This window comes from Streptomyces sp. NPDC110618 (genome assembly GCF_055657065.1).
In genome coordinates, this window is the sequence record NZ_JBVKBN010000001.1 from 520,827 (window position 1) to 576,973 (window position 56,147).

The 56,147-nt window shown below is 71.3% G+C and carries 56 protein-coding genes, 1 tRNA gene and 1 riboswitch (1 of these 58 only partly in view); of the genes, 41 read left to right on the forward strand and 16 right to left on the reverse strand.

Features of this window, described 5'->3' with window-relative positions; genetic code table 11:
- The first annotated feature begins 256 nt into the window (after positions 1-256).
- Positions 257-733: an ATP-binding protein gene (locus ACZ7L7_RS02245; protein ID WP_093718110.1), complete on the forward strand. Its 477-nt coding sequence runs from the start codon at positions 257-259 to the stop codon at positions 731-733.
- Positions 734-777: 44 nt separating this feature from the next.
- Here ACZ7L7_RS02245 and idi read toward each other — a convergent pair whose 3' ends face one another.
- From idi to galE, 3 genes are all read right to left on the reverse strand, one after another.
- The gene (gene idi / locus ACZ7L7_RS02250; RefSeq protein WP_285513913.1) at positions 778-1,371 is read right to left on the reverse strand and encodes an isopentenyl-diphosphate Delta-isomerase; all 594 of its coding nucleotides are present in this window, start codon (positions 1,369-1,371) and stop codon (positions 778-780) included.
- A gap of 165 nt (positions 1,372-1,536) precedes the next feature.
- Entirely contained in the window at positions 1,537-2,475 is a 939-nt protein-coding gene (locus ACZ7L7_RS02255; RefSeq protein WP_285513914.1) for a cation diffusion facilitator family transporter, read from the reverse strand.
- A gap of 136 nt (positions 2,476-2,611) precedes the next feature.
- The gene (gene galE / locus ACZ7L7_RS02260; protein WP_472074437.1) at positions 2,612-3,580 is read right to left on the reverse strand and encodes a UDP-glucose 4-epimerase GalE; all 969 of its coding nucleotides are present in this window, start codon (positions 3,578-3,580) and stop codon (positions 2,612-2,614) included.
- Between the two features lie 277 nt (positions 3,581-3,857).
- Here galE and ACZ7L7_RS02265 point away from each other — a divergent pair, with 277 nt between their 5' ends.
- From ACZ7L7_RS02265 to ACZ7L7_RS02360, 20 genes are all read left to right on the forward strand, one after another.
- Entirely contained in the window at positions 3,858-5,651 is a 1,794-nt protein-coding gene (locus ACZ7L7_RS02265) for a DUF5941 domain-containing protein (protein WP_285513916.1), read from the forward strand.
- A complete protein-coding gene (locus ACZ7L7_RS02270; RefSeq protein ID WP_453604808.1) occupies positions 5,648-6,400 on the forward strand; it encodes a phosphocholine cytidylyltransferase family protein in 753 nt (250 codons plus the stop codon). The genes ACZ7L7_RS02265 and ACZ7L7_RS02270 overlap by 4 nt, the downstream gene beginning before the upstream one ends.
- The gene (locus ACZ7L7_RS02275) at positions 6,388-7,449 is read left to right on the forward strand and encodes an iron-containing alcohol dehydrogenase family protein (RefSeq protein ID WP_285513918.1); all 1,062 of its coding nucleotides are present in this window, start codon (positions 6,388-6,390) and stop codon (positions 7,447-7,449) included. The genes ACZ7L7_RS02270 and ACZ7L7_RS02275 overlap by 13 nt, the downstream gene beginning before the upstream one ends.
- A complete protein-coding gene (locus tag ACZ7L7_RS02280) occupies positions 7,427-8,206 on the forward strand; it encodes a CDP-alcohol phosphatidyltransferase family protein (RefSeq protein WP_285513919.1) in 780 nt (259 codons plus the stop codon). The genes ACZ7L7_RS02275 and ACZ7L7_RS02280 overlap by 23 nt, the downstream gene beginning before the upstream one ends.
- Positions 8,207-8,214: 8 nt before the next feature.
- The gene (locus ACZ7L7_RS02285; RefSeq protein ID WP_285513920.1) at positions 8,215-9,099 is read left to right on the forward strand and encodes a glycosyltransferase family 2 protein; all 885 of its coding nucleotides are present in this window, start codon (positions 8,215-8,217) and stop codon (positions 9,097-9,099) included.
- Between the two features lie 96 nt (positions 9,100-9,195).
- On the forward strand, positions 9,196-10,131 hold the full coding sequence (locus ACZ7L7_RS02290; RefSeq protein WP_285513921.1) for an ABC transporter permease: 936 nt from the start codon (positions 9,196-9,198) through the stop codon (positions 10,129-10,131).
- Positions 10,124-10,900, forward strand: a complete 777-nt coding sequence (locus ACZ7L7_RS02295; protein WP_285513922.1) for an ABC transporter ATP-binding protein — start codon at positions 10,124-10,126, stop codon at positions 10,898-10,900. Before ACZ7L7_RS02290 ends, ACZ7L7_RS02295 begins: the two co-directional genes overlap by 8 nt.
- Before the next feature lie 387 nt (positions 10,901-11,287).
- Positions 11,288-12,184: a squalene synthase HpnC gene (gene hpnC / locus ACZ7L7_RS02300; protein WP_285513923.1), complete on the forward strand. Its 897-nt coding sequence runs from the start codon at positions 11,288-11,290 to the stop codon at positions 12,182-12,184.
- Positions 12,181-13,131: a presqualene diphosphate synthase HpnD gene (gene hpnD, locus ACZ7L7_RS02305; RefSeq protein WP_471427955.1), complete on the forward strand. Its 951-nt coding sequence runs from the start codon at positions 12,181-12,183 to the stop codon at positions 13,129-13,131. Before hpnC ends, hpnD begins: the two co-directional genes overlap by 4 nt.
- The gene (locus ACZ7L7_RS02310; RefSeq protein WP_285513925.1) at positions 13,131-13,271 is read left to right on the forward strand and encodes a DUF6380 family protein; all 141 of its coding nucleotides are present in this window, start codon (positions 13,131-13,133) and stop codon (positions 13,269-13,271) included. Before hpnD ends, ACZ7L7_RS02310 begins: the two co-directional genes overlap by 1 nt.
- Positions 13,268-14,662 carry a hydroxysqualene dehydroxylase HpnE gene (hpnE, locus tag ACZ7L7_RS02315; protein ID WP_472074441.1) on the forward strand — a complete coding sequence of 465 codons (1,395 nt, stop codon included), beginning with the start codon at positions 13,268-13,270 and terminating at the stop codon, positions 14,660-14,662. Before ACZ7L7_RS02310 ends, hpnE begins: the two co-directional genes overlap by 4 nt.
- Positions 14,662-15,795 (forward strand): polyprenyl synthetase family protein, encoded by a 1,134-nt coding sequence (locus ACZ7L7_RS02320; protein ID WP_472074443.1) that lies wholly within the window; start codon positions 14,662-14,664, stop codon positions 15,793-15,795. Before hpnE ends, ACZ7L7_RS02320 begins: the two co-directional genes overlap by 1 nt.
- Positions 15,796-15,913: 118 nt before the next feature.
- Positions 15,914-17,902, forward strand: a complete 1,989-nt coding sequence (shc, locus tag ACZ7L7_RS02325) for a squalene--hopene cyclase (RefSeq protein WP_285513928.1) — start codon at positions 15,914-15,916, stop codon at positions 17,900-17,902.
- Positions 17,902-18,543, forward strand: coding sequence for a phosphorylase family protein (locus tag ACZ7L7_RS02330; RefSeq protein WP_285513929.1), 642 nt, complete (start codon positions 17,902-17,904; stop codon positions 18,541-18,543). Before shc ends, ACZ7L7_RS02330 begins: the two co-directional genes overlap by 1 nt.
- Before the next feature lie 5 nt (positions 18,544-18,548).
- Entirely contained in the window at positions 18,549-19,571 is a 1,023-nt protein-coding gene (hpnH, locus tag ACZ7L7_RS02335; RefSeq protein ID WP_285513930.1) for an adenosyl-hopene transferase HpnH, read from the forward strand.
- Positions 19,572-19,575: 4 nt separating this feature from the next.
- A complete protein-coding gene (ispG, locus tag ACZ7L7_RS02340) occupies positions 19,576-20,733 on the forward strand; it encodes a flavodoxin-dependent (E)-4-hydroxy-3-methylbut-2-enyl-diphosphate synthase (protein ID WP_285513931.1) in 1,158 nt (385 codons plus the stop codon).
- A 26-nt stretch (positions 20,734-20,759) separates the two neighbouring features.
- The gene (gene dxs / locus ACZ7L7_RS02345) at positions 20,760-22,652 is read left to right on the forward strand and encodes a 1-deoxy-D-xylulose-5-phosphate synthase (RefSeq protein WP_285513932.1); all 1,893 of its coding nucleotides are present in this window, start codon (positions 20,760-20,762) and stop codon (positions 22,650-22,652) included.
- Positions 22,649-24,034, forward strand: a complete 1,386-nt coding sequence (locus ACZ7L7_RS02350; RefSeq protein ID WP_472074446.1) for an aspartate aminotransferase family protein — start codon at positions 22,649-22,651, stop codon at positions 24,032-24,034. Before dxs ends, ACZ7L7_RS02350 begins: the two co-directional genes overlap by 4 nt.
- A 75-nt stretch (positions 24,035-24,109) precedes the next feature.
- Positions 24,110-24,733, forward strand: a complete 624-nt coding sequence (locus tag ACZ7L7_RS02355; protein WP_285513934.1) for a helix-turn-helix domain-containing protein — start codon at positions 24,110-24,112, stop codon at positions 24,731-24,733.
- On the forward strand, positions 24,730-24,852 hold the full coding sequence (locus ACZ7L7_RS02360; protein ID WP_093717978.1) for a DUF6126 family protein: 123 nt from the start codon (positions 24,730-24,732) through the stop codon (positions 24,850-24,852). The genes ACZ7L7_RS02355 and ACZ7L7_RS02360 overlap by 4 nt, the downstream gene beginning before the upstream one ends.
- Before the next feature lie 21 nt (positions 24,853-24,873).
- Here the strand turns inward: ACZ7L7_RS02360 and ACZ7L7_RS02365 are convergent, their stop codons facing one another.
- Positions 24,874-25,659 (reverse strand): tyrosine-protein phosphatase, encoded by a 786-nt coding sequence (locus ACZ7L7_RS02365; RefSeq protein ID WP_285513935.1) that lies wholly within the window; start codon positions 25,657-25,659, stop codon positions 24,874-24,876.
- 454 nt (positions 25,660-26,113) lie between these two features.
- A riboswitch (cyclic di-AMP (ydaO/yuaA leader) is annotated at positions 26,114-26,281 on the forward strand.
- Between the two features lie 4 nt (positions 26,282-26,285).
- On the opposite strand from ACZ7L7_RS02365, the gene ACZ7L7_RS02370 reads away from it, so the two are divergent.
- Both ACZ7L7_RS02370 and ACZ7L7_RS02375 read left to right on the forward strand, forming a co-directional pair.
- Entirely contained in the window at positions 26,286-27,233 is a 948-nt protein-coding gene (locus ACZ7L7_RS02370; RefSeq protein ID WP_285513936.1) for a LysM peptidoglycan-binding domain-containing M23 family metallopeptidase, read from the forward strand.
- Between the two features lie 229 nt (positions 27,234-27,462).
- The gene (locus ACZ7L7_RS02375) at positions 27,463-28,248 is read left to right on the forward strand and encodes an SGNH/GDSL hydrolase family protein (RefSeq protein ID WP_285513961.1); all 786 of its coding nucleotides are present in this window, start codon (positions 27,463-27,465) and stop codon (positions 28,246-28,248) included.
- 123 nt (positions 28,249-28,371) lie between these two features.
- On the opposite strand, the gene ACZ7L7_RS02380 is transcribed toward ACZ7L7_RS02375, so the two are convergent.
- Complete coding sequence (locus ACZ7L7_RS02380; RefSeq protein WP_285513937.1) at positions 28,372-28,992, reverse strand: TetR/AcrR family transcriptional regulator; 621 nt, start codon at positions 28,990-28,992, stop codon at positions 28,372-28,374.
- A gap of 53 nt (positions 28,993-29,045) precedes the next feature.
- Positions 29,046-30,224, reverse strand: a complete 1,179-nt coding sequence (locus ACZ7L7_RS02385; protein WP_285513938.1) for a Glu/Leu/Phe/Val dehydrogenase dimerization domain-containing protein — start codon at positions 30,222-30,224, stop codon at positions 29,046-29,048.
- Between the two features lie 165 nt (positions 30,225-30,389).
- Between ACZ7L7_RS02385 and ACZ7L7_RS02390 the strand changes: the two genes are divergently transcribed.
- Positions 30,390-31,583 carry an MBL fold metallo-hydrolase gene (locus tag ACZ7L7_RS02390; RefSeq protein ID WP_285513939.1) on the forward strand — a complete coding sequence of 398 codons (1,194 nt, stop codon included), beginning with the start codon at positions 30,390-30,392 and terminating at the stop codon, positions 31,581-31,583.
- Positions 31,584-31,590: 7 nt separating this feature from the next.
- On the opposite strand, the gene ACZ7L7_RS02395 is transcribed toward ACZ7L7_RS02390, so the two are convergent.
- Positions 31,591-32,460, reverse strand: coding sequence for an alpha/beta fold hydrolase (locus tag ACZ7L7_RS02395; protein WP_472074450.1), 870 nt, complete (start codon positions 32,458-32,460; stop codon positions 31,591-31,593).
- Between the two features lie 125 nt (positions 32,461-32,585).
- Here ACZ7L7_RS02395 and ACZ7L7_RS02400 point away from each other — a divergent pair, with 125 nt between their 5' ends.
- Positions 32,586-33,005: a MarR family transcriptional regulator gene (locus tag ACZ7L7_RS02400; protein WP_471591679.1), complete on the forward strand. Its 420-nt coding sequence runs from the start codon at positions 32,586-32,588 to the stop codon at positions 33,003-33,005.
- Between the two features lie 148 nt (positions 33,006-33,153).
- Here the strand turns inward: ACZ7L7_RS02400 and ACZ7L7_RS02405 are convergent, their stop codons facing one another.
- Together ACZ7L7_RS02405 and ACZ7L7_RS02410 are read right to left on the reverse strand one after the other, a co-directional pair.
- Positions 33,154-34,719, reverse strand: coding sequence for an MFS transporter (locus ACZ7L7_RS02405; protein ID WP_471591671.1), 1,566 nt, complete (start codon positions 34,717-34,719; stop codon positions 33,154-33,156).
- Positions 34,720-34,731: 12 nt separating this feature from the next.
- On the reverse strand, positions 34,732-35,430 hold the full coding sequence (locus ACZ7L7_RS02410) for an SDR family oxidoreductase (RefSeq protein WP_471591672.1): 699 nt from the start codon (positions 35,428-35,430) through the stop codon (positions 34,732-34,734).
- A 118-nt stretch (positions 35,431-35,548) separates the two neighbouring features.
- On the opposite strand from ACZ7L7_RS02410, the gene ACZ7L7_RS02415 reads away from it, so the two are divergent.
- The 16 genes from ACZ7L7_RS02415 to ACZ7L7_RS02490 all read left to right on the forward strand — a co-directional run bounded on the left by ACZ7L7_RS02415 (position 35,549) and on the right by ACZ7L7_RS02490 (position 49,559).
- Positions 35,549-36,040, forward strand: coding sequence for a winged helix-turn-helix transcriptional regulator (locus tag ACZ7L7_RS02415; protein ID WP_471591673.1), 492 nt, complete (start codon positions 35,549-35,551; stop codon positions 36,038-36,040).
- A 487-nt stretch (positions 36,041-36,527) separates the two neighbouring features.
- The gene (locus ACZ7L7_RS02420) at positions 36,528-38,312 is read left to right on the forward strand and encodes an ATP-binding protein (protein ID WP_285513941.1); all 1,785 of its coding nucleotides are present in this window, start codon (positions 36,528-36,530) and stop codon (positions 38,310-38,312) included.
- 68 nt (positions 38,313-38,380) lie between these two features.
- A complete protein-coding gene (locus tag ACZ7L7_RS02425; protein ID WP_093717968.1) occupies positions 38,381-38,815 on the forward strand; it encodes a roadblock/LC7 domain-containing protein in 435 nt (144 codons plus the stop codon).
- A gap of 2 nt (positions 38,816-38,817) precedes the next feature.
- Entirely contained in the window at positions 38,818-39,189 is a 372-nt protein-coding gene (locus tag ACZ7L7_RS02430; RefSeq protein WP_285513942.1) for a DUF742 domain-containing protein, read from the forward strand.
- On the forward strand, positions 39,167-39,790 hold the full coding sequence (locus ACZ7L7_RS02435; RefSeq protein ID WP_285513943.1) for a GTP-binding protein: 624 nt from the start codon (positions 39,167-39,169) through the stop codon (positions 39,788-39,790). The genes ACZ7L7_RS02430 and ACZ7L7_RS02435 overlap by 23 nt, the downstream gene beginning before the upstream one ends.
- 61 nt (positions 39,791-39,851) lie before the next feature.
- Positions 39,852-40,424 (forward strand): GAF domain-containing protein, encoded by a 573-nt coding sequence (locus ACZ7L7_RS02440; RefSeq protein WP_285513944.1) that lies wholly within the window; start codon positions 39,852-39,854, stop codon positions 40,422-40,424.
- Between the two features lie 202 nt (positions 40,425-40,626).
- On the forward strand, positions 40,627-41,655 hold the full coding sequence (tdh, locus tag ACZ7L7_RS02445) for an L-threonine 3-dehydrogenase (RefSeq protein ID WP_471591675.1): 1,029 nt from the start codon (positions 40,627-40,629) through the stop codon (positions 41,653-41,655).
- Positions 41,656-41,674: 19 nt separating this feature from the next.
- Positions 41,675-42,868: a glycine C-acetyltransferase gene (locus ACZ7L7_RS02450; protein WP_285513946.1), complete on the forward strand. Its 1,194-nt coding sequence runs from the start codon at positions 41,675-41,677 to the stop codon at positions 42,866-42,868.
- A 17-nt stretch (positions 42,869-42,885) separates the two neighbouring features.
- Entirely contained in the window at positions 42,886-43,788 is a 903-nt protein-coding gene (locus tag ACZ7L7_RS02455; protein WP_453599115.1) for a LysR family transcriptional regulator, read from the forward strand.
- A gap of 53 nt (positions 43,789-43,841) precedes the next feature.
- On the forward strand, positions 43,842-45,203 hold the full coding sequence (locus ACZ7L7_RS02460) for a B12-binding domain-containing radical SAM protein (RefSeq protein WP_472074562.1): 1,362 nt from the start codon (positions 43,842-43,844) through the stop codon (positions 45,201-45,203).
- Between the two features lie 33 nt (positions 45,204-45,236).
- On the forward strand, positions 45,237-45,815 hold the full coding sequence (locus tag ACZ7L7_RS02465) for a helix-turn-helix domain-containing protein (protein WP_285513949.1): 579 nt from the start codon (positions 45,237-45,239) through the stop codon (positions 45,813-45,815).
- Positions 45,812-46,318 carry a GNAT family N-acetyltransferase gene (locus ACZ7L7_RS02470; protein ID WP_285513950.1) on the forward strand — a complete coding sequence of 169 codons (507 nt, stop codon included), beginning with the start codon at positions 45,812-45,814 and terminating at the stop codon, positions 46,316-46,318. Before ACZ7L7_RS02465 ends, ACZ7L7_RS02470 begins: the two co-directional genes overlap by 4 nt.
- Before the next feature lie 38 nt (positions 46,319-46,356).
- Complete coding sequence (locus ACZ7L7_RS02475; RefSeq protein ID WP_261720023.1) at positions 46,357-46,716, forward strand: MmcQ/YjbR family DNA-binding protein; 360 nt, start codon at positions 46,357-46,359, stop codon at positions 46,714-46,716.
- Positions 46,717-46,832: 116 nt separating this feature from the next.
- Positions 46,833-48,116 (forward strand): MFS transporter, encoded by a 1,284-nt coding sequence (locus ACZ7L7_RS02480; RefSeq protein ID WP_472074455.1) that lies wholly within the window; start codon positions 46,833-46,835, stop codon positions 48,114-48,116.
- An 80-nt stretch (positions 48,117-48,196) separates the two neighbouring features.
- Positions 48,197-48,270 (forward strand) — tRNA-Pro (locus ACZ7L7_RS02485).
- A 641-nt stretch (positions 48,271-48,911) separates the two neighbouring features.
- On the forward strand, positions 48,912-49,559 hold the full coding sequence (locus ACZ7L7_RS02490) for a 2OG-Fe(II) oxygenase (RefSeq protein WP_285513952.1): 648 nt from the start codon (positions 48,912-48,914) through the stop codon (positions 49,557-49,559).
- A gap of 76 nt (positions 49,560-49,635) precedes the next feature.
- Here the strand turns inward: ACZ7L7_RS02490 and ACZ7L7_RS02495 are convergent, their stop codons facing one another.
- The 7 genes from ACZ7L7_RS02495 to ACZ7L7_RS02525 form a co-directional block, all read right to left on the reverse strand.
- Positions 49,636-49,923, reverse strand: coding sequence for a DUF1905 domain-containing protein (locus ACZ7L7_RS02495; RefSeq protein WP_285515093.1), 288 nt, complete (start codon positions 49,921-49,923; stop codon positions 49,636-49,638).
- 81 nt (positions 49,924-50,004) lie between these two features.
- On the reverse strand, positions 50,005-52,227 hold the full coding sequence (katG, locus tag ACZ7L7_RS02500; protein WP_472074457.1) for a catalase/peroxidase HPI: 2,223 nt from the start codon (positions 52,225-52,227) through the stop codon (positions 50,005-50,007).
- Positions 52,228-52,260: 33 nt separating this feature from the next.
- Positions 52,261-52,698, reverse strand: coding sequence for a Fur family transcriptional regulator (locus ACZ7L7_RS02505; RefSeq protein ID WP_285515095.1), 438 nt, complete (start codon positions 52,696-52,698; stop codon positions 52,261-52,263).
- 210 nt (positions 52,699-52,908) lie between these two features.
- Positions 52,909-53,436 carry an NUDIX hydrolase family protein gene (locus tag ACZ7L7_RS02510; protein WP_285515096.1) on the reverse strand — a complete coding sequence of 176 codons (528 nt, stop codon included), beginning with the start codon at positions 53,434-53,436 and terminating at the stop codon, positions 52,909-52,911.
- 42 nt (positions 53,437-53,478) lie between these two features.
- Positions 53,479-54,624 carry an amidohydrolase family protein gene (locus ACZ7L7_RS02515; RefSeq protein ID WP_453605912.1) on the reverse strand — a complete coding sequence of 382 codons (1,146 nt, stop codon included), beginning with the start codon at positions 54,622-54,624 and terminating at the stop codon, positions 53,479-53,481.
- Position 54,625: 1 nt separating this feature from the next.
- Positions 54,626-56,026 (reverse strand): type I glutamate--ammonia ligase, encoded by a 1,401-nt coding sequence (locus ACZ7L7_RS02520; RefSeq protein ID WP_472074460.1) that lies wholly within the window; start codon positions 56,024-56,026, stop codon positions 54,626-54,628.
- A 43-nt stretch (positions 56,027-56,069) separates the two neighbouring features.
- A protein-coding gene (locus ACZ7L7_RS02525) for an SAM-dependent methyltransferase (protein ID WP_453605908.1) crosses the window boundary here: on the reverse strand, positions 56,070-56,147 show its end. The gene runs 735 nt beyond the window's last position; only the last 78 of its 813 coding nucleotides appear in the window; its start codon lies off the right edge, out of view; it ends in the stop codon at positions 56,070-56,072.

The following is a 56,147-nucleotide window of genomic DNA, read 5'->3' on the forward strand; positions in this document are numbered from 1 at the left end:
CGCGGGATGTTATCCGCCCCCGTGCGGGGTCCAGGCCTGGGTGCGGCCTTCGTCACGCGCAAACCCGTACAACCCGAATAGTTCGTAAAGGTGGCACGGGTCGGACAGGATCGGTCCCAGTCCCGACCAGGTCATACGGCATCGATCGTGAAACGCTCGAAAATAGCTGACTTGTGTTCAGTTCCCTGGAGCGGAGCGGCTCAGTACCAACACTCGACCCGTGGTGACAATCGAGCGCAAGGGTGGCGACCGGACGATGGAGAACCACGGGCGCGGGCCCGCCCCACGCCCAGCGGATGGCCCACTTCCCTACGAGGGGGTGTGGCGGTTCACCGCCTCGGCCGTCGACGCGTCCGTCCCGCAGGCGCGGCACGCCGTACGGGACCTGCTGTACCGCCAGGGGGTGCCGCTGACGGACGACCAGGTGCACGGTCTGCTGCTGATCGTCTCGGAGCTGGTCACGAACGCCGTCCGGCACGCGGCCCTGCTCTCCCCGATGCTCGCCGTGGAGGTCGCCGTCGGCGCCGAATGGGTGCGGGTGTCCGTGGAGGACAACCACCCCTACCGCCCCACCGCCCTGGAGGCCGACCACGGCCAGACCGGCGGGCGCGGGCTGCTGCTGGTGCGCGAAGTGGCCCGGGAGTGGGGCGGCGTCTGCGACGTCGAGCACACCGCGAGCGGCGGCAAGGTGATCTGGGCCGCCCTGCCGCTCAGACCCGCGCACGTGCCGTAGGACGCCTCGGCTTCAGGTCCGCGGCGCACGTGCCGCGCGACCGCTCACCAGCCGGCCGACGGGCCCGTCAGTTCGCGCACCGCGGGACGGGCCGCGTCCAGCACCGTCATGAACCAGGACGAGAAGGTGTCCTTCGCGTGCCGCTCCGCCAGCTCCCCGGGCGTGACGAACGCGGTGGCCCCGACCTCCTCCGGGTCCGGCCGGGGCGGCGCCTGCACCAGGCCCACGAAGAGGTGGTTGAACTCCTGCTCCACCAGGCCCGAGTCCGGGTCCGGGTGGTTGTAGCGGACCGTGCCCGCCTCGGCCATCAGCGACGGTGAGACCCCCAGCTCCTCGAAGGTCCGCCGGGCCGCCGCCGCGAACGGCGCCTCACCCGGGTAGGGGTGCCCGCAGCAGGTGTTGGACCACACGCCGGGGGAGTGGTACTTGCCCAGCGCCCGCTGCTGGAGCAGCAGCCGGCCCCGCTCGTCGAAGAGGAAGACGGAGAAGGCGCGGTGCAGCTGCCCCGGCGGCTGGTGGGCGGCGAGCTTCTCCGCGGTGCCGATCGTCACACCGTTCTCGTCGACCAGTTCGAGCAAAATCTCGTCCGCGGTGCCGTTCGACGGTGTGTGCGTCGCTGCGGCAGGTGTGATCGGCATACCCATCCTTCGCATCGGTTGTGCGCCCCAAGTGTGCCGCACGAATCCGGCACTCCCGGCATGTGATCGTGCCCGGCGCGGCGACGGTGGAACCCTGGCGCCGCCCGCCTGTGGGGGTGAAGACGCCACCGCGCGCCGGACCGCTGCACTCCGGTCCGGACGGGTTCAGTGGCAGAGCCGCGCCTCGTGCTCGGCGTGCCCGCCGGGCTCCAGTTGGAAGGTGCAGTGCTCGACGTCGAAGTGGTCGCCGAGGCAGCCCTGGAGCTCGTGCAGCATCTTCTCGTGCCCGATCGCGCTGAGCACCTCGGAGCTGACGACCACGTGCGCGGAGAGCACCGGCATCCCCGAGGTGATGGTCCAGGCGTGCAGGTCGTGCACGTCCTCGACACCGTCGAGGGCCAGTATGTGGGCCCGTACGTCGGCCATGTCGACGCCCTTGGGCGCCGCCTCCAACAGGACGTCCAGGGTCTCGCGGAGCAGCTTGAGGGTGCGCGGCACGATCATCAGACCGATCAGCAGCGAGGCGACGGGGTCGGCCGCCTGCCAGCCCGTCGTCAGGATCACCACCGCGGAGAGCAGCACCGCCACCGAGCCCAGCGCGTCCGCGGCCACCTCCAGAAAGGCGCCGCGCACGTTCAGGCTCTCCTTCTGGCCGCGCATCAGCAGCGTGAGGGAGATCATGTTCGCGACCAGACCGATCGCGCCGAACACGATCATCAGCCCGCCCTCGGTCTCCGCCGGGGTGATGAACCGCTGGATCGCCTCGTACAACACGTACCCGCCGACGCCGAGCAGCAGCAGACAGTTGGCGAGCGCCGCGAGGATCTCGGCGCGGGCGTAGCCGAAGGTGCGGTTGCCGGTCGCCGGTCGGTTGGCGAAGTGGATCGCGAGCAGCGCCATGGCGAGCCCCACCGCGTCGGTCGCCATGTGCGCGGCGTCCGCGACCAGGGCCAGGGAGTCGGCGACCACACCGCCGACGATCTCCACGACCATGACGGTGAGCGTGATCGCCAGCGCGACGCGCAGCCGTCCGCGGTACGCCGTGGTCGCCGTACCGCCGCCGTGCCCGCCGTGGGCGTGCGAGTGATCGTGCCCAGCCCCCATGGAAAGCCGCCTCCTGTCGTCGCTGCCGGGATCACAGTGAACTACGGGTGGGGGGTATCCGGCAACGCGGCACTGAACACCGTTGTCATATGCTCTGACCTGCGCAAACGATCCGCAGGTCAGAGCGCTGGGGCGATCATTCGCCGTGGTGCAGCAGCCATCCCCGCCAGGCGGACTCGACCATCTCCACAACCGTGCGGCGGGCGGTCCAGCCCAGCACCTCGGCGGCCCGCGCGGCGGAGGCGACGGCGCGCGGCGCGTCCCCGGGACGGCGGCCCTCCACCACCGGCGGCCGCCGGTCCCCGGTGACCTCGCCGATGACGTCGATCAGCTCGCGCACCGAGACGCCCTCGCCGCGGCCGATGTTGACCGTCAGGTCACCGCTCGCGCCGGACGCCAGGTGCCGGGCGGCCGCCAGATGGGCCTCGGCGAGATCGGCGACATGGATGTAGTCCCGTACACAGGTGCCGTCCGGGGTCGGATAGTCGGCGCCGAAGATCCGCGGCGCCTCGTCACGGGTCAGCCGGTCGAAGACCATCGGCACGATGTTGAACACCCCGGTGTCGGCCAGCTCGGGCGCCGCGGCCCCGGCCACGTTGAAGTAGCGCAGGCACACCGTCGCCATGCCGTGGGCGCGGCCCGCGGCCCGTACCAGCCACTCGCCGGTGAGCTTGGTCTCGCCGTAGGGGTTCACCGGGGCGCACGGGGTGTCCTCGGTGATGAGGTCCACCTCGGGGTTGCCGTAGACCGCGGCCGAGGAGGAGAAGACGAACCGCTCGACGCCGGCCCCGGCCGCCGCGTCGAGGAGGGTGGCCAGGCCCCCCACGTTCTCCCGGTAGTACCGCGTCGGCTGGGCCACCGACTCGGCGACCTGCTTGCGCGCCGCGAGATGCACCACACCCGTCACCGCGTGCTCGGCGAGGACCCGCTTGAGCAGCTCGGCGTCGAGGGACGAACCCCGCACCAGCGGCACCTCGGCGGGCAGCCGTGCGGGAATTCCGGTGGACAGGTCGTCCAGCGCCACCACGCGCTCCCCGGCCCCGCTCATGGCCCGCGCCACATGTGCCCCGATGTACCCGGCCCCGCCGGTGATCAGCCACGTCATGGTCGCCCACCCTATGCTCCGGCCCCGCGGCCGTAAGAAATGCGTCGAATGTCCTTTCTGGTAGCGCGGTTTGTGGGCCGGGCCCCGTTTCCCCGATGATGATCGCGGCAAAGGCGCGTGCGAACCGCGTTGTTCGGACCGGGAAACGGGCGGTGAACGCCGCGTTCCCGTTATCCGATAGCCTCTGCCGACATGTCGCCCGGGTGCCACGGACCGGGGCGCCCCCATCCTGTCAATGACCGGCGCCGGCGCGTCGGCACCCAGGGAGTGAGTTCGGTTGTCGACCGCCATCCTCACCGGTCAGCCGGTCCCCGGATCGTCGATCGAGAGCGAGCTGCGCTCCCTCGGCTTCGACGTCCGCACCGCCGCCGACGCCGCTGAGGCGGAGTCGCTGCTGGCGCGGGTGCCGAGCGGGGAGCGGGTCGCCGTGGTCGACGCCCGCTTCGTCGGCCATGTGCACGCGCTGCGCCTCGGGCTGACCGACCCCCGCTTCCCGCTCGCCGCGATCCCCGGCGCCGTCACCGCCCAGCCCGCCGCACGGCAGGCCCTGACCCGGGCGCTGGCCCGCGAGAACTCCGCCGCCGGCACCACCCTCGTGGACAGCCTCGCCGACCGGATCGTGGAGGCCCTCGACACCGAGGTGCACCGCCCCGAGCTCGGCAGCCTGGTGGCCACCGTCCCGGCCGACCCGCAGACCCGCAACGAGGCCCGGCAGGCCGTCGCCGCCGTCGACGACGAGGCCATACGTCTGAAGTCGGCGGTCAAGGCCCGCGACGGCTTCTTCACCACCTTCTTCATCAGCCCCTACTCCCGCTACATCGCGCGCTGGTGCGCCCGCCGCGGCCTGACCCCGAACCAGGTCACCACCGCCTCCCTGCTCACCGCGCTGATCGCGGCGGGCTGCGCGGCCACCGGCACCCGCGTCGGCTTCGTCGCCGCCGGTGTGCTGCTGCTCTTCTCCTTCGTGCTGGACTGCACCGACGGCCAGCTCGCCCGCTATTCGCTGCAGTACTCCACCCTCGGCGCCTGGCTCGACGCCACCTTCGACCGGGCCAAGGAGTACGCCTACTACGCGGGCCTCGCCCTCGGCGCGGCCCGCGGCGGCGACGACGTGTGGGCACTCGCCCTCGGCGCGATGGTCCTGCAGACCTGCCGGCACGTCGTGGACTTCTCCTTCAACGAGGCCAACCACGACGCCACCGCCAACACCAGCCCCACCGCCGCCCTCTCCGACAAGCTCGACAGCGTCGGCTGGACGGTCTGGGTGCGCCGCATGATCGTCCTGCCGATCGGCGAACGCTGGGCGATGATCGCCGTGCTCACCGCCTTCACCACCCCGCGGATCACCTTCTACGCCCTGCTGATCGGCTGCGCCTTCGCGGCCACGTACACCACGGCGGGCCGCGTCCTGCGCTCGGTGACCCGCAGGGCCCGCCGCACCGACCGCGCGGCGCGGGCGCTGGCCGACCTCGCCGACTCCGGCCCCCTCGCCGAGGGTCTCGCGCGGGCGATGAAGAACGTCGCGAGCAGGCTCCCCGGCTTCGCCGCCCCCGCCGTCGCCCTGCTCGGCGGCCTCGCAGTGGTCGCCACCGCCGCGTTCACCGACTTCGGCGGCCCCCTGCCCGTCGCCGGCGCCCTCGTCTACGCCGTGACGTCCGGCCTCGCCGTCGCCCGGCCCCTCAAGGGCCCCCTCGACTGGCTGGTGCCCCCGGTGTTCCGCGCCGCCGAATACGGCACGGTCCTGGTGCTCGCGGCCCGCGCGGAGGTGAACGGGGCCCTTCCTGCGGCTTTCGGACTGGTGGCCGCCGTCGCCTACCATCACTACGACACGGTGTACCGCATCCGCGGCAACGCCGGAGCGCCCCCGGCCTGGCTGGTGCGCGCCGTCGGGGGGCACGAAGGACGGACTCTGCTCGTCACCGTCCTGGCCGCGGTCCTCACCGCCTCGCAATTCCAGGCAGCGCTCACGGTTCTGGCCGTGGCCGTCGCCCTCGTGGTGCTCGTCGAGAGCATCCGCTTCTGGGTGTCCGCAGGGGCACCCGCCGTTCACGATGAAGGAGAACCCGCATGATCGGCCTCGTGCTCGCGGCCGGCGCCGGACGGCGTCTGCGCCCCTACACCGACAGCCTTCCCAAGGCTCTGGTGCCGGTGGGCCCCGCGGGCATAGAGGGCGAACCGACGGTCCTGGACCTCACCCTCGGCAATTTCGCCGAGATCGGCCTGACCGAGGTCGCGATCATCGTCGGCTACCGCAAGGAGGCCGTGTACGCGCGCAAGGCGGCGCTGGAGGCCAAGTACGGCCTCAAGCTCACCCTCATCGACAACGACAAGGCCGAGGAGTGGAACAACGCCTACTCCCTGTGGTGCGGCCGTGACGCCCTCAAGGACGGCGTGATCCTCGCCAACGGCGACACCGTCCACCCGGTCTCCGTCGAGAAGACGCTGCTCGCCGCCCGCGGCGACGGGAAGAAGATCATCCTCGCCCTGGACAGCGTGAAGTCCCTCGCCGACGAGGAGATGAAGGTCGTCGTGGACCCCGCCAAGGGCGTCACGAAGATCACCAAGCTGATGGACCCGGCCGAGGCCACCGGCGAGTACATCGGCGTCACCCTTATCGAGGGCGACGCCGCCCCCGAACTGGTCGACGCGCTGAAGACGGTCTGGGAGACCGACCCGCAGCAGTTCTACGAGCACGGCTACCAGGAGCTCGTCAACCGCGGCTTCCGGATCGACACGGCGCCGATCGGTGACGTTCAGTGGGTCGAGATCGACAATCACGACGATCTCGCCCGCGGACGGGAGATCGCGTGCCAGTACTGACCCGGCTGATTCCCTCGCCGGTCGTCGTGGACATCCGCCCGGGTGCCCTCGACGACCTTGGCTGCGTCCTCGCCGACGAGCGCGTCTCGCACTCCGGCAAGCTGGCCGTCGCCGTCAGCGGCGGCTCCGGCGCCCGGCTGCGCGAGCGGCTCGCCCCCTCGCTGCCCGGCGCCAGCTGGTACGAGGTCGGTGGCGGCACCCTCGACGACGCGGTCCGGCTGGCCGGCGCCATAAAGGCCGGCCACTACGACGCGGTCGTCGGACTCGGCGGCGGCAAGATCATCGACTGCGCCAAGTTCGCCGCGGCACGGGTCGGCCTCCCCCTGGTCGCCGTACCGACCAACCTCGCGCACGACGGCCTGTGCTCGCCGGTCGCCACCCTCGACAACGACGCGGGCCGCGGCTCCTACGGCGTGCCCAACCCGATCGCGGTCGTCATCGACCTCGACGTCATCCGGGAGGCCCCGGTCCGCTTCGTGCGCGCCGGGATCGGGGACGCCGTCTCCAACATCTCCGCCATCGCGGACTGGGAACTGGCCCACCGCGTCAAGGGGGAGAAGATCGACGGCCTGGCCGCCGCCATCGCCCGGCAGGCCGGGGAGGCGGTGCTCAGGCACCCGGGCGGGGTCGGGGACACCGACTTCCTCCAGGTGCTCGCCGAGGCGCTGGTGCTCAGCGGTATCGCCATGTCGGTGTCGGGCGACTCCCGCCCGTCCTCCGGCGCCTGCCACGAGATCAACCACGCGTTCGACCTGCTCTACCCCAGGCGCGCCGCCGCCCACGGCGAACAGTGCGGGCTGGGCGCGGCCTTCGCGATGTACCTGCGCGGTGCCCACGAGGAGTCGGCCTACATGGCCGGGGTGCTGCGTCGCCACGGGCTTCCGGTGCTGCCGGAGGAGATCGGCTTCAGCACGGAGGAGTTCGTCCGTGCCGTGGAGTTCGCTCCGCAGACCCGGCCCGGCCGCTACACCATCCTCGAACACCTCGACCTGACAACCGACCAGATCAAGGACATCTACGCCGACTATGTCAAGGCCATCGGTAGCTGAACTCCGTCCGGTCGTTCACCCCGCGGGGGTGAAGGACCGGCGCAGCGGTGAGCACTGGATGGGACGCCTCTACATGCGTGAGGTGTCCCTGCGGGTCGACCGCTACCTGGTCAACACCAGGGTCACGCCCAACCAGCTCACGTACCTGATGACCGTCTTCGGTGTGCTCGCGGCCCCGGCACTGCTCGTGCCGGGGATCCCGGGCGCCGTGCTCGGTGTGGTCTGCGTGCAGATGTATCTGCTGCTGGACTGCGTCGACGGCGAGATCGCCCGCTGGAAGAAGCAGTACTCGCTCAACGGTGTCTACCTGGACCGGGTGGGCGCCTACCTCACCGACGCCGCCGTCCTCGTCGGCTTCGGACTGCGCGCCGCCGACCTGTGGGGCAGTGGCCGTATCGACTGGCTGTGGGCCTTCCTGGGCACCCTGGCCGCGCTCGGCGCCATCCTGATCAAGGCCGAGACCGACCTGGTCGGGGTCGCCCGGCACCAGGCCGGCAAGCCGCCGGTCAAGGAGGCCGCCTCCGAGATGCGCTCCTCCGGCATGGCGCTCGCCCGCCGGGCCGCCGCCATGCTCAAGTTCCACCGGCTGATCCTCGGCATCGAGGCCTCGCTGCTGATCCTGGTCCTCGCCGTCGCCGACCAGATCCGCGGCGACCTGTTCTTCTCCCGGCTCGGCGTCGCCGTACTCGCCGGGATCGCGATGCTCCAGACCCTGCTGCACCTGGTCTCCATCCTCGCGTCGAGCAGGCTGAGGTGAGCGCCCCCATGGAGACCTCCCTGAAGGTCGGCGCGGTGATCATCACCATGGGCAACCGGCCCGAGGAACTGCGCGCGCTCCTCGACTCCGTCGCCAAGCAGGACGGCGACCGGGTCGAGGTGGTCGTCGTCGGCAACGGCGCGCCCGTCCCGGACGTCCCGGAGGGCGTGCGCACCATCGAGCTGCCCGAGAACCTCGGCATCCCCGGCGGCCGCAACGTCGGCATCGAGGCGTTCGGCCCCAGCGGCCGTGATGTCGACATATTGCTCTTCCTCGACGACGACGGCCTGCTCGCGAACCACGACACCGCTGAGCTGTGCCGCAAGGCCTTCGCCGAGGACCCCGAGCTCGGCATCATCAGCTTCCGTATCGCCGACCCCGAGACCGGGCAGACGCAGCGCCGCCACGTCCCCCGGCTGCGCGCCAGCGACCCGATGCGCTCCTCCCGGGTCACGACCTTCCTGGGCGGCGCCAACGCCGTCCGCACCCAGGTCTTCGCCGAGGTCGGCGGACTCCCGGACGCATTCTTCTACGCCCACGAGGAAACCGACCTGGCATGGCGGGCCCTCGACGCGGGCTGGATGATCGACTACCGGTCCGACATGGTGCTGTACCACCCCACGACCGCCCCCTCGCGGCACGCGGTCTACCACCGCATGGTCGCCCGCAACCGCGTCTGGCTGGCCCGCCGCAATCTGCCCGCCCCGCTGGTCCCGGTCTACCTGGGCGTCTGGCTGCTGCTCACCCTGGTGCGCCGCCCCTCGGTCCCCGCGCTGCGGGCATGGTTCGGCGGATTCCGGGAAGGCTGGACGAGCCCCTGCGGGCCACGCCGTCCCATGAAGTGGCGTACGGTGTGGCGGCTGACCAGGCTGGGCCGTCCTCCCGTCATCTGACAAGCTTCCAAGCAGGCACAGGAGGTCCACACCCAGACCTCAGGCACCCGGCATGCCCGCACAGGCTGCGCATCCCGAAGACGAAAGTTTCCACCAGTGAGTGAGACAACGCACGACGGCCAGGTCGCGGTGACCGCGCCCCCGTCGCCCGACGAGGGACTCACGGCGGCCGAACTGGCCGCCAAGTACGGGCTGACCGTGAGCGGCGCCCGCCCCACGCTCGTCGAGTACGTCCGCCAGCTCTGGGACCGGCGGCACTTCATCCTCGCCTTCTCACGGGCGAAGCTGACCGCCCAGTACAGCCAGGCGAAGCTCGGCCAGCTGTGGCAGGTGGCCACACCGCTGCTGAACGCGCTCGTGTACTTCTTCATTTTCGGTCTGCTCCTGGGCGCCCGTAAGGGCATCCCGCACGACATCTACGTGCCGTTCCTGGTCACGGGTGTGTTCGTGTTCACCTTCACCCAGAGCTCGGTCCTCGCGGGCGTGCGCGCCATCTCCGGCAACCTGGGCCTGGTGCGCGCGCTGCACTTCCCGCGCGCCTCCCTGCCGGTCTCCTTCGCGCTCCAGCAGCTCCAGCAGCTGCTCTACTCCATGATCGTGCTGGTGCTGATCATGGTCGCGTTCGGCAGCTACCCGAGCCTGGCCTGGCTGCTGGTGGTCCCCGCGCTCACCCTGCAGTTCGTGTTCAACACCGGCCTGGCGCTGATCTTCGCCCGGATGGGCAGCAAGACCCCCGACCTCGCCCAGCTGATGCCGTTCGTGCTGCGGACCTGGCTGTACGCCTCGGGCGTCATGTTCAGCATCCCGGCGATGCTGGCCGACAAGGACGTACCGGGCTGGGTCACCGAGGTCCTCCAGTGGAACCCCGCTGCCGTCTACATGGACCTGATCCGCTTCGCGCTGATCGACGGCTACGGCTCGTCGTACCTGCCCCCGCACGTGTGGCTGTTCGCCGTGGGCTGGGCCGTGGTGATCGGGGCCGTCGGCTTCGTGTACTTCTGGAAGGCGGAAGAGAGGTACGGCCGTGGCTGAGCAGCAGGCGGACCGCCGCCCCACCGTGATCGCCGACGATCTGCACATCGTCTACCGCGTCAACGGCGCCAAGTCCGGCAAGGGCAGCGCCACCGCCGCCCTCAGCCGCATCCTCAGGCGCGGCGAGGAGCGGGGCGTGCGCAAGGTGCACGCCGTGCGCGGGGTCTCCTTCGTCGCCTACCGCGGCGAGGCCATCGGCCTGATCGGCTCCAACGGCTCCGGCAAGTCGACCCTGCTGCGCGCCATCGCCGGGCTGCTGCCCGCCGAGAGCGGCAGGGTCTACACCGACGGCCAGCCCTCGCTGCTCGGTGTGAACGCGGCCCTGATGAACGACCTGACCGGTGAGCGCAACGTCATCCTCGGCGGGCTCGCCATGGGTATGACCCGCGAGCAGATCAAGGCGCGCTACCAGGAGATCGTGGACTTCTCCGGCATCAACGAGAAGGGCGACTTCATCACCCTGCCGATGCGCACCTACTCCTCCGGCATGGCGGCCCGGCTGCGGTTCTCCATCGCCGCCGCCAAGGACCACGACGTACTGATGATCGACGAGGCCCTGGCCACCGGCGACCGCAAGTTCCAGAAGCGCTCCGAGGCCCGCATCCGCGAGCTGCGCAAGGAGGCCGGCACGGTCTTCCTGGTCAGCCACAACAACAAGTCGATCCGTGACACCTGCAACCGTGTGCTGTGGCTGGAACGGGGCGAGCTGCGCATGGACGGCCCGACGGACGAGGTCCTCAAGGAGTACGAGAAGTTCACGGGCAAGTAGTCCACCCGGGACCGACGCACCCGGCCCACGCCGCTTCCTCCAGCCCCGCCGGAACCCTTCCGGCGGGGCTCCGCGTCTGCAAAGGAAACGCCAACTTCGGCTTCCCTTAGGAATCTTGGGACCAATCGGTGTGTTCTTGTGATGCGCAGGACACCCCGGTAAACCACTGTGCGTTGTACAACGTAAGCTGGACCGGTCCCGAATCGCGGCAAGTGGGGCCATAATGCCCCACACCCTCTGCCGGGGAGCCCGCGCGGACGGCCGGGCGGCGTGTCCGAAATAGTGTGTATTGGGTCGGCGGTGTAGAACGGGAGATGTGACGGCAATGGCTACGGAAACTCCCCAGCTCAACGCAGCATGTGCCGTCCCGTTTCCGGGCAGTCCGCGATGACGGGCGCCGACACGCCGCACGCCGTGGACACCGAACGCGGCACGCTCGACAAGGCCGCGCACGAGAACTTTCCCGTGGCCCCCTTCTTCCTGCCCCGCGCCTGGCGCGCCGATCTGATGGCCGTCTACGGCTTCGCACGTCTGGTCGACGACATCGGTGACGGCGATCTCGCTCCCGGCGGCGCCGACGCGCGTTTCCTCGGTGTGTCGGACAGCGCGGACCGGCTGCTGATGCTGGACGCCCTCGAAGCCGATCTGCGCCGCGTCTTCGACTCCACCCCGCGCCACCCGCTGCTGCGCCGTCTGCAGCCCACGGTCCGCCGCCGCGCCCTGACCCCCGGGCCCTTCCTGGGGCTCATTCAGGCCAACCGCCAGGACCAACTCGTCACCCGCTACGAGACCTACGACGACCTGCTCGCCTACTGCGAACTGTCCGCCAACCCCGTCGGACACCTCGTCCTCGCCGTCACCGGTACCGCCACCCCCGAGCGGATCCGCCGCTCCGACGCCGTGTGCACCGCCCTCCAGATCGTCGAGCACCTCCAGGACGTCACCGAGGACCTGGGGCGTGACCGGATCTACCTCCCCGCCGAGGACATGAAGCGCTTTCACGTCCAGGAGGTGGACCTCGCCACGAAAACCGCGGGCGCATCGGTGCGCGCACTGGTTGCATACGAAGCACAACGCGCCCACGATCTCCTGAATGAAGGCGCCCCCCTGGTGGGTAGCGTCCACGGCAGGCTGAGACTGCTGCTCGCAGGGTTCGTGGCGGGGGGAAGGGCGGCGATCCGAGCGATCGCCGCCGCCGAATACGACGTACTTCCCGGCCCGCCCAAGCCCGGCAGGATTCAGCTGCTGCGCGAGGTGGGCCTGACTCTGCGAGGAGAGGGGTGATCCGGACCGTGGAGTTGGCACCACACGCGTCCGCACCGGTACTCGCCGCCTACAGCTACTGCGAGGCCGTCACCGGACAGCAGGCCCGTAACTTCGCCTACGGGATCAGGCTGCTGCCCACACCGAAGCGCCGCGCGATGTCGGCGCTGTACGCGTTCTCGCGCCGCGTCGACGACATCGGCGACGGGGCCCTGGCCCCCGACGTCAAGATCGCCCGGCTGGAGGAGACCCGGGCCCTGCTGACCCGGGTCCGCGAGGGCGCGGTCGACGAGGACGACACCGACCCGGTCGCGGTCGCGCTCAGCCACGCCGCCGAGGTCTTTCCGATCCCGCTGGAGGGCCTGGACGAGCTGATCGACGGCGTGCTGATGGACGTACGCGGCGAGACCTACGAGACCTGGGACGACCTGAAGGTGTACTGCCGCTGTGTGGCGGGCGCCATCGGACGGCTCTCGCTCGGCGTCTTCGGCACCGAGCCCGGGGCGCGCGGCGCCGAGCGGGCCCCGGAGTACGCCGACACACTCGGGCTGGCACTGCAGCTCACCAACATCCTGCGCGACGTGCGCGAGGACGCCGAGGGCGGCCGTACCTATCTGCCCGCCGACGACCTCGCCAAGTTCGGCTGCTCGGCCGGATTCGCCTCACCGACCGTGCCCGAGGGTGCCGACTTCGCGGGCCTGGTGCACTTCGAGGTACGGCGGGCCCGCGCCCTGTTCGCCGAGGGCTACCGGCTGCTGCCGATGCTCGACCGGCGCAGCGGAGCCTGCGTCGCGGCCATGGCCGGTATCTACCGCCGGCTGCTGGACCGTATCGAGCGTGAACCGGAGGCCGTGCTGCGCGGCCGGGTCTCGCTGCCCGGACGCGAGAAGGCGTACGTCGCCGTGCGCGGTCTGTCCGGTCTGGACACCCGCCATGTCAGTCGGCGCGCGGTCAGGAGGCGGGCCTGATGGACAGTCCGGTCCAGGGTGACGCCACCGGGGAGAAACGGTACGCAACCCTCCGAGCCCTGTCGGCGTCCCTGACTGAGACGGCCGACCGTGCACCGTTCAAGCATCGCGACGGCCGTTCGGGGGAGGACGCACGATGACCGACGGAAGGGCAACCGGCGGCGACGCCGTCGTGGTCGGCGGCGGACTGGCCGGAATCACCGCGGCCCTGGCACTCGCCGACGCCGGGGTGCGGGTCACGCTGCTGGAGGGCAGGCCACGCCTGGGCGGGCTGGCCTTCTCCTTCCAGCGCGGCGACCTCACCGTCGACAACGGCCAGCACGTCTACCTGCGCTGCTGCACCGCGTACCGCTGGTTCCTCGACCGGATCGAGGCGAGCGCGCTCGCGCCTCTGCAGGATCGTCTCGACGTGCCCGTTCTCGATCTCGCCAAGCCCGAGGGGCGACGGCTGGGCAGGATCCGGCGCGACCCGCTGCCCGTACCACTGCATCTGGGGCGCAGCCTCGCCGCCTATCCGCACCTCTCCCTCACCGAGCGCGCCGCCGTCGGACGTGCCGCGCTCGCGCTGAAGGGGCTCGACCTCGACGACCCGGCCCTGGACGAACAGGACTTCGGCAGCTGGCTGGCCGCGCACGGCCAGTCCCCGCGCGCCGTGAAGGCCCTGTGGAACCTGGTCGGGGTCGCCACCCTCAACGCGGTCGCGGACGACGCCTCCCTGGGGCTCGCCGCGATGGTGTTCAAGACCGGTCTGCTGTCCGACCCGGGCGCGGCCGACATCGGATGGGCGCATGTCCCGCTGGGCGAACTGCACGACCGGCTGGCCCGCAAGGCGCTCGACTCCGCGGGCGTGCGTACCGAGGTCCGTACACGCGTCACCTCCATCTCCCCTGACGAGAACGGACGTTGGGCCGTCCAGGTTCCCGGCGAGACCTTGAGGGCCGATGCGGTCGTCCTCGCGGTCGCCCAGAGCGAGGCCCACGACCTGCTGCCCACGGGCGCCCTCGACGACCCCGACCGGCTGCTGGAGATCGGCACCGCGCCGATCCTGAACGTCCACGTCGTCTACGACCGTCCGGTGCTCAGTGCCCCGTTCTTCGCCGCCCTCGGCACCCCCGTGCAGTGGGTGTTCGACCGGACGGAGTCCTCCGGGCTGCGCGAGGGCCAGTACCTGGCCGTCTCCCAGTCCGCCGCGCACGACGACATCGACGCGCCCGTGGCCCAGCTGCGCGAGCGCTACCTGCCGGAACTGGCCCGGCTGCTGCCCCTGGCCCGCGAGGCCGGGGTGAAGGACTTCTTCGTGACCCGGGAGCGGACAGCGACGTTCGCCCCCACCCCCGGTGTCGGGCGGCTGCGGCCCGGCACCCGTACCAAGGCCCCCGGCCTGTACCTGGCCGGAGCGTGGACCGCCACCGGGTGGCCCGCGACCATGGAGAGTGCGGTCCGCAGCGGTGTGAGCGCGGCCGACGCCGCCCTCGGCGCCCTCGGCCGGCCCCGCCCCCGTCACCTCTTCGACGTCGAGGAGGCGGCCTGATGCTCCATCAGCGCGCGGCAGGCACCCGCACCCCCGGTACCGCTACAAGAGGAGAGACTGTGCCCACTGTGCCCCCGGCCTCGAAGGCCGCTGCAGAGACCGCGGTGGACGTGACCGCGCTCCTGGAGCGCGGCCGGACCCTGGCCACCCCGGTGCTGCGGGCGGCGATCGACCGCCTGGCACCGCCCATGGACACCGTTTCCGCCTACCACTTCGGCTGGATCGACGCCGAGGGCAGGCCCTCGGCGGGCGACGGCGGCAAGGCCGTGCGCCCCGCGCTGGCGGTGCTCTCCGCCGAGGTCACCGGCGCGGCCCCCGAGGTCGGCATCCCCGGCGCGGTCGCCGTGGAGCTGGTGCACAACTTCTCCCTGCTGCACGACGACCTGATGGACGGCGACGAGCAGCGCCGGCACCGCGACACGGTGTGGAAGGTGCACGGCCCCGCCCAGGCCATCCTGGTCGGCGACGCCCTGTTCGCCCTCGCCAACGAACTGCTGCTGGAGCTCGGCACCGTCGAGGCCGGCCGCGCCACCCGCCGGCTGACCACCGCTACCCGGGCCCTGATCGACGGACAGGCCCAGGACATCTCCTACGAGCACCGCGACCGCGTCAGCGTCGAGGAGTGCCTGGAGATGGAGGGCAACAAGACCGGCGCCCTGCTGGCCTGCGCCAGCTCCATCGGCGCCGTGCTCGGCGGCGCGGACGACCGCACCGCGGACACCCTGGAGAGGTACGGCTACCACCTCGGCCTCGCCTTCCAGGCCGTGGACGACCTCCTCGGCATCTGGGGCGACCCGGAGTCCACCGGCAAGCAGACCTGGAGCGATCTGCGCCAGCGCAAGAAGTCACTGCCCGTGGTGGCCGCGCTCGCGGCGGGCGGAGCGGCCTCCGAGCAGCTCGGTGAGCTGCTCGCCGCCGACGCCAAGGCCAGCGACTTCGAGAACTTCTCCGAGGAGGAGTTCGCCGCCCGCGCCGCCCTCATCGAGGAGGCCGGGGGACGCGAGTGGACCGCCGACGAGGCGCGCCGCCAGCACACCATCGCCATCGAAGCCCTCGACGCCGTGGACATGCCCGACCGGGTGCGGGCGCAGTTCACCGCGCTCGCCGACTTCGTCGTCGTACGAAAGAGATGATCACTATCGGTCGAATAGCCCTCGCGTAGTCGCCGGCCGGTGTCGCGGGAAGACCAGCACCGGCCGACGGCGGACCCACAGCAGACGCACCACTTGCACACTGCACGAAGGGGAAGCCATGACAGCGACGACCGACGGAAGCACCGGGGCCCTGCCGCCCCGCGCTGCCGCGGCCAGCGAAACCACCCTCACCCCCGCCGAGGCGGGGGTCCAGGACGCCGCCGTGCGCGCCGTGCGGCGGGCCACCGACTTCCTGCTGGCCCGGCAGGACGCCCAGGGCTGGTGGAAGGGCGACCTGGAGACCAACGTCACCATGGACGCCGAGGACCTGCTGCTGCGTCAGTTCCTCGGCATCCTCGACGAGTCGACCACGCGTGCCGCCGCCCTGTTCATCCGCGGCGAGCAGCGCGAGGACGGCACCTGGGCCACCTTCTACGGCGGACCGGGCGAACTCTCCACCACCATCGAGGCCTACGTCGCGCTGCGGCTCGCCGGGGACGCGCCCGACGAACCCCACATGGCGCGCGCGGCCCAGTGGATCCGGAGCCAGGGCGGTATCGCCTCCGCCCGGGTCTTCACCCGGATCTGGCTGGCCCTGTTCGGCTGGTGGAAGTGGGAGGACCTGCCCGAACTCCCGCCCGAGCTGATCTGGTTCCCCAGCTGGGTACCACTGAACATCTACGACTTCGGCTGCTGGGCCCGGCAGACCATCGTCCCGCTGACGATCGTCTCCGCCAAGCGGCCGGTACGCCCCGCGCCCTTCCCACTGGACGAGCTGCACACCGACCCGGCCGACCCGAACCCGGCCAGGCCTCTTGCTCCGGCCGCGAGTTGGGACGGCGCCTTCCAGCGCCTGGACAAGGCACTGCACCAGGTGCGCAAGGTCGTCCCCCGCAGGCTGCGCCGGGCCGCGATGCACACCGCCGCCCGCTGGATCATCGAGCGGCAGGAGAACGACGGCTGCTGGGGCGGCATCCAGCCCCCGGCGGTGTACTCGATCATCGCCCTGCACCTGATGGGCTACGACCTCCAGCACCCGGTGATCCGCGAGGGGCTGGCCTCGCTGGACCGTTTCGCCGTGTGGCGCGAGGACGGCGCCCGGATGATCGAGGCCTGCCAGTCCCCGGTCTGGGACACCTGCCTGGCCACCATCGCGCTCGCCGACGCCGGGCTGCCGTCCGACCATCCGCAACTGGTCAGGGCCGCCGACTGGATGCTCGGCGAGCAGATCGTCCGGCCCGGCGACTGGGCCGTCAAGCGGCCCGGACTGCCGCCCGGGGGCTGGGCGTTCGAGTTCCACAACGACAACTACCCCGACATCGACGACACCGCCGAGGTGGTCCTCGCGCTGCGCCGGGTCCGGCACCACGACCCGGAGCGGGTGGAGAAGGCCATCGGGCGCGGGGTGCGCTGGAACCTCGGCATGCAGTCCAGGAACGGCGCCTGGGGCGCCTTCGACGTGGACAACACCAGCCCCTTCCCCAACCGGCTGCCGTTCTGCGACTTCGGTGAGGTCATCGACCCGCCGTCGGCCGATGTCACCGCCCACGTGGTGGAGATGCTCGCCGTCGAGGGCCTCGCCCACGACCCGCGCACCAGGCGCGGCATCCAGTGGCTGCTGGCCGAACAGGAGCCGGACGGCTCGTGGTTCGGGCGCTGGGGCGTCAACTACATCTACGGCACCGGGTCCGTGGTCCCCGCTCTCGCGGCCGCCGGCATCCCCGGCTCGCACCCGGCGATGCGGCGGGCCGTGACCTGGCTGGAGTCGGTCCAGAACGACGACGGCGGCTGGGGCGAGGACCTGCGCTCCTACCGGGACGCCAAGGGCTGGAGCGGCCGGGGCGCCTCCACCGCGTCCCAGACCGCCTGGGCGCTGATGGCGCTGCTCGCGGCCGGGGAGCGGGACTCCAAGGCCGTCGAGCGCGGCGTGGAGTGGCTGGCCGCCACCCAGCGCGAGGACGGGTCCTGGGACGAGCCGTACTTCACCGGCACCGGCTTCCCCTGGGACTTCTCCATCAACTACCACCTCTACCGGCAGGTCTTCCCGCTCACCGCGCTCGGCCGGTACGTGCACGGGGAGCCCTTCGCCGGCGCCGAGGGGGGCTGATGAGCACACCGCCCGCTCCGGCTCCGCTGCTGATCGCCTGCGCGCTCGGCATCGAGCGCCTCGCGCTGCGCACCGGCGGTCACGGCGAGCCCGGCGGGCCGGTCACCGTGGTCCGTACCGGCATGGGCCCCAAGGCGGCCGAACGGGCCGTCGGCCGGGCCCTGGCCGACCCGGCGCTCGCCGGGGCCGCGGTGATCGCCACCGGTTTCTGCGCGGGACTGGCTCCCGGGATGCACCCCGGAGACCTGGTGGTCGCGGCGGAGACCCGGGACCCGCGCGGCACCACCGAGTGTGTGGGCACCGAACTGCTGGTGAAGGAACTCGGCCGGGCCGTCCCGGGACGCACCGTGCACACCGGGCCGGTCACCGGCTCCGATCACGTGGTCCGTGGTAAGGAACGGTCGGATCTGCTCTCGACCGGCGCAGTCGCGGTCGACATGGAGTCGGCGGCGACGCTCCTGAGCGCCGCGCGCGCGGGCGAGCGCCCCGTTGCGGCCGTACGGGTGGTCGTGGACGCTCCAGAACATGAACTCGTCCGGATCGGCACCTTGCGCGGGGGAATATCAGCGTTCCGTGTGCTCAGGTCGGTCCTTCCCGCTTTCTACGAATGGCACCGTTCTTTGCTGCTCCCCAGGAGGTGAGCCAGATGGCCATGCCGCTGCGTCAGTCCATCAAGGTCGCTACTTATTTGGCTGAACAAAAGCTCCGCAAGCGTGACAAGTTCCCGCTGATCGTGGAGCTGGAACCGCTGTTCGCGTGCAATCTCAAGTGCGAGGGCTGCGGCAAGATCCAGCACCCGGCCGGGGTGCTGAAGCAGCGCATGCCGGTCGCCCAGGCCGTGGGCGCGGTGCTCGAATCCGGTGCGCCGATGGTGTCCATCGCCGGCGGTGAACCCCTGATGCACCCTCAGATCGACGAGATCGTGCGCCAGTTGGTGGCCAAGCGGAAGTACGTCTTCCTGTGCACCAACGCCATGCTGCTGCGCAAGAAGATGGACAAGTTCACGCCCTCGCCCTACTTCGCCTTCGCCGTGCACATCGACGGACTGCGCGAGCGGCACGACGAGTCCGTGGCGAAGGAGGGCGTCTTCGACGAGGCGGTGGAGGCCATCAAGGAGGCCAAGCGGCGCGGCTTCCGGGTCACCACCAACTCCACCTTCTTCAACACCGACACCCCGCAGACCGTCATCGAGGTGCTGAACTTCCTCAACGACGACCTCAAGGTCGACGAGATGATGATCTCGCCCGCCTACGCCTACGAGAAGGCACCCGACCAGGAGCACTTCCTGGGCGTGGAGCAGACCCGCGAGCTGTTCAAGAAGGCCTTCGCGGGCGGCAACCGGCGCCGCTGGCGGCTCAACCACTCCCCGCTCTTCCTGGACTTCCTGGAGGGCAAGGTCGACTTCCCGTGCACGGCGTGGGCGATCCCCAACTACTCCCTGTTCGGCTGGCAGCGCCCCTGCTACCTGATGAGCGACGGCTACGTCCCGACGTACCGCGAGCTCATCGAGGACACCGACTGGGACAAGTACGGCCGCGGCAAGGACCCGCGCTGCGCCAACTGCATGGCGCACTGCGGCTACGAGCCCACCGCCGTCCTCGCCACCATGGGCTCCCTGAAGGAGTCGCTGCGGGCCATGCGCGAGACCGTCAACGGAAACCGGGAGTGACCCCATGACCGCCATCCCCTTGGGCGTACCCGAGGTACCGGTCCGGCCGATCGCCGAGCGGCGCGTGTCGCGGCGGATCGACGTCGGCCCGGTGGCGGTCGGGGGCGGCGCCCCGGTGTCGGTGCAGTCGATGACGACGACCCGTACGTCGGACATCGGCGCCACCCTGCAGCAGATCGCCGAACTCACCGCGTCCGGCTGCCAGATCGTCCGCGTCGCCTGCCCCACCCAGGACGACGCGGAGGCGCTGGCCACCATCGCCCGCAAGTCGCAGATCCCGGTGATCGCCGACATCCACTTCCAGCCCAAGTACGTGTTCGCGGCGATCGAGGCTGGCTGCGCCGCCGTACGCGTCAACCCCGGCAACATCAAGCAGTTCGACGACAAGGTCAAGGAGATCGCGCGGGCCGCGGCCGACCACGGCACGCCGATCCGCATCGGCGTCAACGCCGGTTCGCTGGACCGGCGGCTGCTGAAGAAGTACGGCAGGGCCACGCCCGAGGCCCTGGTGGAGAGCGCGCTGTGGGAGGCCTCCCTTTTCGAGGAGCACGGCTTCCGGGACATCAAGATCTCCGTCAAGCACAACGACCCCGTGGTGATGGTCGCCGCCTATCAGCAGCTCGCCGAGCAGTGCGACTACCCGCTGCACCTCGGTGTCACCGAGGCGGGCCCGGCGTTCCAGGGGACGATCAAGTCGGCCGTGGCCTTCGGGGCGCTGCTCAGCCGCGGCATCGGCGACACCATCCGGGTGTCGCTGTCCGCGCCGCCCGCCGAGGAGGTCAAGGTCGGCTGCCAGATCCTGGAGTCGCTCGGGCTGCGGCAGCGGCGTCTGGAGATCGTCTCCTGCCCGTCCTGCGGGCGTGCCCAGGTCGACGTCTACAAGCTGGCGGACGAGGTCACGGCGGGCCTGGAGGGCATGGAAGTGCCGCTGCGGGTGGCCGTCATGGGGTGTGTGGTCAACGGTCCCGGCGAGGCACGGGAGGCGGATCTGGGGGTCGCCTCGGGCAACGGCAAGGGGCAGATCTTCGTGAAGGGCGAGGTCATCAAGACCGTGCCCGAGTCGAGGATCGTGGAGACCCTCATCGAGGAAGCGATGAAGATCGCCGAACAGATGGAGCAGGACGGCGTCGAGTCGGGGGAGCCGGCCGTCACCGTGAGTTGAGCAGCACGGACCGAAGGGGGCCCGACGTGACGATTCTGGAGAACATCCGGGGACCACGCGATCTGAAGGCGCTGTCCGAGGCGGAACTCGGTGAACTGTCCGACGAGATCAGGGAGTTCCTGGTGCACGCGGTCGCCCGCACCGGCGGGCATCTCGGGCCCAACCTGGGGGTGGTGGAACTGACCATCGCGCTCCACCGGGTCTTCGAGTCGCCGGTCGACCGCATCGTGTGGGACACCGGCCATCAGAGCTATGTGCACAAGCTGCTGACAGGACGTCAGGACTTCTCCAAGCTGCGCGGCAAGGGCGGCCTGTCCGGCTACCCCTCGCGCGAGGAGTCCGAGCACGACATCGTCGAGAACAGCCACGCCTCCACCGCGCTCGGCTGGGCCGACGGACTAGCCAAGGCCCGCCAGGTGCAGGGCGAGAAGGGGCACGTCGTCGCGGTCATCGGCGACGGCGCGCTCACCGGCGGTATGGCCTGGGAGGCGCTGAACAACATCGCGGCCGCCAAGGACCGGCCGCTGATCATCGTCGTCAACGACAACGAGCGCTCCTACGCGCCCACCATCGGCGGCCTCGCCAATCACCTCGCCACCCTGCGCACCACCGACAGCTACGAGCAGGTCCTGGCCTGGGGCAAGGACGTCCTGCAGCGCACCCCGGTCATCGGCAACACCCTCTACGAGGCCCTGCACGGCGCCAAGAAGGGCTTCAAGGACGCCTTCGCCCCGCAGGGCCTCTTCGAGGACCTGGGCCTGAAGTACGTGGGCCCCATCGACGGCCACGACATCGGCGCCGTGGAGTCCGCGCTGCGCCGCGCGAAACGCTTCCACGGCCCCGTACTGATCCACTGCCTCACCGAGAAGGGCCGCGGCTACGAACCCGCCCTCGCCCACGAGGAGGACCACTTCCACACCGTCGGTGTGATGGACCCGCTCACCTGCGAGCCCCTCGCCCCGTCCAACGGCCCTTCCTGGACCTCGGTGTTCGGCGACGAGATCGTGAGGATCGGCGAGGAGCGCGAGGACGTCGTCGCCATCACCGCGGCCATGCTGCACCCCGTCGGCCTCGGCAAGTTCGCCGCCCGCTTCCCGGACCGGGTCTGGGACGTCGGCATCGCCGAGCAGCACGCGGCGGTCTCCGCGGCGGGCCTGGCCACCGGCGGCGTCCATCCCGTCGTCGCCGTGTACGCCACCTTCCTCAACCGGGCCTTCGACCAGCTCCTGATGGACGTCGCCCTGCACCGCTGCGGGGTCACCTTCGTGCTGGACCGGGCCGGGGTCACCGGTGTCGACGGCGCCTCCCACAACGGCATGTGGGACATGTCCATCCTCCAGGTCGTCCCCGGCCTCAGGATCGCCGCCCCGCGCGACGCCGACCAACTGCGCGCCCAGCTCCGGGAGGCCGTCGCGGTGGACGACGCGCCCACCCTGGTGCGCTTCCCGAAGGAGACCGTCGGCCCCGAGATCCCGGCCCTGGACCGGATCGGCGGCATGGACGTACTGCGCCGTGACCCCGACCCGGAGGTGCTGCTGGTCGCCGTCGGCGTGATGGCGCCGGTCTGCCTCCAGGCCGCCGAACTCCTCCAGGCCCGGGGCCTCAACTGCATGGTCGTCGACCCGCGTTGGGTCAAGCCCGTCGACCCCGAGCTGCCCGGCCTCGCCGCCCGGCACCGGCTGGTGGCCGTCGTCGAGGACAACAGCCGTGCCGCCGGAGTGGGTGCCGCCGTCGCACTCGCCCTCGGTGACGCCGATGTCGATGTTCCGGTGCGGCGCTTCGGCATCCCCGAGCAGTTCCTCGCGCACGCCAAGCGCAGCGAGGTACTGGCCGACATCGGCCTGACGCCCGTGGAGGTCGCGGGCCGGATCAGCGCGAGCCTGGCCGTACAGGAGCCAGTCAAGGAGACAGCGGAATGACCACGGAGTTCGACCTCGGCGCGCTGCTGGCCGCGCGCGGAGCCGAGCGCTACGAGCTGCACGGCAAGTACCTCAACCACCAGCTCCCGCGCATGCTGCACACCATCGGCTTCGACAAGGTCTACGAGCGCGCCGAGGGCGCCTACTTCTACGACGCCGAGGGCGCCGACTACCTGGACATGCTCGCCGGGTTCGGGGTGATGGGGCTGGGCCGCCACCACCCCGTGGTCCGCAAGGCCCTGCACGACGTCCTGGACCTCTCCCTCGCCGACCTCACCCGGTTCGACTGCCAGCCGCTGCCCGGACTGCTCGCCGAGAAGCTGCTCGCGCACAGCCCGCACCTGGACCGGGTGTTCTTCGGCAACAGCGGCACCGAGGCCGTCGAGACGGCCCTGAAGTTCGCCCGCCGCGCCACGGGCCGGCCCAGGGTCCTGTACTGCGAGCACGCCTTCCACGGCCTGACCACCGGTTCCCTGTCCGTCAACGGCGAGGACGGCTTCCGCGACGGCTTCGCCCCGCTGCTCCCCGACACCGCCGTACCGCTCGGTGATCTCGACGCACTGGCGCGGGAGTTGAAGAAGGGGGACGTCGCCGCCCTGATCGTGGAGCCGATCCAGGGCAAGGGCGTGCACGAGGCGCCGCCCGGCTATCTCAGGGCCGCGCAGGAACTGCTGCACAAGCACAAGGCGCTGCTCATCGCCGACGAGGTGCAGACCGGCCTCGGCCGCACCGGGGACTTCTACGCCTACCAGCACGAGGACGGCGTGGAGCCGGACCTGGTGTGCGTGGCCAAGGCTCTGTCCGGCGGGTATGTCCCGGTCGGCGCCACCCTCGGCAAGGACTGGATCTTCAAGAAGGTCTACTCGTCGATGGACCGGGTGCTGGTGCACTCGGCGAGCTTCGGCTCCAACGCCCAGGCCATGGCGGCCGGGCTCGCGGTGCTGACCGTCATGGAGAACGAGCAGATCGTCGCGAACGCCCGCGCGACGGGTGAGCTGCTGAAGACGCGGCTCGCCGCCCTCACCGACAAGTACGAGCTGCTCGCCGACGTGCGCGGGCGGGGCCTGATGATCGGCATCGAGTTCGGCCGGCCCTCCTCGCTGAAGCTGCGCAGCCGGTGGACCATGCTCCAGGCCGCCCGCAAGGGCCTGTTCGCGCAGATGGTCGTGGTCCCGCTGCTCCAGCGGCACCGGATCCTCACCCAGGTCTCCGGCGACCACCTGGAGGTGATCAAGCTGATCCCGCCGCTGATCATCGGCGAGCGGGAGGTGGAGCGGTTCGTGGACGCGTTCACCGAGGTGATGGACGACGCGCACAGCGGGGGCGGGCTGATGTGGGACTTCGGCAAGACGCTGGTGAAGCAGGCGGTGGCGAACCGCTGACCGGCAGGACTGAAGGGTTTTGCCTCTGAGGCAAGAAATTTGCCGCAGAGGCAAATATCCTGCTGAATGGAGAGCATGAGCTCTCCCGAGACCGGGCCGCCCGACGACCTGTCCGCGGTGGCGCCGCGGCTGCGTGATCTCCGGCGCCGGGCCGCCCTCACGCTGGAGGCCGCGGCAGCGTCCGCCGGACTGTCACCGGCCCACCTCTCCCGGCTGGAGACCGGACACCGCCAGCCCTCGCTGCCGATGCTGCTGGCACTCGCTCGCATCTACGGTACGACGGTCTCCGAACTGCTCGGCGAGACGGTCGCCGACCGGGACGCCGTCGTCCGCGGCGCCGAGATGGAACCGACGGCCGCCGGGGGGTGGACGTACCGCCAGGCCGGCGCCCCCGGCCGCGGCATGCAGGCGCTGCGCCTGCACGTCCCCTACGGCTCCCAGGGCGACATCGTGCGGGTGCACCCCGGCGAGGAGTGGCTCTACGTCCTCACCGGCCGCCTCCGCCTGCGCCTGGGCGACACCACGTACCGCCTGGCCCCGGGGGACAGCGCCCACTTCGACTCCCTGACCCCGCACCGGATCGCCGCGCAGGACCCGGACGGGGTGGAGCTGCTCTTCGTCCACACCTTGCTGCAGAGCCCCACCTCCGCCCTGTGCCTGGGCGGACCCGCGACCTCACACCACGGAGACATGCCATGACCGACATGGAGGAGAAGTTCCCCCGCGCCCTGTGGGTGCGGTTGATCATCTACATCGCGGTGGGGCATGTCTTCGCGGCGTTCATCTACCTGCTCTTCGAGCTGGGTGCGAAGCAGTAGCGGCCGCGAACGGCGCCCGGCTCAGTCGAGGAGGCGGTCGCGCAGGCGCTCGCGGACGGCGGGGGTGACCCGCAGGGCCTGCTCCAGGTAGGGGTCCACCCCGCCCCAGGTCTCCTCGATCGTGTCGAAGGCCGCCGTCAGGTACTCGGCGCGGGCGTCGAAGAGGGGGCTGAGGAGCTCCATCACTTCGGGGGTGTGGCTGTTGTTGCGCTTCACCTTGTAGCGGCGGTGCTTGGCGTTGGACTCCAGGTAGTCGGCGAGGATCGCGTCCCGCTCCACGCCCAGGGCGAGCAGGGTCACCGCGATCGACAGGCCCGCGCGGTCCTTGCCCGCCGCGCAGTGCATCAGGGCCGGGACGCTGTCCTCGGCGAGGGCCAGCAGCACCTGGGAGTGCTCGGCGGTGCGCTCCTTGATGATCATGCGGTACGACTCGATCATGCGGTTCGCGGCCTTGCCGTCCGCCAGGATCTCCCGCAGCTGTTCGATGTCGCCGTCGCGCACCATCTTCCAGAACTCGGCGCCGTCCGCCGGGTCGGACAGCGGCAGGTTCACATTGCGCACCCCGGTCAGCTCGACGTCGGGGCCCTCCAGCTTCTGGTCCGCCGCGTTGCGGAAGTCGAAGATCGTGTGCAGACCGAGGGAGCCGAGGAACGCCGCGTCCTGTTCGGTCGCGTGCGCGAGATGCCCACTGCGGAACAGCACGCCCTGTCGTACCCGGCGTCCGTCCACGGTCGGCAGTCCGCCCACATCCCGGAAGTTGCGAACTCCGGCCAGCTCCGGCTCGGTCGACGGGACCTGCTGCGTCACTTGGGCTCCTCCCACCGGTTCCGCCGGCTCGTGTCGTCGGCGGGCACGCCTTGACGATACGACATCGATACCGGCGACAGCGGGAAGGTAGCAAAACGGACGAACAGCTCCGATATCGGTCCATTCATCCCCTGTCCGAATTAGAACCTTAATTGCTCTTCAGTGGCCTTGGGTGTGCTTCATTCCAACTCGCTCTGGAATAAAGGAGTCTGGAGCAGTGTCACGTGAGGAGCGTCATATCCGTGACGGTGAGTCGTCCGTCATGTCCACGTAATTCATGCGCTTTTCAAGGGTATTTGCCGGAGCCGATCATCAGGTAATGCACGGAAAGTGACCGTGAATTCCGGCAAGGGATCAAGAGGAATGCCTTCGGGTGGAACCTTCTGCTTGTCCCTTTGCGTCTTGGTCGCTTACGTTCGCCACCAATCCGAGCGGACGCCGAATCCTGCCGCCGCTCGTGATCCCGCACACTCACCCGTGCACGGCAGGAGCGGGGGACCCACAGGCACCACCGCCTGGTCCGGTCTCCGGAACAGGCTTGGGGTCAAGTCGCGCCCAGCGCGCGGCCGGACATCTCCAGTCCGCACCCGACAGCTCACCTCGTAGGCGCCGGAGAGGAATTCGCCATGCCCGCGAAGGGTAAGCACCGCCGTCCCAAGACCCTGCGTATCACCCGTGGAATCGCCGCCGCCGGAACCGGTGGCGCCGCACTCGCCCTCCCGCTCCTGGGTGCCACCGGCGCCCACGCGGCCCCGTCGCAGTCCGTTCCGGAAAAGGCCGTTCAGTCGGTGCAGTCGACGAAGTCGGTCGACACCAAGGAAACGGCGAAGAAGTCCGCGAAGAAGGCGGCCACGAAGATCTACACCGTGCGGTCCGGGGACTATCTCTCGAAGATCGCGAACGAGCAGGACGTGCGCGGCGGCTGGCAGAAGCTGTACCAGGACAACCGCGAGGCCGTCGGCGACGACCCGTCGCTGATCCACCCCGGCCTGAAGCTGTCGATCAACAAGAAGGCCGCCTCGACGGACCGCGCCGAGAAGTCGGTCTCCCGGTCCGCCACGCGGTCCGCCGCGAAGCCGTCGGCGCCCGCGAAGCCCAAGGCGCCCGCGCAGTCCTCCGCGCCGCAGGCCGCGACCACCACGCAGGCCGCCCCGGCCACCGCCACCGGCTTCACCGCCCCGGTCGCCGGCGCCGGCGTCGGCACCGCCTACAAGGTCGCGGGCAGCATGTGGTCCAGCGGCTACCACACCGGCGCCGACTTCGTCGTCCCGTCCGGCACCCCGCTGAAGGCCGTCGGCGCGGGCACCGTCGTCTCGGCCGGCTGGGCCGGGGCCTACGGCAACCAGGTCGTCATCCGGCTTGCCGACGGTCACTACGCCCAGTACGCCCACCTGTCCTCGCTGTCCGTCTCCAGCGGCCAGTCGGTGACGGCGGGCCAGCAGGTAGGCCTGTCCGGCACCACCGGCAACTCCACCGGACCGCACCTGCACTTCGAGATCCGCACCACGCCGGACTACGGCTCCGACGTGGACCCGATCGCCTACCTCCGCGCCAAGGGCGTCTCCATCGGCTGACGGACCGCCCGCCGCACGGCACCCTCCCTGACACGCCGCCGAAGGCCGGACCCACGATCCCCGGGTCCGGCCTTCGGCGTTGCCGACCTGGTTCTATTCCGGACTTGGCCAAGGTCTTGGAGTGGCTTATCTCACCGCCCGTCAACCCCTGCCTACGGTCGCGTAGGTCACATTCGAAGGTGAATCATGGGCCGATGTGGCAGACGATTCGAAGAGTGACAACGAGACAGTGATCGGGTCGTACGTCGCGGTGGGGGACAGCTTCACCGAGGGCGTCGGCGACCCTGGCCCCGACGGAGCCTTCGTCGGCTGGGCGGACCGGTTCGCCGTGCTGCTGGCGGACCGCCGGCCCGAGGGCGACTTCCGCTACACGAACCTCGCGGTGCGCGGGAAGCTGCTGGACCAGATCGTGGCGGACCAGGTGCCGAGGGCATGCGAACTCGCCCCGGACCTCGTCTCGTTCTGTGCGGGCGGCAACGACATCATCCGGCCCGGCACCGACCCCGACGAACTGGCCGAGCGGTTCGAGCGGGCGGTGGCCCGGCTCGCCGAAACCGCCGGGACCGTCCTGGTGACGACCGGCTTCGACACCCGTGGCGTGCCCGTGCTGAAGCATCTGCGCGGCAAGATCGCCACGTACAACATGCACGTACGGTCGATCGCGGACCGGTACGGCTTCCCGGTGCTCGACCTGTGGTCGCTGAAGACCGTCCAGGACCGCCGGGCGTGGGACGACGACCGGCTGCACCTGTCTCCCGAGGGTCACACACGCGTGGCGCTCCGCGCGGGCCAGGTCCTCGGCCTGGAGGTCCCCGCCGACCCGGACCAGCCCTGGCCCCCGCTCCCGCCCCGCGGCACCCTGGAGATCCGTCGCGACGACGTCCACTGGGCCCGCGAGTACCTGGTCCCCTGGATCGGCCGCCGCCTGCGCGGCGAGTCCTCCGGCGACCATGTGACGGCCAAGGGCCACCTGTCCCCGGACGACATCAAGATGCGCATCGAGGCGGCGGTCTGAGCCGCGCGCCCGGGACCCGACGGGCGGGCTGACGGCGGGGGAGTCACGCACGCGCGCGTACGGCATCAGGTACGGCCCGTCCCGACGAGGGGCGGGCCGACGCCGTGGGCCACCGGCCCCGGATCAGCGCGCGGCGGTCGACAACTCCGCCCGCGCCACGCCCAGTTCCCTGGCCAGCGCCTCGTCCGCCCACTCGCGGGCGCGGGCGCGGGAGAGGGAGCCGGGGTAGGAGGTGAGCTGGACGGCGAGGCCGTCCAGGAGGGCGGTCAGGCGCAGGGCCGCGCTCGCGGGGTCGGGGCAGTGGAACTCGCCCGCGGCCACGCCCTCGGCGATGACCTCGGTGATGGCGGCCTTCCACTCGCGGTCGAGGGACTGGGTGACCTCGCGCAGGGCGGGTTCGCGCAGCGCCGCCGCCCAGCCCTCGATCCACAGCCGCCAGCCCTTGGCCTGGCCGGTGGGGGCGTACCAGCGGACGGCCGCGCGCAGGCGGCGCAGCGCGGTCGTACGGCGGCCGAGGAGCTTGCGGAGGTGGGCGAGGTCGTCCTCGGCGGCGTACGCGAAGGCCTCGGCGACCAGCTTCTCCTTGGTGGAGAAGTGGTACAGCACCAGCGCGTTGCTCACTCCGAGCGCGGACGCCACGTCGGCGATCCGCACCGCGGACACGCCCCGCGCCTCGATCTGCTCGATGGCGGCCCGCAGCAACTCCTCGCGCCGCTCCGCCACACTCAACCGCACCCTCGCCACGGCGCACACCCTAACCCGTGAGGCCCGCGCGGCCCCGGCCCGCCCCGGGGCGGTCACCTGTACTGGCCGTACCTCTCCTCGATCACCGGATGCCGGTCCGCCGCGATCGCGTGCGCCGCCGCCCGCGGCGACGTGCCGTCGGCCTCCGCGCGGGAGAGCATCTGCTCGGTCAGCGCGCGCATGGCACGCCGGGTGTGGGCGAAGGCCTCCCGCGCGTCGGGCCCGATGTCGCCGAACAGGGTCCACCACCACCAGGCGTTGGTGCCGGAGTTGACCACGACATCGGGCAGCACGGTGACGCCCCGCGCCGCCAGCAGCGCCTCCGCCTCCGGCAGCACCGGCATATTGGCCGCCTCGACGATCCAGCGGGCGGTGATCCGCTCCTGGTTCACGGTGTCGACGGCGTACGACACCGCAGCGGGCACCAGTACCTCCGCCTCCGCCGACAGCCAGGCGTCCCCCGGCAGTTCACGGTCACCGGGGCGCAGCGCGGCGCGGTCGACGAGGCCGTACGCGTCGCGCGCGGCGAGCAGCGCCTCGACGTCCAGCCCGGCCGGGCTGGCGATCGTGCCCTTGAGATCGGCGACCGCCACGACCGTCAGCCCCGCGCGGGAGAGGAAACGGGCCGTCGCCCCGCCCATGGTGCCGAACCCCTGCACGGCCACGCGCGTGCCCGCGTACGGCACCCCGGCCCGGTCCAGCGCCGTGAGCGCGGCCTCGGCCACCCCGCAACCGCCGACCAGCGCGTCGAGCCCGACGCCGTCCACCTCCACGGCGAAGGCGTCCGCCAGCCGCCGCCGGGCCGCCTCCTCGTCGTCCAGCAGCGGATACACGGACTGGACGCAGGAGACCAGGCCCGCCTCGGCGGCCGCCCGGTCCACCAGGTCCTGGCTCAGTCCGAGGTCCTCGCCGGTGGCCCACACGCTCTCCACGTACGGCCGTACCGCCCGGAGATAGCGCACCAGCAGTCCGTACGCCGCCGGATCGCGCGGATCGCAGTCGATACCGCCCTTGGCGCCGCCGAGCGGGACGTAGCGGCCCTCCGGTTCGTAGTGCAGCGCCTCTTTCATGGACATGCCGCGGGCGAGACCGGTCACCTCGTCGAGCGTGCACCCCTCGCGCATCCTCAGACCGCCGCTGCACACCCCGCGCACCAGCCGGTCGATCACGAGAAACCCCTGGTGACCAGTGATGTGGTCGGTCCAGGTGAGGGAGAGGAGAGGGGTGGTCATGGGGCTCCTTACTGAATTGCTATTCAGTATCGGGATCGGGCTCGCGCACTGTCAACGCACAGCGCGGCATCCATGGCCGTTCAGCAGGAACAGGAATCCGTCGACGATCGTTGTGACAGGAGCCGACGATAATGAGATGCCTGGACAACTCCACCTGGAGGTAGCGTGACCGGTTCCCGTCCCCTGAGCTCCGTGCTCCGCGCGCTGGAGCCGGCGGCCTTCGGCGCGGACCCGACCGGCGAGCGCATGGAGCGCATCCGCAGATCGCCCCACTTCAAGGACGGCGTCTTCCAGAACCCCGGCGGCGTCACACGCACCCGGCCCTCCGGCTCGACGCTGGACTTCGCCAAGGTCTTCTTCGCCAAGGACGAGCGCCCGCGCCGCTCACCCCAGGGCACCGTGCCCGTGCACCCCACCACCCTGGCCGACCTCGCCCGCCCGCCGGCCACCGGCCTGCGGATCACCTGGATGGGCCACTCCAGTGTGCTCGCCGAGATCGACGGCCACAGGGTGCTCTTCGACCCGGTGTGGGGCGAGCGCTGCTCCCCGTTCTCCTTCGTCGGCCCCAAGCGGCTGCACCCCGTACCGCTGCCGCTGGCCGCGCTCGGCCCGGTGGACGTGGTCGTGATCTCGCACGACCACTACGACCACCTGGACCTGCCCTCCATCAAGGCACTCGCTGACACCGACACGGTCTTCGCCGTGCCGCTCGGCGTCGGCGCCCACCTGGAGCACTGGGGCGTCTCCGCCGACCGCCTGCGCGAGCTGGACTGGCACGAGTCCACCAAGATCGGCGGACTTACCCTCACCGCCACCCCGGCCCGCCACTTCTGCGGACGCGGCATGCGCAACACCCAGCACACCCTGTGGGCGTCCTGGGCGGTCGCCGGCTCCGAGCACCGCATCTTCCACAGCGGGGACACCGGCTACTTCGACGGCTTCAAGGACATCGGCGCCGAGCACGGTCCGTTCGACACGACGATGATCCAGCTCGGCGCGTACAGCGAGTTCTGGCCCGACATCCACATGACCCCCGAGGAGGCCCTGCGCGCCCACCTCGACCTCCAGGGCGGCCGCCCGCACGGCGTGCTCCTGCCCATCCACTGGGCCACCTTCAACCTCGCCACGCACGCGTGGGCGGAACCGGGCGAGTGGACCCGCGACGCGGCGGAGGAGGCCGGACAGGCCGCCGCGTTCCCCCGGCCCGGCGAGCCCTTCGAGCCCGGCGGCCTGTTCCCCGTCCAGCCCTGGTGGCGGTCCGTGTCGCAGCCGGTCCCGCACACCTGGCGCCGTCCCCGGCCCGCGCAGCCCGCCGCCGGGCCGCGCACCGACGACCTCGATCTCCTGGGCGAGCGGTGACACCGGCCTACCGAGGCCGGTTCAGGAAGTCCAGGAGGCGACGGTCCGCCTCCGCCGGGGCGCCGTGCGGAAGCGCGTGATGGGAGACGCCCGGCAGCACGGTGATCTCGGCACGCGGCAGTAGGGCCTCCGCGCGGGCGGCCACCTTCACGGCGTCATGCGTCCTGCTCCCTCCGGCCAGGAGCACCAGGACCGGCAGGTCCAGGCCGCGCAGCGCCTGCGCCGCCGGACGCGGCCCGGTCACGGGCCGGACGGAGGGGAAACCGGCGGCCGCCTCTTCAAGAGCGAGCCAGGCGGGATCGAGGGCGGCAACCCCGGTCTCCCACTCCAGGAAGGCGCGGACCCGGCCGGGGGAGGGCCGTACCAGCGACGGCAGCGCGCGCAGCAGATAGCCCGGGCGGAACCCGGCGAAGCACTGGGTCGGGTCCAGCAGGACCAGGCGGCGTACCCGCGCGGGCGCGCGCAGCGCGTGATGCAGCGCGAGCCAGGCGCCGTACGAATGCCCGCACAAGTCGGCCGCCGTCACTCCGAGGCCGTCGAAGAGCGCGTCCAGCCAGGCCGACACGTCGGCGACCGTCCGCAGGCGGCGGTCCCGGTCGGGCACGCTGCGGCCGGGGGCGCCGACGAGGTCGACGGCGAACACCCGGCGGGTGCGGGAAAGTTCCGCGGCCTGCCGGTACCAGGCCGCGGAGGTCGCGCCCCCGCCGCCCGGCAGGAGAACGACCGGCGGCCCGTCGACCGGGCCGCATACGTTCACGTGCGTCGCGCCGAACGGCGTGGCGACAGTCGCCGTCTCGCGCGCGGGCGGCCACTTGGCCAGGACCTTGTCGTAAGCCGCGCGGAAACCGTCGGCGTCGTACGTGTCACGAGCGCTCATGAGCGGAGCCCCCTTATTATCTCGCTCAGCAAGGTATTCGCTGAGCGAGATAATAAGGGAGGTGGCGGTCCGTGGCGGAGGGAACGCGTGCGCACCCCGTCGAACAGGACGATCCCGGGCCGGAGATGGAGATCGTGCATCTCTTGCGCGCCGTGGTCGTCGAACTGGGTCGGCACAGCGCCCGGTTCGCCCAGCTCAACGACATGCACCCCACGGACGTGCGCGCACTGATCGTGCTGATGGACGCCGCGCGCGCCGGCGAGGCGATGACCGCCGGACGCCTGGGCGCCGCGCTCGGGCTGAACTCCGCGGGCACCACGGCGCTGATCGACCGGCTGGAACGGGCCGGACATGTGCGGCGCGTTCGTGACGAGCGGGACCGCCGCAGGATCACCGTCGAGGTCGACGAGCGGGCGGTCGCTCTCGGACGGTCCCACTTCGGGCCGCTCATCGACCGGGCGGTGGACCTGGTGCGGGGGTACGACGAGCGGGAACTGGCGGCCGTACGGCACTTCCTGACCGGGATGCGGGACGCGGCGCGGTAGCCGCAGACGGCTGATGCGCCGGTGCGGTGCGGATTGCGTCGGTGCGGCGCGGCTGTCGTACGCCGCACCACGCCGTATCGCACCGCCCCGCACCACACCGGTGCACCACGCCGTATCGCACCGCCCCGCACCGGTGCGTGCACCGGGGTCAGCCCGTCGTGCCGCTCCGGTGCGGGCGGTTGTGCACCAGCAGCGCGGAGGCCAGTGCCGCGCACAGGAACACGGCGGCGATGACGACCATGCCGGCGTGCACTCCGGAAGTGAAGGCGTCGCCGATGGCGGCCGTCACGTCCCGCGGGGCCGGGCCGTGGGCGCCGCCGGTGGAGACGGCGTGTTCGACGGCAGGCCTGGACACCTCGGGTACGCCGTGGGCCTCCAGCTCGGCCGGAAGCCGGGACTGGAGCCGGTTGGCGAGCAGGGCGCCGAGGAGGGCGGAGCCGGTCACCGAGCCGACCTGGCGGAAGGCGTTCACGGCGCCCGAGGCCATTCCGGCGCGTTCGTGGGAGACGCTGACCAGGGCGGCGGCGGTGCTGGGCGCGGCCACCATGCCGCAGGCGGCGCCGAAGAGGACGTACAGCCACCACACCTGGGAGTAGGGGGTGTCGGGTCCCACGGTGAGGAATCCGGCGCCGGCGCCCGCGCCGAGGAGGAAGCCCGCCGTGAGGGGGAGCTTGAAGCCGGTACGGCGGATGAGGGCCCCGGCGGCGTAGGCGACGACCACGTACGTCCCGAAGAAGGGCAGCAGCCGCCACGCCACGTCCAGGGCGGACAGGTGCTGGACCCGTTCGTAGAAGAGCACCGACAGGATGGCGACCCCGGTGAAGCCGAACAGGGAGACGGCCGCGACGAACATGACCGCGCTGAAGGACGCCGAGCGGAACAGGGAGATGTCCAGCATGGGGGCGCGGGCGGCGCGTTCGACGAGGACGAAGCCGGTCAGCGCCGCGACCGCGACGAACCAGGCGGCCAGGATGCGCGGGGCGGTGTAGCCCTCGTGGCCGCCCTCGATGAGGGCGTAGACGAGGGCGGCGATGCCCAGGACGGCCAGGATCTGGCCGGGGATGTCGAGTCTGCCGCCGGGGGCGCGTGACTCGGCGACGACGGCGGCGACCGCCATCGTGACCACGGCGAGCACGGCGGTCGACAGGAACACCGTGTGCCAGTGGAAGTGGTTCAGCAGGGTGCCCGCGATGACCGGCCCGACGGCCAGTCCGATGCCGGAGGAGGCCGCCCACAGCGTGACCACCTCGGTGCGGCGGTGCGGGTCGGGGAAGGCGGCGCCCAGGATGGCCAGGCTGTTGGGCAGGACGAGCGCTCCGCCGACGCCGGATATCAGCTGACCGGCGATGACACCGGTCACGGAGGTCGAGGCGTAGACGGTGAGCGAGCCCACGATCAGGATCGCGGCGCCGGTCAGGAAGGCGCGTTTGCGGCCGTAGAGGTTGCCGACCGTGCCCGCCGACATCACCAGACAGGCCACGAGCAGGGTGTAGGCGGAGGGGATCCAGACCAGCCCGGTCGGGGAGACGCGCAGGTCGTCCTGGATGGCCGCGAGCGCCGACACGGACGCGGTGATCAGCAGGAAGGTCGTCATGGCCCCGAGACACATGGCGACGAGGGTCACGGTCGCGGTGAACCGGGAGGCCTGCCGCCCGTCGGCGGGCCGCGGCGTGGCCGCCGGATCGGCGGCCACGGGGGAGGGGGTGGAGGTCACGGCGTCCTCGTCTCAGCCGAGCTGGGGGTACAGGGCGGCGACGCCGCCCGCGAGGCCCGCCTGGACCTGGCGGCTCAGGTCGTCGACGACGATCTCGGGCGAACCCGCGGCGATGCCGTCCACGGCGGCGCGGGCGACGTCCGCGGGGGCGGTCTTGGGCTGGGTGACGTGGCGGGCCATGTCGGTGTCCATGTAGCCGACGTGCAGCGCGGACACGGTGATGCCGCGGGGCGCCAGCTGCTGGCGGACGGTGTTGGTCATGCTCCAGGCCGCGGACTTGGCGGCGGCGTAGGCGCCGACGGTCGGGAAGCCGATCCATGACAGGACCGACAGGATGTTGAGGATCGACCCGCCGCCGCGGGCCTCGATCACCGGGGCGAAGGCCCGGATCACGCGCAGGCTGCCCAGGTAGTGGGTGTCCAGTTCCAGCCGGAGGTCGTCCCAGTCGCCGGTCAGCGGGTCGGCGCCGGTGGAGGTGCCGGCGTTGTTGATCAGGAGATTGACGTCACCGGCCGCCTCGGCGGCCGCCGCGACCGACTCGGGATCGGTGACGTCCAGCCGGATCGCCTTCACACCGGGCAGATCGACCTGCTCGGGCCTTCGGGCGGCCGCGTACACGGTGGCGCCGCGCGCGGTCAGCTCCTGGGCCAGGGCCCTGCCGAGTCCCCGGTTGGCGCCGGTGACCAGGGCGGTTGCCGTGCTGATGTCCATGACTTCTCTCCAACGGATGCACGTAGCGGAAGCTGACTTATGGATTCGTAAGTCAGGTGCGACGGTATAGTCTGACATCTGTTGAGGCAAGTCAGCCGGGAAAGCGGAAGAGGCGGGCATGAGCGATCTGCTGGCGGAGCGGGACACCTGGTCCATGGCCAACTGCTCCATTGCCCGGACCCTGGAGATCGTCGGCACCAGGACGGCGCTGCTGATCATGCGCGAGGCGTTCTTCGGCACCCGGCGCTTCGACGACTTCGCCAAGCGTGTGGGGGTCGGCGAACCGGCCGCCGCGGCACGCCTGAAGGAGCTGACCGCGGCCGGACTGCTGGAGCGGGTGCCGTACCGGGAGCCGGGCCAGCGGACCCGGCACGCCTATCAGCTGACGCGGAAGGGACGTGACTTCCTGCCCGTACTCGTGGCCCTGCGGCAGTGGGGCGACACCTGGGCCGCCGACGAGCAGGGACCCGCGGTCGTCGTACGCCACAAGGACTGCGGCGCCGAGGTGCGCGCCGCGCTGCGGTGCGGTGAGGGGCACGACGTGGCGGACGGGGGGACGTACGTGGACGAGGGGCCGGGGCTGGTCCGGGTGGAGGCGGACCCTTCCTGAGGCGCGGCGGCGTCCTGTCGTCGGCGCCTTCCTGGCGCCCGGGGCCGTCCCCGCCCCCCACCACGCCCCGTCACCGTCGGGCCAGAACCCTCGGGAGGGTGAACCGGGTGGCGTCAGGTTGACCTCTGGCGGAGAAAAAACGAACGCCGAGGGGCGGAGAGCGAGAGGCTGTCCGCCTCTTGATGCTTCTTCAGGCACACCTTCTGACCAGGTGTGATCGGTAGTTAGTCGTTCCGGTGCGATGTTCGATGAGGGCTGACGATCTGTCGCCCGTGCGCCCATACCAGAGCCGGGCGTTCCGCGTACGAGTTTGTCAACTGCCCACCGCACATGTTGCCTTGCCGACTACTGTCAGTGTCCGTCGGGCGACGCAGGGCCGTTCTTTCCGCCCTCTCTCGACCGACACCGCGATGGCGCACGCCCGGCGCGGACACCGAGCCGGGCGTCGTGAGGACCACGCCCGACGGACACAGCTACGAGGACACCGATGTCTCACCTCCGCGCACCGGCCGCACGCGCAGACCGCCGTGAGGGCGGGCGGCACGGTCGGCCGGTCGCCCGCCCCGCACCCGCGCTGCCCGAGACGCACATACGGCCGCAGCTCCTCCGGCTCGCCGTGCTCCCACCCGTCGCGGTGGCCCTCGCCGCCTGCGCCGCCGTGCTGTTCACCGTCCGCAGCACCGGCGCCCGGCCCGGCATCACCCTGTGGGGCATGCTCGGCGGAGCCGCCGCCGTCGCCCTCGCGGCCCTCGTGATCGCCGCCGTCGTCGCCGACCGCACCGCCCGCTCCGTCAGCGAGCGCGTCGGCGCCCTGCGCCGCTCCACCGCCCGCGGCGAGGCCGAACTGCGCGCCCTCGTCGACGCCCTGCGCCGCGGCGACACCCCGCCCCGGCGCAAACCGCGCAGCGGCCCGCCCGACGACGCCGACGACTTCGAACTCCTCGCCGCCGACCTGGCCCGCGCCCACGACGGGGCCGTCACCGCCGTCGTCCAGGCCACCCAGCTCTCCAGCCAGGCCGGCGACGAACAGAAGCTCGAAGTCTTCGTCAACCTCGCCCGGCGCCTGCAGTCCCTGGTGCACCGCGAGATCTCCATCCTCGACGAGCTGGAGAACGAGATGGAGGACCCCGACCTGCTCAAGGGCCTCTTCCACGTCGACCACCTCGCCACCCGGATCCGCCGCCACGCCGAGAACCTCGCCGTCCTCGGCGGCGCCGTCTCCCGCCGCCAGTGGAGCAACCCGGTCCCCATGACCGAGGTACTGCGCTCCGCCATCGCCGAGGTCGAGCAGTACTCCCGGGTCAAACTGGTGCCGCCCATCGACGGCACCCTGCGCGGCCACGCCGTCGCCGACGTCATCCACCTGCTCGCCGAACTCGTCGAGAACGCCACCGTGTTCTCCGCCCCGCACACCCAGGTGCTGCTCCGGGCCAACCTCGTCACCTCCGGGCTCGCCGTCGAGGTCGAGGACCGCGGACTCGGCATGCCCGTCGAGGAGCAGGAGCGCATGAACGCCCTGCTCGCCGACCCCGACCAGGTCAACGTCGGCCGCCTGCTCGCCGACGGCCGCATCGGCCTGTTCGTCGTCTCCCAGCTCGCCCGCCGCCACGGCATCAACGTCCGGCTGCAGACCAACATCTACGGCGGAGTCCAGGCCGTCCTCGTCGTACCGCAGGGCCTGCTCGGCGCCGACTCCGGCGGCCCCGCCGGAGTCGAGGACGCCACCGGCGCCGTAGCGGCGCAGACCGTGGCGCCGGGTGCGCAGCGGCCCGCCGGGCGTCCGGCACCGCAGCGCCCCAAGGCGCCGGCCGCGGGCGGCCCCGTACCCCTGCCCGTGCGCGGCTCCCACGAGGAGCGGCCCACCATCGCCGAGGCCGTACCCGGCATCCGCCCCCAGGACCGCGCCGTCGTCGAGCACAACGGCGCCCCGCCCGTCCCGCGCTCCGGAGCCGTCCGCGGCACCATGGGCAAACCCCAACTGCCCCGCCGCCGCGCCCAGGAGCACATCGCACCCCAACTGCGCGACGGCCCCCTGCCCCGCCAGGAACCCGAGCACCTCCCCGGGCACGACCCCGGACTCATGGCCGCCTTCCAACGCGGCATCGGCCTCGCCGAGGCCCAGCAGCACCTGGAGTCCGAGCACCAACTCGACCCCCTGACCGCGGAGTTCCTGGAGACGGACGTGACCCCGGCGCGGATACCGGACACCCCCACGCACCTGTCCCACTCCGAGCACACCGACCGGCACGACGGGAGCACACCAGCCGGATGACCACGCACGCGTACACGCCCACCCCCAGCGCTCCCGCAGACCTTCGTACCTCAAGGAGTCGATCCACCATGGCGAGCGAAGCGCCGACCGGCCATGTATCCGATCTCGACTGGCTGATGAGCGGCCTCGTGCAGCGCGTACCGCACACGACCAGTGCGGTGCTCCTCTCCTGCGACGGCCTTGTGAAGTCGGTTCACGGCCTCGATGCCGACAGCGCCGACCACATGGCGGCCCTGGCCTCCGGCCTGTACTCCCTCGGCCGCAGCGCCGGAGTCCGCTTCGGCGACGGCGGCGACGTACGCCAGGTCGTGGTCGAACTCGACTCGACCCTGCTGTTCGTCACCACCGCCGGCTCCGGCACCTGCCTCGCCGTCCTGGCCGGCCGCGAGGCCGACGCCGCCGTCCTCGGCTACGAGATGGCGATGCTGGTCAAGAGCGTCCGCCCGTACCTGGTCACCGCGCCCCGGCAGCACGCCGTCGAACCGTCGGCGTCGAGGCATTGAGCGTGGCGGCGGCCGGTGACGGGCCCTGGCTCGACGACGCGGCCGGACGGCTGGTGCGCCCCTTCACGGTCAGCAACGGCCGGACCCGGCCCACCGTCGCCCTCGACCTGATCTCTCAGGTGATGGCCACCGGGGCGACCCCCCTCGGCTATCTGGGCCCCGAACACACGGAGGCGCTCGACCTGTGCCGCGCCCCCGTGTCGGTCGCGGAGGTCTCGGCGCACCTGAAGCTGCCGGCGGCGGTGACCAAGGTGCTGCTGTCGGACCTCGTCGACTGCGGGGCACTCACCACCAAGCCCCCCGAGTTCCACCACAACCCCACTGACCGGGCCCTTCTGGAGGCAGTGCTCGATGGACTACGACGACAGCTCTGACTACGCGGGCCGCACGGGCGCGGACCCGTTCCCCACCGCGCTGAAGATCCTCGTGGCGGGCGGCTTCGGGGTCGGCAAGACGACCTTCGTCGGCGCCGTCAGCGAGATCGCGCCGCTCAGCACCGAGGAGCTGCTCACCACGGTCAGCGCCGCGACCGACAACCTCGACGGCATCGAGAACAAGGTCGAGACCACGGTCGCCATGGACTTCGGCCGGATCACCCTCGACCCGCAGCATGTCCTCTACCTGTTCGGCACGCCCGGGCAGGAGCGCTTCTGGTTCATGTGGGACGAGCTGTGCGAGGGCGCCCTCGGCGCCGTCGTGCTCGCCGACACCCGGCGCCTGGAGGACTGCTTCGCCGCCGTCGACTTCTTCGAACAGCGCGGCCTCGGCTTCATCCTCGCGATCAACGAGTTCGACGGCGCCTACCGCTACGACCCCGAGGAGGTCCGGGCCGCCATCGACCTCGACCCGCAGATCCCCGTCGTGCGCTGCGACGCCCGGATCTCCAGCTCGGGCGTGCAGACCCTGCTGACCCTGGTCAGGCACCTCATCGCCCACACCCCCGCCCAGGCCACCGGCCACGGTGCCCACATGTGATCCCCGCACACCTCACGGAGCCCGCCACCATGCCATACGTCCACACCGAGGGAGTGCGCCGATGAGCTACGACCCGCCCCGTCCGGCCGGTCGTCTGCTGCTCACCCCGCAGGACGGCGAAGCCCCCGCCCGCGCGCGCCGACTGCGCAGTCTGGGGCTCGGGGAGCGGGCCGACCCCGCCCTCGACGCCTTCGCCGACCGGCTCGGCGACGCGACCGGGGCGCCGTACGCCATGGTCAACTTCGTCGACGAGCACCGGCAGTTCTTCGCGGGGCTGCGCAGGCCGGCCTGCGGTACCTACCGCAAGGGCGACGGGAGCAGTCCGGAGATGGGGCGGGTGCTGCCGCGCGATCACGGGTTCTGTCCGCATGTGGTGGTCCGGCGCAAGGCGCTGGTGCTGGAGGACGTGCTCGACTATCCGCGCTTCGCGGGCAATCCGGTCGTGGACGAGTTCGGCATCCGGTCCTATCTGGGGGCGCCACTGATCGACAGCACCGGGATGGTGCTGGGCACGGTGTGCGTGGCCGATCTGACGCCCCGGGCCTGGGGGAGGGCCGGGCTGGAGACGATCAAGTCCACCGCCGCCGATCTCGCGATGGGCCTGGAACGGCAGGGGGACCCGCTCGCGCCGTGAAGGCGGGAGGGCGTAGGGGAGGGGGGAGACCGAGGGGGGACGGGAGGGCGTGAAGCGGAGCTTGGGCCGCGGTTAAGAAATCCTCGATGGACCCGGGGTGCGGGGGTACGGCAGATTGCAGTCGACACCACCTTTTCTCCCGGTCCGGGGCCTTCTTCGGCATGCCCGAATCCGGGAACTCACCCCAAGGGGAGCCGTACGCGTGAAGGCGCTGGTCAAGGAGAAGGCGGAGCCGGGGCTGTGGCTCGCGGACGTGCCCGAGCCCGTCATCGGACCCGGTGACGTCCTCATCAAGGTGCTGCGCACCGGCATCTGCGGCACCGACCTGCACATCCGCAACTGGGACGGCTGGGCGCAGCAGGCGATCAGCACCCCGCTGGTGCTCGGCCACGAGTTCGTCGGCGAGGTCGTCGAGACCGGCCGGGACGTCAGCGACATCAAGCCCGGCGACCGGGTCAGCGGTGAGGGGCACCTGGTGTGCGGCAAGTGCCGCAACTGCCTGGCCGGACGCCGCCACCTGTGCCGCGCGACGGTCGGGCTCGGCGTCGGCCGGGACGGCGCGTTCGCCGAGTACGTCGCTCTGCCCGCCGCCAACGTCTGGGTGCACCGGGTCCCCGTCGACCTCGATGTCGCCGCGATCTTCGACCCGTTCGGCAACGCCGTGCACACCGCGCTGTCCTTCCCGCTGGTCGGCGAGGACGTCCTGATCACCGGCGCGGGCCCCATCGGTCTGATGGCCGCGGCCGTGGCCCGGCACGCGGGCGCCCGCAACGTCGTCATCACCGACGTCAGCGAGGAGCGCCTGGAGCTGGCCCGCAAGGTCGGCGTGAGCCTGGCCCTGAACGTCGCCGAGACCACCATCGCCGACGGGCAGCGGGAGCTGGGGCTGCGCGAGGGCTTCGACATCGGCCTGGAGATGTCCGGCCGCCCCGAGGCCATGCGCGACATGATCGCCAACATGACGCACGGCGGCCGGATCGCGATGCTCGGCCTGCCCGCCGAGGAGTTCCCGGTCGACTGGGCCCGGATCGTCACCTCGATGATCACCATCAAGGGCATCTACGGCCGGGAGATGTTCGAGACCTGGTACGCGATGTCGGTCCTGCTGGAGGGCGGCCTCGACCTCGCCCCCGTGATCACCGGCCGGTACGGCTACCGCGACTTCGAGTCGGCCTTCGCCGACGCGGCGAGCGGCCGCGGCGGCAAGGTCATCCTCGACTGGACTGTGTGACCCCTTAGGAGCTTTTGCGATGTTCGACTCCGTGCGCGACGACCTGCGCGCCACCCTCGACGAGATCCGTGCCGCCGGTCTGCACAAGCCGGAGCGGGTGATCGACACCCCGCAGTCCGCGACCGTCAACGTCAGCGCGGGAGGACGCCCCGGCGAGGTGCTCAACTTCTGTGCGAACAACTACCTCGGCCTGGCCGACCACCCCGAGGTGATCGCCGCCGCCCACCGGGCGCTGGACCGCTGGGGCTACGGCATGGCCTCCGTGCGCTTCATCTGCGGTACGCAGGAGGTCCACAAGGAGCTGGAGGCGCGGCTGTCCGCCTTCCTCGGCCAGGAGGACACGATCCTGTACTCCTCCTGCTTCGACGCCAACGGCGGTGTCTTCGAGACCCTGCTCGGCCCCGAGGACGCGGTGATCTCCGACGCCCTCAACCACGCCTCCATCATCGACGGCATCCGCCTGTCCAAGGCCCGCCGCTTCCGCTACGCCAACCGGGACATGGAAGACCTGGAGAAGCAGCTCAAGGAGGCCTCGGACGCGCGCCGCCGCCTGATCGTCACCGACGGCGTCTTCTCCATGGACGGCTATGTGGCGCCCCTGCGCGAGATCTGCGACCTCGCCGACCGCTACGACGCCATGGTGATGGTCGACGACTCGCACGCCGTCGGCTTCGTCGGCCCCGGCGGCCGCGGCACCCCCGAGCTGCACGGCGTGATGGACCGCGTCGACATCATCACCGGCACCCTCGGCAAGGCCCTCGGCGGCGCCTCCGGCGGCTATGTCGCCGCCCGCGCCGAGATCGTCGCCCTGCTGCGCCAGCGCTCGCGCCCGTACCTGTTCTCCAACACCCTCGCCCCGGTGATCGCCGCGGCCTCGCTGAAGGTGCTGGACCTGCTGGAGTCCGCCGACGACCTGCGCGTCCGGCTGCGCGAGAACACCGAGCTGTTCCGGCGCCGGATGACCGAGGAGGGCTTCGACATCCTCCCCGGCGACCACGCCATCGCGCCCGTCATGATCGGCGACGCGGCCAAGGCCGGCCGGATGGCGGAGCTGCTGCTGGAGCGCGGCGTGTACGTGATCGGCTTCTCCTACCCGGTGGTGCCGCAGGGCCAGGCCCGCATCCGCGTCCAGCTGTCCGCCGCGCACTCCACCGAGGACGTCAACCGGGCCGTGGACGCCTTCGTCTCCGCCCGTGCGGAGCTGGCCGGCTGACCTGAGACAATCGAGGCGTGATCGAAGCGCGGCGGCTCCACATCCTCCGTGCGGTGGCCGACCACCGTACGGTGACGGCGGCTGCCGCCGCGCTGTACCTCACGCCCTCGGCGGTCTCCCAGCAGCTCACCGCGCTGGAGCAGGAGACCGGGCACCGGCTGGTGGAGCGCGGCGCCAAGGGCGTCACGCTCACCCCGGCAGGTGAGATCCTCCTCAGCCACACCAACGCCGTCCTCGCCCAGCTGGAGCGCGCCGAGGCGGAACTGGCCGCCTATGGCTCCGGCGAGGCCGGTACGGTCACCGTCGCCGCGTTCGCCACCGGCATCGCCCAGGTCGTCGCCCCGGCCGTGGCCCGCCTCGCCCGCAGCGCGCCCGGCATAAGGCTCCGGGTGCAGGACGCCGAGGGCGACGCCAGTCTGCCGATGGTGCTGGACCGGCAGGTCGACATCGCGGTCGCCGTCGAGTACCGCGGGGCGCCACCGGCCGACGATCCCCGTCTGACCCACGTCCCGCTGTACGCCGAGCCCTTCGACGCCGTGGTCCCGACGAGCCACCGCCTGGCCGACCTCGCCGAGGTACCGCTGGCCGAGCTGGCCAAGGACCCGTGGATCGGCCCGTACCCCGGCAACCCCTGCCACGAAGTGGTCGTCCTCGCCTGCGAGACGGCAGGTTTCCAGCCCCGCCTGGAGCACTCCTCCGACGACTTCCGCGCCGTCGTGGCCCTGGCCGCCGCGGACGCGGGAGTGGCGCTGGTGCCCCGCTCGGCACTGCGCGGCATGGACCTGACGGGCGTGGCCATCCGACCGGTGGACGGGGTGGCCCCAACCCGGCGGGTTTTCGCGGCGGTTCGTCGCGGGGCGGAGGAGCATCCCTTGATCCGGCAGGTGGTGGACGCGCTGCGGGTCGCAGCCGAGGGATAGGGGCGGGAACCGGCCAGTGGGGGAACGCTGTCTGGGTTGGCATGCGCGTGACGATGATCCTCCCGGCCCTGACCGAGGCGACCAGCCCACTGTTCCGGCCCATCAAGTACTCGCTGTTCCCGCCGCTGGGGCTCGCCACCCTGGCGGGGTACCTGGATGACGACGACGAGGTCACGCTCCACGACGAGCACGTCGAGCGGATCGACCTGGAGGCCCTGGACACCCCCGACCTGCTGGTGATCCAGCCGTACATCACTTCGGCCCGGCGCAGCTACGAGATAGCCGACCACTTCCGCGCCCGGGGCGTGCATGTCGCCATGGGCGGGCTGCATGTCACCTCGTTGCCGGAGGAGGCCGCGGCGCACGCCGACACGCTCTTCACGGGGCCGGGGGAGGACACCTGGCCGCTGTTCCTGAAGGACTTCAGGGACGGGGTACCGGCCCGGCGTTACGACTCCACCACACGCACCCTGGCCGGACTGCCCCCGGTACGACGGGACTTGATCAAACGTCACCTCTACCTGGTGCCGAACTCCATCGTCGTGTCCCGAGGCTGCCCGCACCACTGCGACTTCTGCTACAAGGACGCCTTCTTCGAGGGCGGCAAGTCCTTCTACACCCAGGCCGTCGACGACGCCCTCGCCGAGATCGAGCGGCTGCCCGGCAAGCACCTGTACTTCCTCGACGACCACCTGTTCGGCAACCGCCGCTTCGCCGAGGCGCTGTTCGACGGCATGAAGGGCATGGGCCGTCTGTGGCAGGCGGCCGGGACGGTCAACTCCGTGCTCAAACCGGACCTGTTGGAGCGCGCGGTGGAGGCCGGGCTGCGCAGTCTGTTCGTCGGGTTCGAGACCGTCAACGACGCCAACCTCGCCGAGCGCCGCAAGAACCAGAACATCGGCACCGACTACGACGCGGCGGTACGGCGCCTGCACGACGCCGGGGTCATGGTCAACGCCAGCTTCGTCTTCGGGCTCGACCAGGACGGGCCGGACGTCTTCGACCGGACGGTGGCCTGGGCGGTGGAGCAGGGCATCGAGACGGCGACCTTCCACATCATGACGCCGTATCCCTCGACCGGGCTGTGGAAGCAAATGGAGGCCGAGGACCGCATCGTGCACCGGGACTGGGACCTGTACGACACCCGGCATGTCGTCTACCGCCCCAAGAACATGACCCCGCGCCAACTGGAGGACGGGTACTGGCGGGCGTACCGCGACTTCTACCGCTGGTCCAACATCTGGCGCGGCTCGGGCGCGCAGCCCGGCACGCACGAACGGCTGCGGCACCTCGCCTACGCGGGCGGCTGGAAGAAGTTCGAGCCCGCCTGGGACCTGCTGATCCGGTCGAAGAGGGTGGTGCGGGCGATGCCCGCGCTGGAGCGGACCTTGGCGGCGTTCGGCGGGAGGCAGTGACGCCCGTTTCACATCTGGGATAGAGTCCCGAATATGAAACAGGTGGAGCATCGGGCCGACCCCGTCGACGTGCGTCTCGGCGCCCGGCTGGCCGCCCTGCGGGCCGAACGCGGCTGGTCCCTGGGCGAGCTGGCGGAACGCAGCGGGGTCAGCAAGTCCACGCTCTCCCGCGCCGAGCGCGCCGAGATCAGCCCCACCGCCGCTCTGCTGAACCGCCTGTGCGGGGTGTACGGCCACACCATGTCCCGGCTGCTCAGCGAGGTCGAGTCCGAACCCGCCGGGCTGGTGCGCGCCGACGAGCAGCCGGTGTGGCAGGACCGAGCCTCCGGCTTCGTACGGCGGTCGGTGTCCCCGCCGCATCCGGGGCTGCGCGGGGAACTGGTCGAGGGACGCCTCGCCGCCGGCGCCGACATCTCCTACGACCGGCCGCCCGTACCCGGCCTGGAGCAGCACATCTGGGTCCTGGCGGGCGCACTCGACGTCACCGCCCAGGACACCGAGCACCACCTGGACGCAGGCGACTGCCTGCGCCTGCGGGTATGGGGGCCGACCCGCTTCCGGTGCCCCGGCCCCGACGAGGTGCGCTACGTACTGGCGGTGGTGCTGCCGTGAACGTCGTACGACTGAACCCGGAGCAACTCCTCGCCCATGCCGGGGAGCTGGCGGGCCTGCTGGTCGACACCGTCGACAGTGGCGCCTCGGTCGGCTTCCTCGCGCCGATGGACCGGGCGCTCGCGGAGTCCTGGTGGAAGGAGCGCGCGGCCGGGCCGTACGCGGTATGGGTGGCGGTCGAGGACGGCCGTGTCGTCGGCACCGTCAGCCTGGCCTACCCGGACAAGCCCAACAGCCGCCACCGCGCCGAACTGGTCAAACTGATGGTACACCGCACCGCCCGCGGACGCGGCCTCGGCCGCCGGCTCCTGGACACCGCCGAGCGCGCGGCCGCCGCCGAGGGCATCACCCTGCTCCACCTCGACACCGAGACCGACAGCCCCGCCGAGCACCTGTACCGCTCGGCGGGCTGGACCCGGGTCGGCGTGATCCCCGACTACGCGGCCGACCCCGGCGGGGTGCTGCGCGGCACCACCCTCTACTACAAGCGGCCGGCGCCCTGACCGGGTGATTGTCAGTGCCAGCGGCTACGGTGCCTGCCATGCAGGATGCCGAAGACGTACGCCGCATCGCCCTGTCCCTGCCGGACACGACGGAGAAGATCGCCTGGAGCATGCCCACGTTCCGGGTGGCGGGGAAGATGTTCGCGACGCTGCCCGAGGACGAGACGTCCATCGCCGTGCGCTGCCCCAAGGAGGAGCGCGACGAACTGGTCCTGGCCGAGCCGGAGAAGTTCTGGATCGCCGACCACGAGGCGCAGTTCGCCTGGGTGCGGGTACGCCTCGCGGCGCTGGAGGACGAGGGCGAGCTGCGCGACATCCTCGCCGACTCCTGGCGGCAGGCGGCGCCCACCCGACTGCTGGACGCCTACCCCGAGTTGGGTCTGCCGTCCGACAGCTGAAATCCCCTCGGGCTTGTCAGTGCCCCATGGCATGATCCCGCGACAGGAGTGAGAGCCGGGGCGGAGGGGGCCCCGGCTCCCACCGGTGCCGGTGCGCGGGGAGGGGTGCGGGGCGTATGGCGAAGGGATCGCTGGAGGAGACCGCCGAGGGCCACCCGGTGTGGTCACGCGACTTCGCCCTGTTCTTCGTCGCCCGGGCCGTGGCCCGGCTCGGCGACACCATGCTGCCCGTGGCCCTCGCCGCCGGGCTCCTGCAGCACGGCCACGGCGCGGGCGCGGTCGGGCTCGCCATGGCCGCGACAGCCGCCGCCTTCGCCGGGTTCGTCGTCCTCGGCGGGGTGATCGCCGACCGCTTCTCCACCCGCCGTCTGATGATCGGCTCCGACCTGGTCCGCCTCGGCACCCAGGCGCTTGCCGCGGCCCTGTTCTTCAGCGGGCACGTGGTGCTCTGGGAGATCTGCGCCATCGGCTTCGTCAACGGCGTCGCCAGCGCCGTCTTCCAGCCCGGCGTCGCCAGCACCACACCCCGCCTCGCCCGCGACGTCCAGGGCGCCAACGGCGCGATACGCGTCGCGGAGTCCGCCGCCCAGCTCGGCGGCCCCGCCCTGGCCGGTCTGCTCGTCGGCCTCGCCTCCCCGGGCGGCGTCTTTGCGGCCCACGCCGCCACCTATGCCATCAGCGCCCTGTGCCTGCTCCTGCTCCGGCTGCCCCCGCTGCCCGCCGGGAGCACCCCCGAGCCGACCACCTTCCGGGCGGACCTCGTCGAGGGATGGCGGGAGTTCCGCTCCCGCACCTGGCTGTGGGGCGTGATAGCCGTCTGGTGCCTGTACATGCTCACCGTCTGGGGCCCGAGCCTGCCCCTGGTGGCGACCGAGGTGGTCCAGGAGCATGGCGCCGGGGCCTACGGCCTGGTCAACTCCGCCCTCGGCGCGGGCACGGTCGTCGGCGGACTGCTCGCCCTGCGGCTGCGCCCGCGCCGGATGCTGCGCGCGGGCGCGATCAGCCTCTTCGCCTTTGTCGGCTTCCCCGCGACCGTGGGCCTCGGCCTGGACGTGCCCACGATGGCGGTGGGCGCCGCCCTGGCGGGGGCGGGCATGTCCTTCTGGGGGGTGATGTGGGCGACCAGCGTGCAGACCCAGGTCCCGGTGGACGTCCTGAACCGCATCCACGCCTACGAGGTGGCGGGCTCGCTGGCGATGATGCCGGTCGGCCAGGCCCTGGCGGGCCCCTCCGCCTCCGCCCTCGGCGCCGAGAACGTGCTCCTGATCGCGGGCGTGATGAGCGTGGTCGTCGCCGCGATCCTGCTCGCGGTACGTCCCATACGGGACCTGGAACGCGCCGACGCCCCGGCCGCCCGCTCACTGCCCGCCGACGAGCCGGAACGCGCCCGCGCCGAATAAACCGGTGCGCGACCAGCGAGCCGAGTGCGGTATGGTTGCCCTGTCCGTTCGGCCCGGGGAAACCCCAGGTCAGACGGGATCGGGACGTGGCGCAGCTTGGTAGCGCACTTGACTGGGGGTCAAGGGGTCGCAGGTTCAAATCCTGTCGTCCCGACTTTTGCAGGACCATGCAGTTCCAGATCAGGGCCTTGGCTCACCTAGGTGAGCCAAGGCCCTGATCATTTCTGGCTCGCGTCTCATCATGTTCCACGAGCCGTCCACGACGAGCCTTGCAGCCCGCTGAACGGGCGAAATAGCTTCAGGAGCAGTGACATCAGGCTCGCACCGGGCAGATGAAAGTCGAACAAACGCTCCGCTCGTGAAGGGTTGTGAATGAGTCCCAACCTGTCCTCGTCCGCTGCCGCTCTGACAGTTGGCACCACACTCGCCATGGGTTTTACCGGTGTCGCGCCTGCGTTCGCGCACCCCACCCCGTCGCCGAGTGTCACATCGACCGGTGGATCCGACGGGGGGTGTGAGCCCTTCTGCGCACCTGGACCTTCCCCTGCCTCCCCGTCACCAAGCATGACATCCACACTTCCGCCCTCACCTGCTCCCACGGACGGTGACTACCCCAGACCTGGAGACCACCACAAACCTGATGGTGGGATGCGCACCGGTGGCGGCGGCCTGACAGCAGAACGCACAACGGTGAGCGCGGTAGCAGGGGGCGTGCTGGGATTGGCTGTGCTGTGTGCGGGGGCATATGCGCTGGGTCGACGCAAGGCGCACCGTTGATGTGAGGAGGGTCCCGCAGTGAGTTCCACCCTGGAATCACTGGTCACCGAAGGCTCGGCCCGGACACCCGAGGTGCGCGGCGTAGCCGTTACGGCTACTGCACCGGTGTGCGTTGTTCCGCACTTCTTGGGGCCCGCGCAAGCTCATGAAGTCATGTCATGGGCACTGGCCGATGTGAGCGGATTGCAGACCGCAACGACACTCGACGGGCCACCGGATACGCGACGAGCCAAGGTGCTGTACACACTCGTTCCGCCTTCCTTGGGCAGGGCGCTGGTGAACGTGCTGCCCACCGTGGAAAAGGTCCTGGGCGTCACAGCGGCCGAGAGACGGGTTGAGTGCCAGGTCACCGTGCACGGCGACGGGGACTACTTCCGCAGGCATCTGGATGTCGGTGAAGGTGACGCAGCCAGTCGACGCATCAGCTTCATTTATTACCTGCACCGAAGTCCACGACTCTTCTCAGGGGGCCAGCTGAGGGTCTACGACTCCGTGAGTGCCCCAGGAAAGTTCAGTCCAGCGGCATCGTTTCGCGATGTAGAACCGATCCACGACACGATCGTCTTCTTCCCATCAGCCAGTGTGTTCCATGAAGTCCTTCCGGTCTCCTGCTCCTCTGCTCGGCCGGAGGACGGAAGGGTCACGTGCAACGGATGGATCCACTGAGCCGACCAGATATTCAGCAGCGGTCGAAGGCCGTCTTCTCAGGATCGAGAAGACGGCCTCAGCCATGTCCCTCCCCCTACAGCCGCACCGTCAGTTCGATGGCCACCCGGTCGCCCGCCGACAGGCCCTGCGGTTTGCGGACCGCGGCCTTCAGGGGCAGGAGGTAGCAGCCGTCCTTCGGGAACAGGGACGTCGTGAACTCCACCACGCCGATGCGGGCGTCCACGGGAATCACCCCCCAGCCGTACGTGGCCATGGAGGCCACCTGACGGATGTCGGCGGACTCCTCGTCCGGTACGGGGACGAAGTAGTACGGGGAAGGACCGCGCCACTCGATGACCTGGCCGGTGAAGGCGAGTTCCAACAGGCAGCCTCACTTCGAAGAGACGACAGACGGCCGGGCCGGCCGACGGGTGTCGGCCGGCCCGGAGGCGGGGCGGTCCGCTCAGACCAGGTCGAAGCGGTCCAGGTCCATGACCTTGGCCCACGCCGCGACGAAGTCGTTCACGAACTTCTCCTTCGCGTCGTCGCTCGCGTAGACCTCCGCGAGCGCCCGCAGCTCGGAGTTGGAGCCGAAGACCAGGTCGGCGCGGGTACCGGTCCACTTGACCTCGCCCGAGGCCAGGTCACGGCCCTCGAAGGTGGTCTGGTCCGGGGAGGTCGCCGACCACTTCGTGCCCAGGTCGAGCAGGTTGACGAAGAAGTCGTTGGTCAGCCGGCCCGGGGTCTCGGTGAGGACACCGTGCTTGGAGCCGTTGTGGTTGGCGCCCAGCACCCGCAGACCGCCGACCAGGACGGTCATCTCCGGCGCGCTGAGGGTGAGCAGGTTCGCCCGGTCCAGCAGCAGGTACTCGGCGGCCAGGCGGTTGCCCTTGCCGAGGTAGTTGCGGAACCCGTCGGCGGTCGGTTCGAGCGCCGCGAACGACTCGACGTCCGTGTGCTCCTCGCCGGCGTCCACGCGGCCCGGCGAGAACGGCACCTCGACCTCGACACCGGCGTCCTTGGCGGCCTTCTCCACGGCGGCCGAACCACCGAGGACGATCAGGTCGGCGAGGGAGACCTTCTTGGCGCCCGCGGCGTTGAACTCCGCCTGGACGCCCTCCAGGACACGCAGCACCTGGGCCAGCTCGTCGGGGTTGTTGACCTCCCAGCCGCGCTGCGGCTCCAGGCGGATCCGGGCGCCGTTGGCGCCACCGCGCTTGTCACTGCCGCGGAACGTCGAGGCCGACGCCCACGCGGTGGAGACCAGCTGCGAGACGGACAGGCCCGAGTCGAGGAGCTTGGCCTTCAGCGCCGCGATGTCGGCGGCGTCGATCGGCTCGCCCTCGGCCTCCGGCAGCGGGTCCTGCCACAGCAGCGTCTCCTCCGGGACCTCCGGGCCGAGGTACAGCGACTTCGGGCCCATGTCACGGTGGGTCAGCTTGTACCAGGCGCGCGCGAAGGCGTCCGCGAACTCCTCCGGGTTCTCGTAGAAGCGGCGCGAGATCGGCTCGTAGATCGGGTCGTAGCGCAGCGACAGGTCGGTGGTGAGCATCCGCGGGCGGTGCTTCTTCTCCGGGTCGAAGGGGTCCGGGACGATCTCCGGGGCGTCCTTCGCGATCCACTGGTGCGCACCGGCCGGGCTGGTGTCCGGCTCGTACTCGTACTCGAAGAGGTTCTTGAAGAAGCCGTTGCTCCACTGGGTCGGGGTCGACGTCCAGATGACCTCAAGGCCGGAGGTGATGGCGTCCTTGCCGACGCCGCTGCCGTACGTGCTCTTCCAGCCCAGGCCCTGCTCCTCCATGGAGGCGGCCTCGGGGTCGGCGCCCACATGGTCGGCGGGGCCGGCGCCGTGGGTCTTGCCGAAGGTGTGGCCACCGGCGATGAGGGCGACGGTCTCCTCGTCGTTCATCGCCATCCGGCGGAAGGTCTCGCGGATGTCGCGGGCGGCGGCGATCGGGTCCGGGTTGCCGTTGGGGCCCTCGGGGTTGACGTAGATCAGACCCATCTGGACCGCGGCGAGCGGGTTCTCCAGCTCACGGTCGCCCGAGTAGCGCTGGTCGTCGAGCCAGGTCTGCTCGGGACCCCAGTACACGTCCTCGTCGGGCTCCCACACGTCCTCGCGGCCGCCGCCGAAGCCGAAGGTCTGGAAGCCCATCTGCTCCAGGGCGACATTGCCGGTGAGGATCATCAGGTCGGCCCAGGAGATGGACTGGCCGTACTTCTTCTTCACCGGCCACAGCAGACGGCGGGCCTTGTCCAGGTTGCCGTTGTCCGGCCAGCTGTTCAGCGGCGCGAAGCGCTGCTGACCGGCACCGGCGCCACCGCGGCCGTCGCTGATGCGGTAGGTGCCCGCGCTGTGCCAGGCCATACGGATCATCAGCGGGCCGTAGTTGCCGAAGTCGGCCGGCCACCAGTCCTGCGAGGTGGTGAGCACCTCGGCGATGTCCCGTTTCACGGCCGCGAGGTCCAGGTTCTTGAACGCCTCGGCGTAGTCGAACTCCTCGTCGAGCGGGTTCGTCGCCGGCTGGTTCTTGGCAAGGATCTTCAGGTTGAGGCGCTCCGGCCACCACTGGCGGTTGCCGCCGCCCTGGGTCGGGTGCAGGGCACGTCCGTGCGCGACCGGGCAGCCCCCCGTGCTCTCCTCCGTCTTCGGATCGGTGACGATTGCGTCGGGGTTCTCAGCCATGGCGAATCCTTCCGGGCTTGGTGGATCTCGTGCTCAGGGAGTCTGTGCGGTCGAGCAGTCCGGGCATACGCCCCAGTAGATGACCTCGGCCTCGTCGATCGCGAAGCCGTGGTCGTCGGAGGCGGTCAGACAGGGCGTGTCGCCCACCGCGCAGTCGACGTCGGCGATCGCGCCGCACGACCGGCACAGCAGATGGTGGTGGTTGTCCCCCACGCGCCCCTCGAACCGGGCCGGACTGCCGGCCGGCTCGATACGACGGACGAGCCCCGCCGTGGTCAGGGCGTGCAGCCCCTCGTACACGGCCTGCAGGGAGACATGGCCCACCCGGTCCCGTACGCCGGAGGCGATCGCCTCGACCCCCAGGTGGTCGCCGCCGCGGACGGTCTCCAGCAGTGCGACCCGGGCGGCCGTCACCCGCAGGCCGGCGGCGCGCAGCTCCTCGGCGGTGGACGGGGTTCCGGACGAGCTCATGCGCCGAACCTACCCTCAAAAACACGAATGGTTCAAGAAAACGAACCAGTCCAATTTAGGTCGCGCTCCGAGCAGGCTCCGATCAGGTCCCGAGCAGGCTCCGGGCAGGGCGGGGAGGGGTGCCGCGGCACCCTCCCGCACACCCCTCGCTTCCGCCTCGGGGCTCGCACGAGAAACGGCTCCCGAGCCGGTGAGAACGCTCGGTGAGCGTCAGATCACGCATCCCACATGCGCCAGCGCCTGCTTCAGCAGCACGCCGTGGCCGCCCGGCATCTCGCTCTGCACCGCGGGCGACAGGGCCTCCTGGGGGCTGAACCACACCAGGTCGAGGGCGTCCTGCCGGGGGCGGCAGTCGCCGGTCACCGGCACCACGTAGGCGAGGGAGACGGCGTGCTGGCGCGGGTCGTGGTACGGCGTGATGCCCTGGGTCGGGAAGTACTCCGCCACCGTGAAGGGCTGCAGGGAGGGAGGGACGCGGGGCAGGGCGACCGGTCCGAGGTCCTTCTCCAGGTGGCGCAGGAGCGCGTCGCGCACCCGCTCGTGGTGCAGCACGCGGCCGGAGACCAGGGTCCGGCTGACCGTTCCGTCCGGTCCGATCCGCAGCAGCAGGCCGATGCTGGTCACCTCGCCGCTGTCGTCGACGCGCACGGGCACGGCCTCGACGTACAGGATCGGCATCCGGGCGCGGGCCATCTCCAGCTCGTCGGAGGTCAGCCAGCCGGGGGTGGTTTCGGTCATATCAGACATTGAGTGATCATACTTTCCGGGATCGACGCGCGTTCAGTCGCGACAGGGAACAGGTGCGGAGGGAAGTCCGTACAGGCGGCGGGCGTTGGCGGAGCCGGTCCACCGGACGAGGCGTAACGCGTCGTCCGGGCTCAGCTCGTCGGCGTCGACCCGGTCCTGGAGCAACGCGCCCAGGCCCCGGCGGAAGGACACCGCCCCCAGCAGATGGAACTCGGCGAGACCGTAGGCGTCGGAGCTGTACAGCAGCTTGCGGAACGGGGTGATCTCCAGCGCCTCCTCCAGAACGGCACGCGCGCGTGCGGGGCCGACATGGTGCAGGGTCAGCCCCACATCGAGGTACACCTGCTCGAACACCGCGGCCAGATAGGCGGCCTGCCGCTGGTACGGCCAGCAGTGCAGGAGCAGCACGGGAATCGTGCCCGCGATCAGCCGCAGCCAGTCCGTCAGCAGGGCCGGGTCCGCGTCGCGCAGCCGGATGTCGCGGTCGCCGAACCCGGTGTGCAGTTGCAGCGGCAGCCCCAGATCCACGGCCGTCCACAGCAACTCCCGCACCAGCACCGGGTCGTCGAGCCGTCCTCCCGCGGCCAGCCAGCGCCGGGCCGCCTCGGTGACCTCAGCCTCTGTCGGGCGTGTCGGATCGAGCTCGAAGCCGGTCCGGTAGGCGGCCACGGACTTCACCGCCACCACACCGGGCGCCCGTACGGCGTCCTCGGCGGCCCCCCGGAACGCCGCCGCGTACGCGTCCGGTTCGACGCCCGCCCGCGCGACGGACTCGGCGACGCCCTCCAGCCGTACGACCTCGAAGGCGGCGGCACCGGCCGCGTCCGCCAGTTCGCGCGGGGAAGTGAGGGGGAGCGGGGTGTACCCGGTGTCCACGCAGAGGGCGTCGACTCCCGCGGCGGCCAGGAAGCGGCGGTTCACCTCGGCCGGGCCCAGGTCGGCGCGGCGCGCCAGGTAGGTCTCCGGCGAGGCGTGCCGGGGCAGGTCCAGCACGGGGGCGCAGTGGCGGCGTACGGCGACGCCCGCCGGGGTGTCGAACGGGGAGATCCCGGGCCAGGCGGCGCCCTCGGTGAGCAGGGACTCGAAGGCGGGGCGGTCCAGCTCCCCGGTCGCCACGCCGTGGCAGTGGTGGTCGACGAGGGGGAGCGCGGCCAGCGCCTCGCGCACGGGGCCCGTCACGTCAGTACCGCCAGCGGTAGGCAGCCGCGACCGCCGCGTCGTCGAGACCGTCCACGGCGGCGATCTCGCCCTCCCGTACGGCGATCACCGCGTCGGCGAGGACCGGGCCGAGCGCCGTGCGCAGCACCTCGTCGGCGCGGAACGCCTCGACGGCCTCGGAGAGGGAGGCCGGCAGCCGCCGCACGTCGCGGGCGCGCGCTTCCTCGGGGCTCAGGGCGGCGGGGTCGCCGGTGATCTCCTCGGGCAGGGTCGCCGACTCGGCCATGCCGTGCAGCCCGGCCGCGATCACCGAGCCGAGGGCGAGATAGGGGTTGGCGGCGAGGTCGACCGGCTTGATCTCGATGTTGGCGGCCTGGTCGCGCAGGCCCTGGGTGCCGGTGATCACCCGTACGCCCGCCTCGCGGGTCTCCCGGCCCCAGGCGGTGAAGACCCCCGCCCACTGGGAGGGCCTGAGCCGCAGATAGCTGGCGGGGCTGGGCGCGGTGACCGCGGTCAGCGCGGGCAGGCGGCCGAGCACTCCGGCCGTGAAGGACTCCGCCTCCGCCGTCATGCCGTAGCGGCGGTCCCCGCCCGCGTGCAGACTGGCGCCGTCGCCCCAGGCGGACAGATGGAGGTGGCCGCCGTTGCCGACACCCTCGGCGAAGACCGCGGGCGCGAACGACACCACCAGGCCGTGCCGCCGGGACACCGCCCGGATCGTCTGCCGGACCAGCACGCTGCGGTCGGCCGCCGCCACCGGGTCCAGCGCGCCCACCGACAGCTCGAACTGCCCGGCCGCGTACTCGGGATGGACCTGGTCGACCTCCACGCCCTGCTCCGCCAGCGCGGCCAGCAGATCGGCGAGGCAGTCGCTCAACTCCACCTGCCGCAGGGCGCCGTACGCCGGACCCGTCACCGCCGGCCTGAACTCGCCCTCGGCGGCGGGGCCGTGGCCGACGGCCCACTCGATCTCGACGGACGCCCGGAAGGCCAGCCCCCGGCGCGCGACGTCCGCCACCAGGTGACGCAGGAAGGTGCGGGTGCAGGCCGGGTGCCGCTCCCCCTCCTGGGTGATCCGGTCGACCGGGGCCCACGCCCAGCCGGGCTGCGCGGCCAGCACCACCAGCCGGTCCAGGTCGGGGTAGAGGCGCAGATCGCCGTCCGGGGAGCCGAGGACGTCGGTGGTGACGATGGAGTCGTTCGCCAGGAACGTGTCGAACACCGGGGACATCCCGACGCCCCACGCCGCCGCCGAGGCCAGCTTCGCCGTCGGGATCGTCTTCACGCGGGCGATCCCCGCGGTGTCGACGTAGGCCAGCACGATGCCGTGCACACCCCGCCCGGACAGCTCCCCATTCAGCGCGGTGGCCCGCTCGATGTCTCCGGGACGTCCCCCGGGCACGGGATCGGCAAGGGTGGTCATGCGCTCTCCTCGTCGAGCTGGGCCGCGGAACTCGCTGTGGGCGTCAGGGTTTCACGGCCACCGCGCCGTACTGCGGCACCACCACGGGAGAGTCGGAACCGGTGCGCCACACCGAGCAGGA

What these genes read in the sequence shown, in the direction of transcription:
- ACZ7L7_RS02415 (WP_471591673.1), top strand. Translation starts at nt 35,549, where the DNA reads ATGAGCGATCTGCTGGCGGAGCGGGACACCTGGTCCATGGCCAACTGC.
- ACZ7L7_RS02410 (WP_471591672.1), bottom strand. Translation starts at nt 35,430, where the DNA reads ATGGACATCAGCACGGCAACCGCCCTGGTCACCGGCGCCAACCGGGGA.
- ACZ7L7_RS02510 (WP_285515096.1), bottom strand. Translation starts at nt 53,436, where the DNA reads ATGACCGAAACCACCCCCGGCTGGCTGACCTCCGACGAGCTGGAGATG.
- ACZ7L7_RS02505 (WP_285515095.1), bottom strand. Translation starts at nt 52,698, where the DNA reads ATGAGCTCGTCCGGAACCCCGTCCACCGCCGAGGAGCTGCGCGCCGCC.
- ACZ7L7_RS02435 (WP_285513943.1), top strand. Translation starts at nt 39,167, where the DNA reads ATGGACTACGACGACAGCTCTGACTACGCGGGCCGCACGGGCGCGGAC.
- hpnH (WP_285513930.1), top strand. Translation starts at nt 18,549, where the DNA reads ATGGCCATGCCGCTGCGTCAGTCCATCAAGGTCGCTACTTATTTGGCT.
- ACZ7L7_RS02320 (WP_472074443.1), top strand. Translation starts at nt 14,662, where the DNA reads ATGCTCCATCAGCGCGCGGCAGGCACCCGCACCCCCGGTACCGCTACA.
- ACZ7L7_RS02370 (WP_285513936.1), top strand. Translation starts at nt 26,286, where the DNA reads ATGCCCGCGAAGGGTAAGCACCGCCGTCCCAAGACCCTGCGTATCACC.
- ACZ7L7_RS02385 (WP_285513938.1), bottom strand. Translation starts at nt 30,224, where the DNA reads ATGACCACCCCTCTCCTCTCCCTCACCTGGACCGACCACATCACTGGT.
- idi (WP_285513913.1), bottom strand. Translation starts at nt 1,371, where the DNA reads ATGCCGATCACACCTGCCGCAGCGACGCACACACCGTCGAACGGCACC.
- ACZ7L7_RS02355 (WP_285513934.1), top strand. Translation starts at nt 24,110, where the DNA reads ATGAGCTCTCCCGAGACCGGGCCGCCCGACGACCTGTCCGCGGTGGCG.
- ACZ7L7_RS02285 (WP_285513920.1), top strand. Translation starts at nt 8,215, where the DNA reads ATGGAGACCTCCCTGAAGGTCGGCGCGGTGATCATCACCATGGGCAAC.
- ACZ7L7_RS02465 (WP_285513949.1), top strand. Translation starts at nt 45,237, where the DNA reads ATGAAACAGGTGGAGCATCGGGCCGACCCCGTCGACGTGCGTCTCGGC.
- ACZ7L7_RS02440 (WP_285513944.1), top strand. Translation starts at nt 39,852, where the DNA reads ATGAGCTACGACCCGCCCCGTCCGGCCGGTCGTCTGCTGCTCACCCCG.
- ACZ7L7_RS02280 (WP_285513919.1), top strand. Translation starts at nt 7,427, where the DNA reads ATGTCAAGGCCATCGGTAGCTGAACTCCGTCCGGTCGTTCACCCCGCG.
- ispG (WP_285513931.1), top strand. Translation starts at nt 19,576, where the DNA reads ATGACCGCCATCCCCTTGGGCGTACCCGAGGTACCGGTCCGGCCGATC.
- ACZ7L7_RS02270 (WP_453604808.1), top strand. Translation starts at nt 5,648, where the DNA reads ATGATCGGCCTCGTGCTCGCGGCCGGCGCCGGACGGCGTCTGCGCCCC.
- ACZ7L7_RS02425 (WP_093717968.1), top strand. Translation starts at nt 38,381, where the DNA reads ATGGCGAGCGAAGCGCCGACCGGCCATGTATCCGATCTCGACTGGCTG.
- hpnC (WP_285513923.1), top strand. Translation starts at nt 11,288, where the DNA reads ATGACGGGCGCCGACACGCCGCACGCCGTGGACACCGAACGCGGCACG.
- ACZ7L7_RS02330 (WP_285513929.1), top strand. Translation starts at nt 17,902, where the DNA reads ATGAGCACACCGCCCGCTCCGGCTCCGCTGCTGATCGCCTGCGCGCTC.
- ACZ7L7_RS02350 (WP_472074446.1), top strand. Translation starts at nt 22,649, where the DNA reads ATGACCACGGAGTTCGACCTCGGCGCGCTGCTGGCCGCGCGCGGAGCC.
- ACZ7L7_RS02255 (WP_285513914.1), bottom strand. Translation starts at nt 2,475, where the DNA reads ATGGGGGCTGGGCACGATCACTCGCACGCCCACGGCGGGCACGGCGGC.
- ACZ7L7_RS02420 (WP_285513941.1), top strand. Translation starts at nt 36,528, where the DNA reads ATGTCTCACCTCCGCGCACCGGCCGCACGCGCAGACCGCCGTGAGGGC.
- hpnE (WP_472074441.1), top strand. Translation starts at nt 13,268, where the DNA reads ATGACCGACGGAAGGGCAACCGGCGGCGACGCCGTCGTGGTCGGCGGC.
- ACZ7L7_RS02360 (WP_093717978.1), top strand. Translation starts at nt 24,730, where the DNA reads ATGACCGACATGGAGGAGAAGTTCCCCCGCGCCCTGTGGGTGCGGTTG.
- ACZ7L7_RS02400 (WP_471591679.1), top strand. Translation starts at nt 32,586, where the DNA reads ATGGAGATCGTGCATCTCTTGCGCGCCGTGGTCGTCGAACTGGGTCGG.
- katG (WP_472074457.1), bottom strand. Translation starts at nt 52,227, where the DNA reads ATGGCTGAGAACCCCGACGCAATCGTCACCGATCCGAAGACGGAGGAG.
- ACZ7L7_RS02245 (WP_093718110.1), top strand. Translation starts at nt 257, where the DNA reads ATGGAGAACCACGGGCGCGGGCCCGCCCCACGCCCAGCGGATGGCCCA.
- ACZ7L7_RS02460 (WP_472074562.1), top strand. Translation starts at nt 43,842, where the DNA reads ATGATCCTCCCGGCCCTGACCGAGGCGACCAGCCCACTGTTCCGGCCC.
- ACZ7L7_RS02480 (WP_472074455.1), top strand. Translation starts at nt 46,833, where the DNA reads ATGGCGAAGGGATCGCTGGAGGAGACCGCCGAGGGCCACCCGGTGTGG.
- ACZ7L7_RS02310 (WP_285513925.1), top strand. Translation starts at nt 13,131, where the DNA reads ATGGACAGTCCGGTCCAGGGTGACGCCACCGGGGAGAAACGGTACGCA.
- ACZ7L7_RS02395 (WP_472074450.1), bottom strand. Translation starts at nt 32,460, where the DNA reads ATGAGCGCTCGTGACACGTACGACGCCGACGGTTTCCGCGCGGCTTAC.
- ACZ7L7_RS02520 (WP_472074460.1), bottom strand. Translation starts at nt 56,026, where the DNA reads ATGACCACCCTTGCCGATCCCGTGCCCGGGGGACGTCCCGGAGACATC.
- ACZ7L7_RS02450 (WP_285513946.1), top strand. Translation starts at nt 41,675, where the DNA reads ATGTTCGACTCCGTGCGCGACGACCTGCGCGCCACCCTCGACGAGATC.
- ACZ7L7_RS02475 (WP_261720023.1), top strand. Translation starts at nt 46,357, where the DNA reads ATGCAGGATGCCGAAGACGTACGCCGCATCGCCCTGTCCCTGCCGGAC.
- shc (WP_285513928.1), top strand. Translation starts at nt 15,914, where the DNA reads ATGACAGCGACGACCGACGGAAGCACCGGGGCCCTGCCGCCCCGCGCT.
- galE (WP_472074437.1), bottom strand. Translation starts at nt 3,580, where the DNA reads ATGACGTGGCTGATCACCGGCGGGGCCGGGTACATCGGGGCACATGTG.